Origin of the sequence: Pseudomonas sp. CC6-YY-74 (genome assembly GCF_002025205.1) — a bacterium.
Taxonomy (GTDB): domain Bacteria; phylum Pseudomonadota; class Gammaproteobacteria; order Pseudomonadales; family Pseudomonadaceae; genus Aquipseudomonas; species Aquipseudomonas paeninsulae.
Genome location: NZ_CP019947.1, coordinates 3,327,946 through 3,384,724, shown reverse-complemented (window position 1 = coordinate 3,384,724; position 56,779 = coordinate 3,327,946). Strand labels below are relative to the sequence as shown.

The 56,779-nt window shown below is 61.7% G+C and carries 46 protein-coding genes, 1 tRNA gene and 2 pseudogenes (1 of these 49 cut by a window edge); 19 read left to right on the top strand and 30 right to left on the bottom strand.

Features of this window, described 5'->3' with window-relative positions:
* Positions 1–969: 969 nt before the first annotated feature.
* The 6 genes and pseudogenes from B2D37_RS15390 to B2D37_RS15365 all read right to left on the bottom strand — a co-directional run.
* Positions 970–1,572, bottom strand: a pseudogene (locus B2D37_RS15390) (tyrosine-type recombinase/integrase); the annotation flags it as partial.
* A gap of 197 nt (positions 1,573–1,769) precedes the next feature.
* Positions 1,770–1,845: transfer RNA gene (locus B2D37_RS15385), tRNA-Phe, on the bottom strand.
* 148 nt (positions 1,846–1,993) lie between these two features.
* A complete protein-coding gene (locus B2D37_RS15380) occupies positions 1,994–2,266 on the bottom strand; it encodes an oxidative damage protection protein (protein ID WP_079203511.1) in 273 nt (90 codons plus the stop codon).
* Positions 2,263–3,342 (bottom strand): A/G-specific adenine glycosylase, encoded by a 1,080-nt coding sequence (mutY, locus tag B2D37_RS15375; protein WP_079203510.1) that lies wholly within the window; start codon positions 3,340–3,342, stop codon positions 2,263–2,265. The genes B2D37_RS15380 and mutY overlap by 4 nt, the downstream gene beginning before the upstream one ends.
* Positions 3,339–5,570 carry an AsmA family protein gene (locus tag B2D37_RS15370; protein ID WP_079203509.1) on the bottom strand — a complete coding sequence of 744 codons (2,232 nt, stop codon included), beginning with the start codon at positions 5,568–5,570 and terminating at the stop codon, positions 3,339–3,341. Before B2D37_RS15370 ends, mutY begins: the two co-directional genes overlap by 4 nt.
* 108 nt (positions 5,571–5,678) lie before the next feature.
* Positions 5,679–6,779, bottom strand: coding sequence for an NAD(P)/FAD-dependent oxidoreductase (locus tag B2D37_RS15365; protein WP_079203508.1), 1,101 nt, complete (start codon positions 6,777–6,779; stop codon positions 5,679–5,681).
* A 554-nt stretch (positions 6,780–7,333) separates the two neighbouring features.
* On the opposite strand from B2D37_RS15365, the gene hisB reads away from it, so the two are divergent.
* The 7 genes from hisB (at position 7,334) to B2D37_RS15330 (ending at position 12,292) form a co-directional block, all read left to right on the top strand.
* A complete protein-coding gene (hisB, locus tag B2D37_RS15360; protein WP_079203507.1) occupies positions 7,334–7,927 on the top strand; it encodes an imidazoleglycerol-phosphate dehydratase HisB in 594 nt (197 codons plus the stop codon).
* A complete protein-coding gene (hisH, locus tag B2D37_RS15355; protein WP_079203506.1) occupies positions 7,927–8,565 on the top strand; it encodes an imidazole glycerol phosphate synthase subunit HisH in 639 nt (212 codons plus the stop codon). Before hisB ends, hisH begins: the two co-directional genes overlap by 1 nt.
* Positions 8,566–8,826: a DUF2164 domain-containing protein gene (locus tag B2D37_RS15350; protein ID WP_079203505.1), complete on the top strand. Its 261-nt coding sequence runs from the start codon at positions 8,566–8,568 to the stop codon at positions 8,824–8,826.
* A 37-nt stretch (positions 8,827–8,863) separates the two neighbouring features.
* On the top strand, positions 8,864–9,601 hold the full coding sequence (hisA, locus tag B2D37_RS15345) for a 1-(5-phosphoribosyl)-5-[(5-phosphoribosylamino)methylideneamino]imidazole-4-carboxamide isomerase (RefSeq protein ID WP_079203504.1): 738 nt from the start codon (positions 8,864–8,866) through the stop codon (positions 9,599–9,601).
* Between the two features lie 75 nt (positions 9,602–9,676).
* Positions 9,677–10,447: an imidazole glycerol phosphate synthase subunit HisF gene (gene hisF, locus B2D37_RS15340; RefSeq protein WP_079203503.1), complete on the top strand. Its 771-nt coding sequence runs from the start codon at positions 9,677–9,679 to the stop codon at positions 10,445–10,447.
* Between the two features lie 248 nt (positions 10,448–10,695).
* A complete protein-coding gene (locus B2D37_RS15335; protein WP_079203502.1) occupies positions 10,696–11,457 on the top strand; it encodes an ABC transporter substrate-binding protein in 762 nt (253 codons plus the stop codon).
* Between the two features lie 79 nt (positions 11,458–11,536).
* A complete protein-coding gene (locus B2D37_RS15330; protein WP_079203501.1) occupies positions 11,537–12,292 on the top strand; it encodes an ABC transporter substrate-binding protein in 756 nt (251 codons plus the stop codon).
* A 219-nt stretch (positions 12,293–12,511) separates the two neighbouring features.
* Here B2D37_RS15330 and B2D37_RS15325 read toward each other — a convergent pair whose 3' ends face one another.
* The 3 genes from B2D37_RS15325 to gpmI all read right to left on the bottom strand — a co-directional run bounded on the left by B2D37_RS15325 (position 12,512) and on the right by gpmI (position 16,815).
* A complete protein-coding gene (locus tag B2D37_RS15325; RefSeq protein WP_079203500.1) occupies positions 12,512–13,828 on the bottom strand; it encodes a S41 family peptidase in 1,317 nt (438 codons plus the stop codon).
* A gap of 34 nt (positions 13,829–13,862) precedes the next feature.
* Complete coding sequence (locus tag B2D37_RS15320; protein ID WP_079203499.1) at positions 13,863–15,122, bottom strand: murein hydrolase activator EnvC; 1,260 nt, start codon at positions 15,120–15,122, stop codon at positions 13,863–13,865.
* Between the two features lie 157 nt (positions 15,123–15,279).
* Positions 15,280–16,815 (bottom strand): 2,3-bisphosphoglycerate-independent phosphoglycerate mutase, encoded by a 1,536-nt coding sequence (gpmI, locus tag B2D37_RS15315; RefSeq protein ID WP_079203498.1) that lies wholly within the window; start codon positions 16,813–16,815, stop codon positions 15,280–15,282.
* A gap of 140 nt (positions 16,816–16,955) precedes the next feature.
* Here gpmI and B2D37_RS15310 point away from each other — a divergent pair, with 140 nt between their 5' ends.
* The 3 genes from B2D37_RS15310 to secB are packed head-to-tail and all read left to right on the top strand — an operon-like array spanning position 16,956 to position 18,158.
* Positions 16,956–17,369, top strand: a complete 414-nt coding sequence (locus tag B2D37_RS15310) for a rhodanese-like domain-containing protein (protein WP_079203497.1) — start codon at positions 16,956–16,958, stop codon at positions 17,367–17,369.
* A gap of 1 nt (position 17,370) precedes the next feature.
* Positions 17,371–17,625: a glutaredoxin 3 gene (gene grxC / locus B2D37_RS15305; protein ID WP_079203496.1), complete on the top strand. Its 255-nt coding sequence runs from the start codon at positions 17,371–17,373 to the stop codon at positions 17,623–17,625.
* 44 nt (positions 17,626–17,669) lie between these two features.
* The gene (gene secB, locus B2D37_RS15300; protein ID WP_079203495.1) at positions 17,670–18,158 is read left to right on the top strand and encodes a protein-export chaperone SecB; all 489 of its coding nucleotides are present in this window, start codon (positions 17,670–17,672) and stop codon (positions 18,156–18,158) included.
* Between the two features lie 96 nt (positions 18,159–18,254).
* Here secB and trmL read toward each other — a convergent pair whose 3' ends face one another.
* Complete coding sequence (gene trmL, locus B2D37_RS15295) at positions 18,255–18,716, bottom strand: tRNA (uridine(34)/cytosine(34)/5-carboxymethylaminomethyluridine(34)-2'-O)-methyltransferase TrmL (protein ID WP_079203494.1); 462 nt, start codon at positions 18,714–18,716, stop codon at positions 18,255–18,257.
* Between trmL and B2D37_RS15290 the strand changes: the two genes are divergently transcribed.
* On the top strand, positions 18,715–19,155 hold the full coding sequence (locus tag B2D37_RS15290; protein WP_079203493.1) for a hypothetical protein: 441 nt from the start codon (positions 18,715–18,717) through the stop codon (positions 19,153–19,155). The two genes, trmL and B2D37_RS15290, sit on opposite strands and share 2 nt — an antisense overlap.
* Before the next feature lie 480 nt (positions 19,156–19,635).
* Here the strand turns inward: B2D37_RS15290 and ntrC are convergent, their stop codons facing one another.
* The 5 genes from ntrC to glnA all read right to left on the bottom strand — a co-directional run bounded on the left by ntrC (position 19,636) and on the right by glnA (position 25,416).
* Positions 19,636–21,072: a nitrogen regulation protein NR(I) gene (gene ntrC / locus B2D37_RS15285; protein ID WP_079203492.1), complete on the bottom strand. Its 1,437-nt coding sequence runs from the start codon at positions 21,070–21,072 to the stop codon at positions 19,636–19,638.
* Positions 21,069–22,154 (bottom strand): nitrogen regulation protein NR(II), encoded by a 1,086-nt coding sequence (gene glnL / locus B2D37_RS15280; protein WP_079203491.1) that lies wholly within the window; start codon positions 22,152–22,154, stop codon positions 21,069–21,071. The genes ntrC and glnL overlap by 4 nt, the downstream gene beginning before the upstream one ends.
* A gap of 506 nt (positions 22,155–22,660) precedes the next feature.
* A complete protein-coding gene (locus B2D37_RS15275; protein WP_079203490.1) occupies positions 22,661–23,275 on the bottom strand; it encodes a DUF4124 domain-containing protein in 615 nt (204 codons plus the stop codon).
* Positions 23,276–23,278: 3 nt separating this feature from the next.
* Complete coding sequence (locus tag B2D37_RS15270; RefSeq protein WP_079203489.1) at positions 23,279–23,836, bottom strand: DUF4124 domain-containing protein; 558 nt, start codon at positions 23,834–23,836, stop codon at positions 23,279–23,281.
* Between the two features lie 173 nt (positions 23,837–24,009).
* Entirely contained in the window at positions 24,010–25,416 is a 1,407-nt protein-coding gene (gene glnA / locus B2D37_RS15265; RefSeq protein ID WP_079203488.1) for a glutamate--ammonia ligase, read from the bottom strand.
* Positions 25,417–25,745: 329 nt separating this feature from the next.
* On the opposite strand from glnA, the gene thiI reads away from it, so the two are divergent.
* From thiI to B2D37_RS15245, 4 genes are all read left to right on the top strand, one after another.
* Positions 25,746–27,200: a tRNA uracil 4-sulfurtransferase ThiI gene (gene thiI / locus B2D37_RS15260; protein ID WP_079203487.1), complete on the top strand. Its 1,455-nt coding sequence runs from the start codon at positions 25,746–25,748 to the stop codon at positions 27,198–27,200.
* Between the two features lie 161 nt (positions 27,201–27,361).
* Positions 27,362–29,176, top strand: a complete 1,815-nt coding sequence (gene typA / locus B2D37_RS15255; protein WP_079203486.1) for a translational GTPase TypA — start codon at positions 27,362–27,364, stop codon at positions 29,174–29,176.
* Between the two features lie 247 nt (positions 29,177–29,423).
* Complete coding sequence (locus B2D37_RS15250; RefSeq protein ID WP_079203485.1) at positions 29,424–32,987, top strand: DUF2339 domain-containing protein; 3,564 nt, start codon at positions 29,424–29,426, stop codon at positions 32,985–32,987.
* Entirely contained in the window at positions 32,984–34,345 is a 1,362-nt protein-coding gene (locus B2D37_RS15245) for a DUF3999 domain-containing protein (protein WP_079203484.1), read from the top strand. Before B2D37_RS15250 ends, B2D37_RS15245 begins: the two co-directional genes overlap by 4 nt.
* A gap of 44 nt (positions 34,346–34,389) precedes the next feature.
* Here the strand turns inward: B2D37_RS15245 and B2D37_RS15240 are convergent, their stop codons facing one another.
* The 14 genes from B2D37_RS15240 to B2D37_RS15175 all read right to left on the bottom strand — a co-directional run bounded on the left by B2D37_RS15240 (position 34,390) and on the right by B2D37_RS15175 (position 52,472).
* Entirely contained in the window at positions 34,390–34,791 is a 402-nt protein-coding gene (locus B2D37_RS15240; RefSeq protein WP_079203483.1) for a YkgJ family cysteine cluster protein, read from the bottom strand.
* 547 nt (positions 34,792–35,338) lie between these two features.
* Positions 35,339–36,019 (bottom strand): polysaccharide lyase family 7 protein, encoded by a 681-nt coding sequence (locus B2D37_RS15235; protein ID WP_079203482.1) that lies wholly within the window; start codon positions 36,017–36,019, stop codon positions 35,339–35,341.
* A gap of 529 nt (positions 36,020–36,548) precedes the next feature.
* Positions 36,549–38,138, bottom strand: coding sequence for a right-handed parallel beta-helix repeat-containing protein (locus tag B2D37_RS15230; RefSeq protein ID WP_079203481.1), 1,590 nt, complete (start codon positions 38,136–38,138; stop codon positions 36,549–36,551).
* Entirely contained in the window at positions 38,139–39,269 is a 1,131-nt protein-coding gene (locus B2D37_RS15225; protein WP_079203480.1) for a polysaccharide lyase, read from the bottom strand.
* Positions 39,260–40,657, bottom strand: coding sequence for an alginate biosynthesis protein AlgX (locus B2D37_RS15220; protein ID WP_079203479.1), 1,398 nt, complete (start codon positions 40,655–40,657; stop codon positions 39,260–39,262). The genes B2D37_RS15225 and B2D37_RS15220 overlap by 10 nt, the downstream gene beginning before the upstream one ends.
* A 68-nt stretch (positions 40,658–40,725) precedes the next feature.
* The gene (locus B2D37_RS15215) at positions 40,726–41,367 is read right to left on the bottom strand and encodes an alginate O-acetyltransferase AlgF (protein ID WP_079203478.1); all 642 of its coding nucleotides are present in this window, start codon (positions 41,365–41,367) and stop codon (positions 40,726–40,728) included.
* Between the two features lie 17 nt (positions 41,368–41,384).
* A complete protein-coding gene (locus B2D37_RS15210) occupies positions 41,385–42,494 on the bottom strand; it encodes an alginate O-acetyltransferase (RefSeq protein WP_079203477.1) in 1,110 nt (369 codons plus the stop codon).
* A gap of 9 nt (positions 42,495–42,503) precedes the next feature.
* Entirely contained in the window at positions 42,504–43,931 is a 1,428-nt protein-coding gene (locus tag B2D37_RS15205) for an MBOAT family protein (protein ID WP_079203476.1), read from the bottom strand.
* A gap of 13 nt (positions 43,932–43,944) precedes the next feature.
* Positions 43,945–45,369, bottom strand: a complete 1,425-nt coding sequence (locus B2D37_RS15200) for an alginate export family protein (RefSeq protein WP_079203475.1) — start codon at positions 45,367–45,369, stop codon at positions 43,945–43,947.
* Positions 45,366–46,829, bottom strand: a complete 1,464-nt coding sequence (locus B2D37_RS15195) for a sel1 repeat family protein (RefSeq protein ID WP_079203474.1) — start codon at positions 46,827–46,829, stop codon at positions 45,366–45,368. The genes B2D37_RS15200 and B2D37_RS15195 overlap by 4 nt, the downstream gene beginning before the upstream one ends.
* 9 nt (positions 46,830–46,838) lie before the next feature.
* Entirely contained in the window at positions 46,839–47,984 is a 1,146-nt protein-coding gene (locus B2D37_RS15190; protein WP_079203473.1) for a PilZ domain-containing protein, read from the bottom strand.
* A gap of 18 nt (positions 47,985–48,002) precedes the next feature.
* On the bottom strand, positions 48,003–49,535 hold the full coding sequence (locus B2D37_RS15185; RefSeq protein ID WP_079203472.1) for a glycosyltransferase: 1,533 nt from the start codon (positions 49,533–49,535) through the stop codon (positions 48,003–48,005).
* A 76-nt stretch (positions 49,536–49,611) separates the two neighbouring features.
* Positions 49,612–51,039: a mannose-1-phosphate guanylyltransferase/mannose-6-phosphate isomerase gene (locus B2D37_RS15180; RefSeq protein WP_079203471.1), complete on the bottom strand. Its 1,428-nt coding sequence runs from the start codon at positions 51,037–51,039 to the stop codon at positions 49,612–49,614.
* A gap of 122 nt (positions 51,040–51,161) precedes the next feature.
* Complete coding sequence (locus B2D37_RS15175) at positions 51,162–52,472, bottom strand: nucleotide sugar dehydrogenase (RefSeq protein WP_079203470.1); 1,311 nt, start codon at positions 52,470–52,472, stop codon at positions 51,162–51,164.
* Between the two features lie 1,119 nt (positions 52,473–53,591).
* Between B2D37_RS15175 and B2D37_RS15165 the strand changes: the two genes are divergently transcribed.
* The 4 genes and pseudogenes from B2D37_RS15165 (at position 53,592) to B2D37_RS15150 (ending at position 56,099) form a co-directional block, all read left to right on the top strand.
* Complete coding sequence (locus tag B2D37_RS15165) at positions 53,592–54,599, top strand: class 1 fructose-bisphosphatase (protein ID WP_079203468.1); 1,008 nt, start codon at positions 53,592–53,594, stop codon at positions 54,597–54,599.
* Positions 54,600–54,602: 3 nt separating this feature from the next.
* Complete coding sequence (locus B2D37_RS15160; protein ID WP_079203467.1) at positions 54,603–55,205, top strand: DUF924 family protein; 603 nt, start codon at positions 54,603–54,605, stop codon at positions 55,203–55,205.
* A 69-nt stretch (positions 55,206–55,274) separates the two neighbouring features.
* Positions 55,275–55,529 carry an outer membrane protein assembly factor BamE gene (locus B2D37_RS15155; RefSeq protein ID WP_079203466.1) on the top strand — a complete coding sequence of 85 codons (255 nt, stop codon included), beginning with the start codon at positions 55,275–55,277 and terminating at the stop codon, positions 55,527–55,529.
* Positions 55,530–55,539: 10 nt separating this feature from the next.
* A pseudogene (locus B2D37_RS15150) lies at positions 55,540–56,099 on the top strand (lipocalin family protein).
* Between the two features lie 137 nt (positions 56,100–56,236).
* Here B2D37_RS15150 and B2D37_RS15145 read toward each other — a convergent pair.
* Positions 56,237–56,779, bottom strand: partial view of a formimidoylglutamate deiminase gene (locus B2D37_RS15145; protein ID WP_079204997.1) — the 3' end only. Its footprint extends 813 nt past the window's final position; 543 of the gene's 1,356 nt are visible here — the last part of the coding sequence; the start codon falls outside the window, past its right edge; it ends in the stop codon at positions 56,237–56,239.

Sequence of the window (56,779 nt, the reverse complement as noted above, 5' to 3'; positions counted from 1 at the left end):
CTGAATTTTGACGGCGGCGCTGGTTTGTTTCGCTGCGTGACCTCGGCGGAATGACTGGTGTCATCTGTCGGTCTGTCGGTCTGTCGGTCTGTCCGCTGCGGCTAGGCGCAAGGTGCATTGGCACCAGCGGCCAAGCAGAGTTCTTGATCGATTTGCCTACCACCGAGGCACTCATTGGGCGTGCACTTATTGCCGATCGGCGGCGCACATTGTCCGTTTGCTGCGCGTCGGGCCTCGCCGGATCGTCAAGATGTGGCGGAAAACTGACAGGCGAAAAATCAGGCCTGGGCTTGAAATTCCAGCCTTGGCTGCCATGAGTCGGAACGGTTAGGGCTTCTAATCAGCCAGCCTTGAGAACATTGTTTTCGACGATATAGGCCTGGCGACCGCGGGCCAGGCGTAGCGGGTTACGCCCCGTAATGTCAACGCCCGCGCATATCATTTCGTCCACACGGCTTCGCAGGACGTGATACCTGCGCATGTCGAGCTGGTCGAGTGTGGCTATTTGTGGTGGGCAGTGCCGGATGCGCCGACGGTAGACGCCTGACGCGTCGCCAATGCCTTACTCTCGCCGAGTATTGCCGACGGGCTATGGCTTGTGACCCGAGCTCGCTCCATAGTCTTTCTCCTGCATGACGTCCTGTCTTTAGGTTGAATAGTGGTTATTTTTTGCGCAAGTGCTGTGCCAGTACCGGCGTGCAGGCCTGATGTTGATGACTCTGCGATCTGGTTCGCCGGATTCTAACGCCGCCAGTGTTACAGGGAGATGAATGCGCTGCGGGGCTCAACGCAAAAGACTCGGGTATGCGCGGATGGCCGTGCCGGGGAATGTTTGCTTTCAGTTCCTTTATTTCCGCGCAGGCGCGGTTGGGCGGATTTTCGCGAAGGGGCCGGCAATGCATCGGACGCTGAGAGTTAACGCCCAGAAAGCAAAAAAACCCAGCACAGGGCTGGGGCTTTCTGTTCGGTATTAGTGGGCGGGTTTGCGTCCACCACGCCAGTGGCTAGGCCGTACCTGAATATCTGGTGTAACCATTGGCGAATCTTGCCGGCGGCATTCAGCGTGCCGCGGGCCTCCACCTTGCGCACCAGCTCCACCAGCTCCACCAGCTCCACCAGCTCTACCAGGTCGGGCCGGGTGATGGCTTTAACCGGGCGCGAACCGATAGCGGGTATCAGGTCGTTTTCCATATACAGCTTGGCTTTGCGTGCGGTGCTCTCTGCCCAGCGTGGCGAGTTGTAGTCGAACCACTCCCGCGCTAGCCCTTCAGAGGTTAGTCCTATGACCTTCTGTGCCAGTTTAGCGGCTTTCTTTTGTTCGCCGGGGTCTTATGCCGTTGGCTAGCTGCTCGCGTGCTTCGTCGCGCTTCTGGCGAGCTTTTAGCAGGGATAGGGGGGGTAGGTGCCTAGCGCCAGCATCTTGGCCTTATCGTTGAAACGATAGCGATAGCGATAGCGCCAGAGCTTGGAGTCGGTCGGGGCTATTTCTAGGCATAGGCCATTGTTGTCAGTGATGCGAAACAGCTTGGCAGCGGGTTTGGCTGCCTTGATGGCTGCGTCTGTCAGTGCCATATCGTACCCCTTGAAAGCCGCGCCAGTCGGGCGCTTTGCTTTCGTCTTGTGAGTAGATTTTTAGACCGAGCCGGCTCTACTCACAATTGTCAGGGCTTACAAGGCATGGCATGGGAACGCCAGACAATAAAAAACCCGCACTAGGCGGGTTTTTTAAGTGCTTCCGGGTAGTTTTGCGACTTCCTGGAAGCTAGGTATGGTGCCCGGGGACGGAATCGAACCGCCGACACGGGGATTTTCAATCCCCTGCTCTACCGACTGAGCTACCCGGGCTAACGGGGCGCTATTAGACGGATTTGAGGGGTAGGTGTCAAGCGTGAGTTTGAAAAATATTTAATTATTACGGGCGGTTAGCCGCGAATGAAGGAAATACGGCCGGGTGTGCTGGCCGCCTGGGTGAATTCAGGCGGCCGGACTCAGTTTATTCGCTGGGCGGCACGTAACCTTCGGCCTGGGCGTAGTCCTCGCCGGAGAGGAACTTGTCCATCTCGCTCTGCAGGAACTTGCGGTCTTCGGCGTTCATCATGTTCAGGCGACGTTCGTTGATCAGCAGGGTCTGGTGCTTCTGCCATTCGTCCCAGGCTTGCTTGGAGACGTTGGTGTAGATGTCTTCGCCTTTGGCGCCCGGATAGGGTGGGCGGTCGAGGCCAGGCAGTTCTTGTTTGTGCTTGCGGCACATTACGGTGCGGGTCATGGCTGCTCTCCAGTGTTCTGTTCGGTCGCGAGTGCGTCGGCCGCGCGCTTCAGCAGTTTTTTTACCGGGGCGGCAAGGCCTAGGCGCGGCGGTGTGGCGAGGTTATACCAGAGCCAGTCGGCCTCGGCCACGGCCGATGGCGCGGCTTCGACGCGGATCAGCCAGGGTTCGATGGCCAGTTGGAAGTGGCTGAAGGTGTGGCTCAGGCCGGCCAGTTCGCGGCGCTCGCCCAGTTGCAGGGCGTGCCGGTTGGCGAGCAGGTCGAGGCTAGGCAGGTCGTCCAGCTCCGGCAGGCTCCACAAGCCGCCCCAGAGGCCGCTGGAGGGGCGTCGGTAGAGCAGAACCTCGCCAGCTCGGCTGGTCAGGATCGGCATCAGGGTGCGCCTCTGAGGCAGTGCCTTGCGCGGTTTGGCGATCGGGTAGCGAATCTCCAGGCCGAGCAGGTGGGCCTGGCAGCCACTTTGCAACGGGCAGAGCAGGCAGCTGGGTTTGCTGCGGGTGCAGAGGGTGGCGCCGAGGTCCATCATCGCCTGGGTGTAGTGGTTGACCCGTGCCTGCGGGGTGAAGCGTTCGGCCACCGCCCACAGTTGTTTGGCCACTTTCGGCTCGCCCGGGTAGCCCTCCTGGGCCACGTAGCGTGCTAGCACCCGCTTGACGTTGCCGTCGAGAATCGGCGCGCGCAGGCCCATGCTCAGGCTGGCGATGGCGCCAGCGGTGGAGCGGCCGATGCCGGGGAGTTCGGTCAGTTGCTCGACGTCGAGGGGGAATGCGCCGCCGTGCTCACGCATGACGATCTGTGCGGTCTTTTGCAGGTTGCGCGCGCGGGTGTAGTAGCCCAGGCCGGTCCACAGGTGCAGCACTTCGTCTTCCGCTGCTGCGGCCAGGTCTTGCACGGTCGGCAAGGCGGCCATGAAGCGGTCGAAGTAGCCGAGTACGGTGCTGACCTGGGTCTGCTGCAGCATGATTTCCGAGACCCATACGCGGTAAGGATTGATGCCCTGCTGCCAGGGCAGATCCTTGCGTCCGTGGCGGTCGTACCAGTCGAGGACCGCCATGGAGAACTGCTCGGGACTCATCGGTTGAACAAGCCCTTGAGCGCGTCTTTCAGTTCGGGGCTGACCTTGTCACCGAGCTTTTCTTCGAGCTTCTGGTTGATCTTGTCGCCGGCCAGCTTGGCGGCGACCTTGCCCATGCCGTCCTGGTCCAGGCGGCAGGTCTTGCCGCCCATTTCCAGCGGGCCACGGCAGCGTACCGGCCAGGCGATGCCGACATAGCGCTCGTTGATCTGGCAGGCCGGATCGGGCATTTCGCGCTGGTCACCGCTGGGGGTGATGCCGACGCGGTAGTCGAGGCCGAGTACGCGCAGGTCCAGGTCGCCGTTGCCGCTGACCGCGAGGCCGGGAACCTGGATTTTCAGATCAGGGTTATGGGCTACGCCTTTGAGGAAGGTCAGGTTGCCTTGCAGTGTGTCGAAGGGCGTGTCCTTGTTGCGCGGCTCGCTGCTCAGTGCCTTGCGGTTGAGTGCGGCAATGCCGCGGCAGAGTTGTTGTTCGAGGTCGGCGCCGACCAGAATGCCGTCGTTGAGGGCGAAGCTGGCCGTGCCGTTGAGGCCGTCGACCCAGGCTTTCAAGCTGTTGCCGCTGGTGCTCAGGTTGGCCTGCAGGTCGAGCAGGCCCTTGACCGGCGAGGGCTGCTGTTCGCTCTTGAGGAAGGGCTCTACGCTGATTCGACTCAGGTTTTTGTGCAGGCTCAGCAGGGGGATGGTCGGGCGTACATCGACCGTCGCCTTGGCGTCGAAATTGCCGCTGCCGAGTTTGCCGCGCATCTCTTCCAGGGTCAGCAGGCCGGCTTTGCTCTTGGCCTTGAGGTTGACGGCGCTGAAGGCTTGCTTTTGGTAAATCAGCTGGTCGAGGCTCAGCGCCAGTTGCAGGTCGAGGCTGCGCAGGCGCTCGATCGGCAGCACAGTTGCGGCGCTCCAGGCGTGCTGGGTCGGTGCTTTGGGCAGTGGAGTGCTACCGCTCTGGCCGGCGCTGGCGACGCTTTCCTTGACCTCGGCTTGGCGCGCGGCGCCGGCATCCTGGCTGTCCTTGGTTGGCTTCGGCAGGTAGCGGTCGAGATCCAGGCTGTCGCCTTTCAATTGCACGCGCAGGGCTTGCTTGGCGAAGTCGGCGATGCCGATCTGGCCGCTGAAACTGCTGTCATCGAGCTTCAGTTTCAGCTCTTGCAGGGTCAGGCTGGTCGGGCTGCCGTTGAGGCGGGTGACCAGTTCGAATTGGCTCAGGGCCTTGTCATCGTTCAACGGCGGCAGTGTTTGGCCGATGGTGGCGAGAAATTCGCGCAGGTTTACCGGCGCGATGGACAGACCGCCGGTCAGTTTTGGCTGGGTATCCAGGTCGCGAATTTTCACTTCGCCGAGGGCGCGCAACTGGTTGGCCGAGAGTTTCAGGCCGTTCCATTCGGCAACCTGTGCGGCCAGATCGACCAGCAGCTGGCCTTGCAGGGAGTAGGTCAGGGTTTGCCCGTCGAAGGGCTCGCCGGAGGCTTCGCCGGAGATCTTGGCGTCTTCCAGTTGGTAGCGCTTGAGCGCCCGGTCGAAGCGCAGCTCGCCTTGCAGTTCGGTGCGCGCCCGCATGACCGGTTGGTTGGTGCCGAAGAAGGCGCTGAGCTTGACCGGGATGGCGGTCCCTTCGCGGATCGCCCCGGTGGTCAACTGAATGCTTTCGGCGCTGAATTGTTGGCCTTTCTGCGCGTCGTGGTAATCAATGCGTGCGCTGTTGACGATCAGGCTGTCGATATCCAGCTTGATCGGTTGGGCGCTTTCGCGGGTGCTGGCTGGCGCACTGTCGGCGGATGGCGCGGTTGCCTCGCCGGCCGGCGTGCTGGTGGCCACGGCGGGTTGGGGTGGGCGGCCGACATCTTCCCAGTTGCCGCGACCTTTTTCGTCGCGCTGCAGGTTCAGGTTGAGGCCGTCGACGCGGATGTCGCTCATCTGTACTTCGCGGCGCAACAGCGGCAGCACGCGTACCGACAGGCCGAGCAGGCGCAGGTCGGCAAAGGGCTGGTCGGGGGTGGTGGCGCTGGCCAGGGTGGCGTCGGTCAGTTCGAGGCCGAGCCAGGGGAACAGGCTCCAGCCGATATCGCCATTGAGGGTCAGCTCTAGGTTGGCCTTGTCGCGGGCCAGTTGGCGAATTTCGTCTTTGTAGTCGTTGGGATCGAACAGATGGGTCAGGGCAAAGCCCAGCGCCACCAGGATCAGCAACAGCCCGAGAAAAAACAGACCCAGGATTTTGCCGAGCGCTTTCATGGACGATTCCTTGTTTCGGTGAACTTGAATTGAGTCGGCGAGTATAGCGCCGACCGCTGCAATAGGCCGGCGAAAGTCCGGCTAATGCACTGATTTTGCAAGTGGCTGTTACAGCGCTCGAGCGACGCGTTCGGCAATCGCCAGGCTGGCGGTCAGTCCTGGCGACTCGATACCGAACAGATTGATCAGCCCCGGCAGACCGTGATCGCTTGCGGTTTGGATAAGGAAGTCGGCGGCCGGTTCCCCGGGGCCGACCAGTTTCGGCCGGATGCCACTGTAGCCTGGCACCAGGCGCGTGCTGTCGAGGCCCGGGAAGTAGCGGCGGATCGCGTTGGCAAAGGGCTCGCGCAGCTGTTCGTCGACTCGGTAATCGATATGCTCGAGGTGCTCGGTGTCCGGGCCGAAGCGTACCTGGCCGCCGAGATCGAGGGTGGCGTGGATGCCCAGGCCCGAGGTGTTGGCCTCCGGCAGCGGATAGATCAGGTGCTGGAAGGGCGCGCGGCCGCTGTAGCCGAAGTAGCTGCCGCGGCACAGATGCAGGGCCGGTATGCCTTGCAAACCCTGGGTATTGGCCGCCAGCTGCTGGGCGAACAGGCCGCCGGCATTGATCACCCGCTGCGCCTTGAGCTGGAAGACTTCGCCGGCGCTGCGGCCCGTGACGATCCAGCCGTCAGGGCCGGGTTCGAGCTGGTCGACGCGGGTATGCAGGACCAGTTGTGCGCCCTGCTTCTCGGCGGCGGCGAGCAGCGATTGCAGGTAGGCATGGCTGTCGATGATTCCGGTGCTCGGCGACAGCAGCGCTGCAAAGCCGCGCACGGCCGGTTCCAGTTCGGCGAGCCGGGCTTGCTCGATATATTCCAGGTCATGCACGCCGCAGGCATGGGCATTGGCGGCCAGTGCGTCGAGCTTGCTGCGTTCGGTCGGGCTGACCGCCACCAGCAGCTTGCCGATGCGGCGGTGCGCTACCCGGTGCTGGGCGCACCAGGCATACAGGCGCTCGCGGCCTTCCAGGCATAGCTGGGCTTTCAGCGAGCCGGGGGCGTAGTAGATGCCGGCGTGGATGACTTCGGAATTGCGGCTGGAGGTGTGGCTGCCGATCAGCTGCTCCGCCTCGACGATCAGGCAGCTCTGCGGCGCTCGGGCCAGGCGTGCGGCGCAGGTCAGGCCGAGGGCGCCGGCGCCGATAATCAGGGTGTCGATACTGTCCATGGCGGGTGCGTTGCCGGGGTTTGGCTGGGGTGGCTGCCGCTTTTCGCGCGAGTCGGCGTCAAGCTGTCGAGCATAGCAAGATCTGCGCGGTGGCTAGGCGTGTCATGACGCTTGCGCTATCGACGCTGGCTGGGACGGTGGCTGCCGGCCCCATGCGGCGCGGTTGCTGGTCGCCGGGACGCCGGACCGCAGCAAGCTGGCTGTTATCAAGCAACACGTATGTTATTGGTTTTATGGGTTATTACGTTTCCTGTAGGAGCGGCCCATGGCCGCGATGCGTTTCGCGGGCATGGAACTAGGCGTCCCCCCCTGCTCCTGCAGGTACCTACAAGCTGGCGGACACGCTTGCCTCCAGTTTGCGGTGCGACAGCGCGGCGTATGGACAACGGGGGGGTCGCCTACCCGTCAGGCGTGCACCTCGTTGACGGCTGCGCAGCATAAAACGGCGTCAATTATGCCGATAGCCTTGCTTGCCGACCGCCGCCGGTAGCCGCCCAGGCCCAGGGCCGCCTATAATGACGGCCCTTTCGCACAACGATTTTGTGGAGCTGGTGATGGCCGAACGTACGGCATCCGTCGAGCGCAACACCCTGGAGACCCAGATCAAGGTCTCGATCAACCTGGATGGTACTGGCAAGGCCAAGTTTGCTATTGGCGTGCCGTTTCTCGAGCACATGCTCGATCAGATTGCCCGTCACGGCCTGATCGACCTGGATATCCAGTGCAAGGGCGACCTGCATATCGACGACCACCACACCGTCGAAGACGTTGGCATCACCCTCGGCCAGGCCTTTACCAAGGCGATTGGCGACAAGAAGGGCATGACCCGTTACGGCCATTCCTATGTGCCGCTTGATGAGGCGCTGTCGCGCGTGGTGATCGATTTCTCCGGTCGCCCGGGGCTGCAGATGCACGTGCCGTTCACTCGGGCAGTGGTCGGCGGCTTCGATGTCGATCTGTTCCAGGAGTTCTTCCAGGGCTTCGTCAACCATGCCCTGATCAGCCTGCACATCGACAACCTGCGCGGCACTAACACCCACCACCAGATCGAGACTGTGTTCAAGGCCTTCGGCCGCGCCCTGCGCATGGCCGTCGAGCTGGACCCGCGGATGGCTGGGCAGATGCCCTCGACCAAGGGTTGCCTCTGATGCAAACGGTTGCAGTAATCGACTACGGCATGGGCAATCTGCACTCGGTGGCCAAGGCGCTGGAGCATGTCGGTGCCGGCCGGGTGCTGGTGACCAGCGATGCCCAGGTGATTCGTGAAGCCGACCGCGTGGTGTTTCCCGGAGTCGGGGCGATTCGCGATTGCATGGCCGAGATCAAGCGCCTGGGCTTCGACACGCTGGTGCGTGAAGTCAGTCAGGACCGGCCGTTTCTCGGCATCTGCGTCGGCATGCAGGCCTTGCTTGAGCGCAGCGAAGAGAACGATGGCGTCGATTGCATCGGCCTGTTCCCCGGCCAGGTGCGCTTCTTCGGCAAGAATATGGTCGAGGACGGCGAAAAGCTGAAAGTGCCGCACATGGGCTGGAACCAAGTGGCGCAGTCGGTCAATCATCCGCTGTGGCACGACATCCCGGATCTGGCGCGCTTCTACTTCGTGCACAGCTACTACATCGAGGCTAGCAAGCCGCAGCAAGTGGTTGGTCGCGGCCATTACGGCAAGGATTTCGCCGCGGCGCTGGCCGAGGGCTCGCGCTTCGCCGTGCAGTTCCACCCGGAGAAGAGCCATACCCACGGCCTGCAGTTGCTGCAGAACTTCGCCGCCTGGGACGGGCGCTGGTAGATGAGCAAGGCCAAGAGCAAGCCGCCGATCCTGACCCTGACCCCGGAACAGGAGCGTGAGGCGACCAGCGTCATCAAGCGCTTCATGGAGACGCGTTTCGAGCTGCAGCTGGGTTCGTTCGAGGTCGCGGAAATCCTCGAGCTGTTTACCCGCGAAATTGCTCCGCACTATTACGATCGGGCGATTTTCGATGTGCAGACCGTCCTCAAGGACAGGTTCGAGAGCATCGAAAGCGACCTCTGGGCGCTCGAGAAGAGCTGATCCTCACCGAATCCAACGACTTGAACAGGTTCAACCGATGCTGATTATTCCCGCTATCGATCTGAAAGACGGCGCCTGCGTGCGCCTGCGCCAGGGCCGCATGGAAGATTCCACGGTGTTCTCCGACGATCCGGTGAGCATGGCGGCCAAGTGGGTTGAGGGTGGCTGCCGCCGTCTGCATCTGGTCGATCTGAATGGCGCCTTCGAAGGCCAGCCGGTCAATGGCGAGGTGGTCACCGCCATCGCCAAGCGCTACCCGCACCTGCCGATCCAAATCGGCGGCGGCATTCGTTCGCTGGAAACCATCGAGCATTACGTCAAGGCTGGGGTGAGCTACGTGATCATCGGCACCAAGGCTGTGAAAGATCCGGCCTTCGTTGCTGAAGCCTGCCGCGCTTTCCCGGGCAAGGTCATCGTCGGTCTGGATGCAAAAGACGGTTTCGTCGCCACCGACGGCTGGGCTGAAATCAGCACGGTGCAGGTCATCGACCTGGCCAAGCGCTTCGAAGCCGATGGCGTCGCTGCGATCGTTTATACCGACATCGCCAAGGACGGCATGATGCAGGGCTGCAACGTGCCCTTTACCGTGGCCCTGGCCAACGCCACGCGAATCCCGGTGATCGCCTCCGGCGGTATCCACAACCTCGGTGATATCCAGACCCTGCTTGACGCCCGCACCCCTGGCATCATCGGCGCCATCACCGGCCGGGCGATCTACGAAGGCACCCTGGACGTGGCCGAAGCGCAGGCCGTCTGCGACGCCTACGGCGGCTAATGTAGGGCGGGTGAAACCCGCCGCAACTGACGCAATCTTTATCGGTGGGTTGCACCCACCCTACGGGAGCACCGTATGGCACTGGCAAAACGCATCATCCCCTGCCTCGACGTGGACAACGGCCGGGTGGTCAAGGGCGTCCAGTTCGAGAATATCCGCGATGCCGGCGATCCGGTGGAAATCGCCCGCCGCTACGATGAGCAGGGCGCCGACGAGATTACCTTCCTCGATATCACCGCCAGCGTCGATGGCCGCGACACCACCCTGCATACGGTGGAGCGCATGGCCAGCCAGGTCTTCATTCCGCTGACCGTGGGCGGCGGCGTACGTACCGTGCAGGACATTCGCAACCTGCTGAATGCCGGCGCGGACAAGGTCTCGATCAACACTGCGGCGGTATTCACCCCGGAGTTCGTCGGCGAGGCTGCTGCGCGCTTTGGTTCGCAGTGCATCGTCGTCGCCATCGACGCCAAGTGCGTTTCGTTGCCGGGCGAGCCCCCGCGCTGGGAAATTTTCACCCACGGTGGGCGTAAGCCGACCGGCCTGGATGCCGTGCTCTGGGCGAAGAAAATGGAAGACCTCGGCGCCGGTGAAATTCTCCTCACCAGCATGGATCAGGATGGGGTGAAGCGCGGCTACGACCTCGGCGTCACCCGTGCCATCAGCGAGATGGTCGGCATTCCGGTAATCGCCTCCGGCGGCGTCGGTAATCTGGAACACCTGGCCGCCGGCATCCTCGAAGGCAAGGCCGATGCGGTGCTGGCCGCGAGTATCTTCCACTTCGGCGAATACACCGTACCCGAGGCCAAGGCCTATCTGGCCAGTCGCGGCATCGTGGTGCGCTGATCGTTCGATGCTGGGGCGCTGTCGAGCGAAGCTGGGAGCGAGTCGACAGCGCCCGCCAGCGCGCTGCGTTAGGGTCTTGGCTAGCGTCCTGCCGACAAATACATAAATGCGTCATTCCAGGTCTTCCATGGACCGGATGAGCCGTATTCTCCAGGGCGCGGCTGGGCGTAGATGATCGGGCTGAGTATGCTGCGGCATCCTGCTCACACCAGAATAGTCCTGCCCTAACCAGAATAAAGAGAATGCACATGCACAAGCACAAACGCCTGCTGTTTGCGCTGGCCGGCGTCGTATTCGGGCTGAGCGCTAGCGCTCACGCCGAATCGGCGCCGGACTACCGCGTGGTTTTGCTCACCGAGAACTTCCCGCCCTACAACATGGCAATCAACGGCAAGAACTTCGCTCGGGAAGACAACCTTGACGGTATCGCCGTGGATATCGTGCGCGAGATGTTCAAGCGTGCCGAGGTCAGCTACAGCATGACCCTGCGCTTCCCCTGGGCTCGCATCTACAAACTGGCGCTGGAGAAGCCGGGTTACGGCGTGTTCGTCACCGCGCGTCTGCCCGAGCGCGAGGCCCTGTTCAAGTGGGTCGGGCCGATTGGCCCGGATGACTGGGTGCTGCTCGGTAGAAGCGACAGCTCCATCAGCCTGACCAGCCTGGAGCAGGCCAAGCAATACAAGGTCGGGGCCTACAAGGGCGACGCGATTGCCGAGCATCTGCTGGAAAAGGGCCTGGAGCCGATCACCGCGTTGCGTGACCAGCAAAACGCCAAGAAACTGATGGCCGGGCAGATCGATCTGTGGGCCACCGGCGATCCTGCCGGACGTTACCTGGCCAAGCAAGAAGGTGTCTCCGGGCTGAAGACCATCCTGCGTTTCGACAGCGCCGAGTTGTACCTGGCGCTGAACAAGGCTGTGCCCGACGAGGTGGTACAGAAGCTGCAGGCTGAACTGGACAAGATGCGCAGCGAAGGATTCGTCGATGACATCCTCAGCAGCTATCTGTAAAACAGGACTCAGCAGGTTGGCCACGAGCCGAACTGCCGCTAGCCATAATCACAATACCTGCGAGCGGGAAGACTAATTAATGTTGAAGATCATCAAAAGCAGTTTGTTGTTCGGCCTTCTTTTCAGCGCCTGCGCGGCCCATGCCGAGTTGCCCTATGGCTACAAGGTGGTGTTGCTGACCGAGAATTTCCCACCGTTCAATATGTCGGTCGACGACAAGAACTTTGCCCGTGACGACAGTATCGACGGTATCAGTGCCGAGATCGTCCGGGCCATGTTCAAGCGCGCCAAGATCGACTACAGCCTGAGCCTGCGTTTTCCCTGGGATCGGCTGTACCGGCTGACCCTGGACAAGCCCAGCTACGGGCTGTTCTCCACCACCTTTACCCCGGAGCGCCAGCCGCTGTTCAAGTGGGTGGGGCCGCTTGCCAACACTGGCTGGGTGCTGCTTGCCGCGCCAGGCAACAACCTCAGCGTGGCCAGCTTGAAAGAGGCTGGGCAGTACAAGGTCGGCGCCTACAAGAACGATGCGGTCAGTCAGCATCTGGAAAGCCAGGGGCTGGAGCCGATCAACGCGCTACGCGACCAGCAGAACGTGCAAAAGCTGATCAAGGGGCAGATTGATCTGTGGGCCACCACCGACCCGGTTGGCCGCTACCTCGCCAAGCAGGAAGGCGTCAGCGGCCTGACCACTGTGCTGCGCTTCAATGAGGCCGAGTTGTATCTGGCGCTGAACAAGGATACCCCCGACGAGGTGGTGCAGCGGTTGCAGAAGGCGTTGGATGAGCTGCGCAGCGAAGGCTTTGTCGAGGACATGACCAACAGCTACCTGTAGCGGTTAATCCAGGCAGGCAAGAACAAGGCTCTGTAGCATTATGGGTTGAGGGTAAAGCTGGGCTGGCAGCGAGCCGCTTCAGCCCAGCAAGTCCCAATCTAGCGGTGCTGGGCTGAAGCCCACTCAACAGCCGCGCCTTGCAACGGCTCACTAGTTCAGAGCCAAGAAAAAGCCCGGCATCGTGTCCGGGCTTTTTCGTACCTGCCCTGCGTCAGCGGTTCAATCGCCGCGGGTGACGCTCAGGCCTTTGAGCAGGTTGAGCGCCTGGCTCAGTTGGTAGTCGTCATCCTGTGGGCGTGCCGCTTTGCTGGCTTTGCTGGCTTTGCTCTGGCTGGGTTTATCCACACCGCCGTTGCCGTTACCCAGGTGACCCAGCAGGTCAGCTTCCTTGATATTGGCGTCATCCTGTTCGCGAGTCAGCTTGGCGCGCGCCACTTCGATGTCCGGCGCTATGCCCTGGGCCTGGATCGAGCGGCCGTTGGGCGTGTAGTACAGCGCCGTGGTGAGTTTCAGGGCGCTGTCGTTGTTCAGCGGCAGCACCGTCTGCACCGAGCCTTTGCCGAAGCTGTCGGTGCCCATCAGTACGCCGCGCTTGTGATCCTGCAGGGCGCCGGCGACGATCTCCGAGGCCGAAGCGCTGCCGCCATTGATCAGCACCACCAGGGGCACGCCTTCGCTGGCATCTGCCGGGTCGGCGGAGAAGCGCAATTCGGAGTTGGCGATGCGCCCTTCGGTGTAGACGATCAGGCCTTTCTTGAGGAAGTGGTCGGTTACTTCGACCGCGGCCTGGAGTACGCCGCCAGGGTTGTTGCGCAGATCCAGCACCAGGCCGCGCAGCTTCTTGCCGTTGTCCTTGCGCAGCTTGTTCAGCGCCTTGCCGACCTCTTCGCCGGAGTTGACCTGAAACTGGGTGATGCGCAGGTAGCCGTAGCCATCGTCGAGCAACTGGCTCTTGACGCTGCGGACCTTGATTACCGCGCGGGTCAGTTCCACGTCGAAGGGCTTGCCGCCCTCGCGCACCAGGGTCAGGAGGATCTTGCTGCCGGCTGCGCCGCGCATCTTGTCCACGGCTTCGAGCATCGACAGGCCCTTGGTCGGCTGGCCGTCGATCTTGACGATCAGGTCGCCCGGCTGGATCCCGGCTTTCGAGGCCGGGGTGTCGTCGATCGGCGAAACCACCTTGACGAAACCGTCTTCCATGCCGACTTCGATGCCCAGGCCGCCGAACTCGCCGCTGGTGCTTTCCTGCAGCTCACGGAAGGCTTCGGGGTCGAGGTAGGCGGAATGCGGGTCGAGGTTGCTGAGCATGCCCTTGATCGCATTTTCCAGCAGGGTCTTGTCGCTGACCGGTTCGACATAGGCCGACTTGATCCGATCCAGTACCTCGGCGAAGGTGCGCAGTTCGTCCAGCGGCAGCGGCGCCTTGTCATTCGCGATGGCCGCCGCTGGCGGCGTTTCTGCGGCCTGCAGCAGGTGAGGGCTGCCGAGCAATGCGATAGCCAGGGCCAGAGAGGTGAGGCGAGACAGATGCGGCATGTCGAACTAACTCCTAGAGAGATGAGCGCAGCGCTTATCCTTGCGTGCGGCACCATTGTGCAGGGTCGCTGGGGCGGCCCTGCTGGCGAATCGCGAAATACAGCGCGGGAGTGTCTTGCCCGCCGCTGGTGCCGACTGTGGCGATGGGTTCGCCGGCGTTGACTACGTCGCCGGCGTCCTTGAGCAGGCTTTGGTTGTGTCCGTACAGGCTCAGGTAGCCATTGCCATGGTCGAGAATGACCAGAAGCCCGGCACCGCGCAACCAGTCGGCGAATACTACGCGGCCGCCATGTACGGCGCGCACCTGGCTGCCAGCCTTGGCGCCGATCAGTACGCCATCCCATTTAGTCCGAGTGTCAGTACCGCGTGGGGTTCCGTAACCGGCGACCAAGCGGCCATCGACCGGCCAGGGCAACTTGCCGCGGGCCTTGGCGAATGGCCCGCCATAAGTACTGCCGGAGCTGACCAGTGGGCCGCTGTTGGGGCTGTTGGGGCTGTTGGTGGCTGCAGCGCTGCTGCGCTGTTGCTCGCGCGCGGCGATCAAGGCCTGTTGCCGCGCCTGTTCGGCTTCACGCGCCTGGCGGGCCAGGGTCGCTTCGATGGTTTTCAGTACCCGGGCCAGTTGCGCCTGCTCTTGCTGGCGGGCCTTGAGCTTGTGGTCGCGGGCGGAATATTCCTGGTTCAGCTTGGCCAGGGCCAGTTGGCGCTCTTTGCGCGCCTGGACGAGTTGCTCGCCGCGCGCGTCCAGAGCCCCTTTGTCTTCGAGCAACTGGTTCTGCTGGTTGACGATGTCCTGCTCGACGTTGGCCAGCTGGCGCAAGGTTTCGTTGAACGTGGCCAACTGCTCCATGCGCGCTTCGCTGAGGTAGTCGTAATAGGTCAGGGTGCGGGAGAATTTTTCCGGATTCTGCTGATTCAGCAGCAGCTTCAGGTATTCCTGACGACCGCTCTGGTAGGCGGCGCGGGCCTGGATGCCGATCAGTCGTTGTTGCTCGAGGCGCGCGTCATGGAGTTTTTTTTTCTCCTGATTGAGGCGCTGGATTTCCACCTCGCCGTCTTCCAGGCTTTTTTGCAGCTCCTTGACCTGCTTTTCCAGCTCGCCCATTTCGGTTTCGGTCTTGCGCAGGCCTTTCTGCACGCCGGATTTGTCCTGCTGCACCTTCTCCAGCAGCTTTTTCAGCTCGGCCACGTCGCTGCGGGCGGCTTCCAGCTGTTTCTGGGCGTCGGCTTTCTCGCCGGCAAAGGCCGGAGTCAGCAGGCAGGTGAGGAAAATCAGGGCAAGGAAGCGGAGCATGGTACTGGCGACACCTGGGCGGGAGACGGGCCTAGTATGCCTAAAAATCCAGCGGCAAGCTGCAAGATGCGCTGGCTGGTCGGGGGCGTTGCGTGGGGTGCTTCGGCGCATGGATAGAGTGGGCCGGGCGGCGATCCGCTTCAGCCCACCCGGATCTTCAGTTCAGTTGAATGATGCTGGTGCCGGTCATTTCCTGGGGGATGGGCAGGTCCATCAGGGTCAGCATGGTCGGCGCCACGTCGGCCAGCACACCGTCTTCGCGCATGCGCAGTTGGCGCTTGCCGACATAGATGAAGGGTACCGGCTCGCAGGTGTGGGCGGTGTGCGCCTGACCCGTGCAGGCATCCTCCATTTGCTCGACGTTGCCGTGGTCGGCGGTGATCAGGGCTTCGCCATCGACCTTGCCCAGCGCCGCGACTATGCGTCCGACGCAGCTGTCCAGGCATTCCACGGCCTTGACCGCGGCGTCGAACACGCCGGTATGACCAACCATGTCGCCGTTGGCGTAGTTGACGATGATCACGTCATAACGCTGCTGCTCGATCGCCTCGACGATCCGGTCGGTGACTTGCGGCGCGTTCATCTCGGGTTGCAGGTCGTAGGTGGCGACCTGCGGCGATGGGATCAGGATGCGTTCCTCGCCCTCGAACGGCTCTTCGCGGCCGCCGGAGAAGAAGAAGGTGACGTGGGCGTATTTCTCGGTCTCGGCGATACGCAGCTGGGTCTTGCCGTTCTTCGCCAGGTATTCGCCGAGCACATTGCTCAGGCTGGCTGGCGCGAAAGCGCTGGGCGCCGGAATGTTCGCGGCGTACTGGGTCAGCATGACGAAGTCGGCCAGTTGCGGCAGTCGGGCGCGCGGGAAATCCTGGAAATCGGGCTCGACGAAGGCGCGGGTCAGTTCGCGGGCGCGGTCGGCGCGGAAGTTCATGAACACCACGGCGTCGCCGTCTTCGACCTTGACCGGCGCGCCGAGGGTGGTGGCCTTGACGAATTCGTCGTTTTCGCCGCGGGCGTAGGCGGCCTGCAAACCTTCAGCCGCGCTGGCGGCGTTGAACTGGCCCTGGCCGTTGACGATCAGGTTGTAGGCCTGCTCGACGCGGTCCCAACGGTTGTCGCGGTCCATGGCGAAGTAGCGGCCGACCAGGCTGGCGATGCGGCCCTTGCCGAGCGTGGCGAAGGCCGTGTCGAGCCGTTCGATGGAGGCCTGGGCGCTTCTCGGCGGCGTATCGCGGCCATCGAGGAAGGCGTGCAGGTAAATTTTCTCGGCGCCGCGCTGGGCGGCCAGTTCGGCCATGGCGACCAGGTGATCCTGGTGGCTGTGCACGCCACCGTCGGACAGCAGGCCGAGGATGTGCACGGCCTTGCCGGCGCCCGCCGCCTGATCCACCGCGCGGGTGATCGCCGAGTTGTCGAAGAAGTCACCATCGCGAATGGACTTGGTCACCCGGGTGAAGTCCTGGTACACCACACGACCGGCGCCGAGGTTCATATGGCCGACCTCGGAATTGCCCATCTGGCCGTCCGGCAGGCCGACGTCCATGCCTGAGCCTGAGATCAGGCTGTGCGGCTGGGTGGCGCGTAAGTGGTCGTAGACCGGCGTGTTGGCGGCATGGATGGCGTTGTATTCGGTGCTGTCACTGTGACCGAAGCCATCGAGAATGATCAGGACCAAAGGTTTGGGCGTGGCGCTCATTAATCTGGCTCGCTGTGCATAAGGGACAAAAAGGCCAGGCATTTTAAGGCCTGCTATCAGGCCCGTCACCGCCGGGCGGGGTGTGGCCGACCTGTGGGGCTGTGTATACTGCCGGGATTTTACCGTCCCGGAACCACCTCATGCTTGCCAATCTGATTGAATTTGCCTCTACCCACTATGTACTGGGCGGATTGTTCGTTGTCCTGCTGGCGCTGCTGATCTTCACGGAGCTGCGTAAGGGCGGGCAAAGCCTGAGCAGCCGTGAGCTGACCGCCTTGATCAACAGCGAGCAGGGCATGGTGCTGGATGTGCGTGGGCAGAAGGATTTCTCTGCCGGCCATATCGTCGGCGCCTTGCACGTCCCCTATGAAAAAATCACCAGCCGCATCGGCGAACTGGAAAAGCACAAAGGCAAGACCCTGATCGTGGTCGATGCCATGGGCCAGCATGCCGGGACGGTCAGTCGTGACCTGAAAAAAGCCGGTTTCAATGCCGCCAAGCTGTCTGGCGGGATTGCCAGCTGGCGTGGCGATAACCTGCCATTGGTGAAGTGATATGTCTGCCGTCGTCATTTATTCCAGCGATTGGTGCCCCTACTGCATACGCGCCAAGCAGTTACTGGCCCGCAAGGGCGTGGACTTCGATGAAATCAAGGTCGACGGCAAGCCTGAGGTGCGTGCGGAGATGACCCGCAAGGCGCTGCAGACCTCGGTGCCGCAGATCTGGATCGGCAGCAGCCATGTTGGTGGCTGTGACGATCTGTATGACCTGGAGCGCGCTGGCACGTTGGATGCGCTGCTCGAGGCTTAGTACTCCCCTCATCTACTCAGTACCCACGACAAGAAGGCATTGCCATGACTGAACAAGCTAGCAACGGCGCCGCCCAAGGCGAACAGAATCCGCAGTTTTCCCTGCAACGCATCTATGTCCGCGACCTGTCCTTCGAGGCGCCGAAGAGCCCGGAGATCTTCCGTCAGGAATGGAGCCCGAGCGTTGCACTGGATCTGAATACCCGGCAGAAGCCGCTCGAAGGCGACTTCCACGAAGTGGTGCTGACCCTCTCGGTCACCGTGAAAAATGGCGAAGAAACTGCCTTCATCGCCGAAGTCCAGCAAGCCGGGATCTTCTTGGTCAAGGGTTTGGACGCCGCCGCCATGAGCCACACCCTGGGCGCGTTCTGCCCGAACATCTTGTTCCCGTATGCGCGCGAAACCCTCGACAGTCTGGTGGTGCGCGGCTCCTTCCCGGCACTGATGCTGGCGCCGGTGAACTTCGACGCCCTCTACGCCCAAGAGTTGCAGCGCATTCAGCAGCAGGCTGGCGAGGCTGCTCCGGCCAATTGAGCCGTTGCAGCAGATAAAGAGCGCCCTTCGGGGCGCTTTTTTGTACTGCAAATGGGCTGGCGCAAGGTGGGCTGAAGCCACCCGGGCGGGAGCCTGTCAGGGCGTGGCGAAGTCCTGCTGGCGCCAGGCCTCGTAGACGGCCACTGCCACGGTGTTGGACAAATTCAGGCTGCGGCAGCCTTCGCGCATCGGCAGGCGCAGGCACTGTGCGGCGGGCAGAGCGTCGCGGATGTCCTGGGGCAAGCCGCGGCTCTCCGGGCCGAATAGAAAGGCGTCGCCGGGCTCGTAGCGCACCTGATGATAAGGCTGAGAGCCTTTGGTGGTGAAGGCGAAGACGCGCGGCTGGCCGAGGCTCTCCAGGCAGCTGGGGAGATCCGCATGACGCTGCAGGGTGGCGTACTCGTGGTAGTCGAGCCCGGCGCGGCGCAGGCGTTTGTCATCCAGTTCGAAGCCCAGTGGCTCGATCAGGTGCAGGTGGCAGCCGCTGTTGGCGCAGAGCCTGATAATGTTGCCGGTATTCGGTGGAATTTCCGGTTGAAAGAGGATCACGTGAAACATGCGCGGCTCCAAGCCTGAAGACGGTCGGCATTCTACTCCTGATTCGGGCTCGCGGCCGCGCCCTTGGCTGCAGGTGATCGGCTCGCTGGCGTTGTTCGGTTTTCTGATCGGACTGATGATCGGTCGTATGTTTCAACCCAACCCACTGTGGCTGGCGAGTGTCGAGGTGACGGAGCAGGGCCTGCAGCTGTGGTTCAACGTCGAGCCGAAGGTGCGTGCCGATCACATTGACGGGGCGTTTTTTCTGCGTGTCGAAAGCCTGGGGCGCGAGCAGCAGGGGCAGTTGCACCTGCAGGGCAAGCTGGTCAATTGGCGGGTGCGGCGCGAGGAGCGGGAGTTGCTGCTGCGAGTGGTGGCGGCCCGTCCGCTGCGCGGCGAGTGGCGCGCTGAGGAGCTTGACGGGCGGTGGCGGCTAACGGTCAGCCTGGCGTACGAATAAAAGCGGGGAATCCCCGGCCTGCCTGTACCAAGGTCCCCGAAACTGGGATTGCTTAAGCATATGCAGACTGTGTGCCAGTTTTGTTACTACGACGGAGAGCCCCGTAATTACTGGCTTGTGCTGCTGTTACGGGGCTATTGGTGCCGCGCAGGCGAGCGAAAATGTTTCTTGTGAGTGCATTGCGGTGCATCCTGGCGCCGATTCAGGGCATGGGTCGACAAGACGGCTGCAATTGGTCGTTGCTGCGGCTAGTGGCCAAAGCATGGCGCCTTGCTAGCCTTCCTCGAGGGCTGCCCTGTAAGCATCGCGCAACTGTATGCATCGGCTTATGAGAGGCCCTGTCTACAGCTGCGTACCTGGATAAGCCCGGCGCAACCGGGAAACACCCTTGCGGATGCACGCCAGCGTAATCCGGCTACGCGCTGCATTTGCCGCAAAAAAAACGGGCCAGCGGCCCGTTTTTCTGTACTCGGTTCGCGGTTAGGCGTCGTCGCTGTCGTCGTCATCGCTGCCGTCGACCTTCATGCCCAGTTCCTTGATCTTGCGGGTCAGGGTGTTGCGGCCCCAGCCCAGCAGCAGGGCGGCGTCACGGCGGCGGCCGGCGGTGTGCTTGAGCGCCGTTTCGATCATGATCCGCTCGAAGGCCGGAACTGCGCTGTCGAGCAGGTCCGACTGACCGCGGGCCAGGGCCTGGTCGGCCCATTGCCGCAGGGCCTGCTCCCAATTGTTCACCGGCGCGCTGTCCTGCGGCTGGCTGAGTAGTTCCGGGGGCAGGTCGCTGACATGCACCTCGCGCCCGGAGGCCATTACGGTGATCCAGCGGCAGGTGTTTTCCAGCTGGCGCACGTTGCCCGGCCAGGGCAGGTGCTGCAGATAGTCCTCGGTCTCGCTCTTCAGCAGTTTGGGTTCGACGGCCAGCTCCAGGGCGGCGCGGGCGAGGAAGTGACGGGCCAGGGTCGGGATGTCTTCGCGACGGTCGGACAGCCGCGGGATGTGGATGCGGATCACATTGAGGCGGTGAAACAGGTCTTCGCGGAACTTGCCTTCCTGCACCAGGATTTCCAGGTTCTGGTGGGTGGCGGCGATGATCCGTACATCGACCTTGACCGGCGTGTGGCCGCCGACCCGGTAGAACTCGCCGTCGGCCAGCACGCGCAACAGGCGGGTCTGGGTGTCGGCCGGCATGTCGCCGATTTCGTCGAGGAACAGGGCGCCGCCGTCGGCTTGTTCGAAGCGACCGCGGCGCAGGTTGGCCGCCCCGGTAAAGGCACCTTTCTCGTGGCCGAACAGCTCGGACTCCATCAGGTCTTTCGGGATCGCTGCCATATTCAGCGCGATAAAGGGCGAGGCGGCCCGCGGGCTGTGCCGGTGCAGGGCGTGGGCGACCAGCTCCTTGCCGGTGCCGGATTCGCCGTTGATCAAGACCGTGATATTGGAGTGGGAGAGCCGGCCGATGGCACGAAACACCTCCTGCATGGCCGGCGCTTCGCCAATGATTTCCGGGGTGCGCGGCTGCTCGACAGGCACCCGCAGGCCTTGTTGCTCCTGCGCATGCTGATAGGCGCGCTGGACCAGGGAGACCGCTTCATCGACGTCGAACGGCTTGGGCAGGTACTCGAATGCGCCGCCCTGGTAGGACGCCACTGCGCTGTCCAGGTCGGAATGGGCGGTCATGATGATGACCGGCAGGCGCGGGTAGAGTTCGCGGATCCGCGCCAGCAGTTCCAGGCCGCTGGAGCCAGGCATGCGGATGTCCGAGACGATCACATCCGGTTGTTGCCGGCTGAGGTGGCTGAGGACACCGTCGGCGCTGTCGAAGCTTTGGGTGGTCATGCCTGCCTGTTGCAGGGCTTTTTCCAGCACCCAGCGGATGGAGCGGTCGTCGTCGACGATCCATACGGTTTCACTGCGACTCATGACGGAGTTACTCCTTGTTCAAGCGGCAGGAAGATCGAGAACAGGGTATGACCAGGATGGCTCTCGCACTCGATCAGACCCTGATGCTGACTAATGATGTTCTGGGTTATCGCCAAGCCCAGCCCGGTGCCGTCGGCACGCCCGCTGACCATGGGATAGAAGATGGTGTCCTGCAATTCGGCCGGGATGCCGGGGCCGTTGTCGATGATTTCCAGGCGGGCGACCAAGCGGTGGCGGACATGGCCGATAGTGAATTGGCGCAGGGTGCGGGTGCGCAGGGTGATGCGGCCCAGGCGCATTTCGTTCTGCCCGCCGATGGCCTGCATGGCGTTGCGCACGATATTGAGCACGGCCTGGATCATCTGCTCGCGATCGATCAGCACGTCGGGAATGCTCGGGTCGTAATCACGCAGCAAAATGATGCTGCCCTGACTCTCTGCCTCGATCAGGCTGGCGACCCGTTCCAGCACTTCATGCACGTTGGTCATCGCCAGCGACGGCAGTTTGTTCGAGCCAAGCATGCGATCGACCAGGTTTCTCAGGCGATCGGCTTCTTCGATGATGACGTTGGTGTAGTCCTTGAGTTCTTCGTTCGGCAGCTCGCGGGCGAGCAACTGGGCGGCGCCGCGAATGCCGCCGAGCGGGTTCTTGATCTCGTGGGCCAGGCCGCGCACCAGCAGCTTGGTGGTCTCCTGCTTGGACAGCTGCGCCTCTTCCTTGGTGATGCGCAGCAGGCGGTCGCGCGGATGCACTTCCAGCAGCAGCAGGGTTTCGCCGCGATTGAGGATCGGCGTGACCGAGTAATCGACGGTGAGAGTCTGGCCGGTGACGGCAGTCAGCACCGCTTCGCGCTTGTTGAACGGATGCGCCTGTTCGACGGCCTGGCGCAGTGCGCTCAGGGCCTCGGCCGACTCGGTGAACAGCTCGCTGATGAATTGTCCGTGGCTGCGCTGGCCGCTGACAGCCAGGAGCATTTCCGCCGCCGGGTTCATGTATTCAAGGCGCAGGTCGGCGTTAAGCAGCAGGGTGGCGGTGGTCAGGTTGTCCAGCAGCAGGCGGTGCAGTGCGTCATTGATAGTCATATTGAGGGTCTGCTGACGTTTCGCCGCGAGCCGCGTTGCGCGGCCGAATGGTGCCAGGCAAGGCTGTTTCCGGCGGGCTTGCGGGCGACACCACATCCCTGTGGATTGCGCGGGACGCCGGCAATGGCTGTTCCCTTGCCAAGCTGGGCCGCGCCGACTGGCACCATTTGGCGCGCAAGCCAAAGGGCGGGTGGCCGTTTGGCATGGCCCTGCGTTTCTCGACGCTCATTGGGAATAAGCAAACTTCACTCCTCGCGCCTAGTTCTGCGCCAAACGGGCCGGCGTCGCGGCCGTGACTAAATGTCAGCAGACCCTAAGGCTTGCGGCAATGCAGCAGGAAAATGCAAGAAGCAAACCAAAGCCCCGGAAAAATGCAGGGAATCAGCGGAATCAGCGGTGCTGGCCGTATTTCGGCGCAGGCACAGGGCATGTGAGCGAACCAGAATGGGGAGAGTATAGAAAGTGGTGCGGCTTATTGCACCACAATGGTGCGGTGGTTATCTGGCTTAGATAAAGGGGATGAAGGGAATGTTGCGCTTCTCCGGCGGCTTGTCCTTCAGTGGGCATTCCGGGCGCACGCCGTAGTCGGTTTTTTTGCAGGGTCGGACCATGCGCTTCTGGGCCAGCGATATGCGCAGCATGTGCAGCGGTTGGCTGGGCGTGCGTTCCAGCGTGCGGCCTTGGGCGTCGACGATCTCGACAGCCAGTTGGTGGGTGCCGCGGTCGATATTTTCCAGCGGGAAAACCGGGCTGCGACCAGTTTCGCCTGTCGCGTGGCCATCCAGCAGCAGGCGAAAGCGGTGCCCACTCTGCAGGGCCGGCTCGCTGCTGGCGGTGACGATCAGATTACCGGCGCTGTCGCGGATAGTGGTGTCTGGTTCCGGGAACAAGATACGCAGCACTTGGTAGGTGGGCGGCCGTGCGGTAGTGGTGACAGGTGCTGGCGGCGCGGCAGCCGGCAAGCTGGGCATGTCGTTACTGGGCGTCAGCTCGATGCGTTCGGCGTTACCCTGCCTGGGCTGGTCGGTGAAGACGCGATTGCCCTCCGCGTCGATGTAGGTATAGACCTGAGCGGCAGCCGGTAGGCTCAGCAGGAGTAAGTACAGCAGTAGGTTGCGCATGGTTCAGCTGGCCGGTTTGGGTGTGGGGGGCGGTGGTGGTGGGCGCAGTGCTGGACTGCTGGTATTGACGCGCTGCACGGTGAAAGTGACGCTGGCGCTCTGTTGAATCGACTGCTCGCCATTGAGTATTTCAACCGCCAGGCTGTGTTCGCCGCGATCTACATTGATTAGCTGCAGGCGCGGTACGTTGCTTGGCTGGCCGTAAGGCTGGCCATCCAACAGCAGGCGCAGGCGGTGGGTCGCGGCCAGGCGCGGCTCCAGTTGCACGCCGACACTGAAGGTGCCGTTGTTGGCGCGCAAGGCTTGGTCGCTGGGGATGCCGGTCAGTTCGAGTACCGAGTAGCTTGCCGATGAGGCCACTCCGGCGGGGGTGCTCGGTGGCGTGGTGAGCGGCTGGGCTTCCACGGTGTTAGTCGCGGGCAGCTCAACGGTTTCGGCGTTCTGGCCGTCCGGGGGCTGGTTGGTGAACACCGTATTACCGTTGGCGTCGGTGTATTTGTAGATCTGCGCGCTGGCCGGCAGAGCCAGTAGCAGCAGCAGGCAGGTGAGTATCCGGCGCATGGCCATTCTCCCGATGGATGTACTGCTAAGACTTGCACTGGCAGGTCGCGCTGGCAAGGGTGCGGGTGTGGCAATTAGGGCTGGCGCAACAAATTGCCTGTTAAGCGTAAGTGCTCGCTGAGCAGGCACAAAAAAGGCCACCCGAAGGTGGCCTCTTGTACTACGTGCGGGATTTAGACGCTGTAGTACAGGTCGTATTCCAGCGGGTGGACGAAGGTGCGTACTTTGATTTCTTCTTCGTGCTTGAGTTCCAGGTAAGCGTCGATGAAGTCGTCGGAGAACACGCCGCCTTTGGTCAGGAACGCGCGGCCCTTGTCCAGCTCTTCCAGGGCTTCTTTCAGGCTGCCGCAGACCTGCGGGATCAGCTTGCCTTCTTCCGGTGGCAGGTCATACAGGTTCTTGTCCGCTGCATCGCCCGGGTGGATCTTGTTCTGGATGCCGTCCAGGCCAGCCATCAGCAGTGCGGCGAAGCACAGGTAAGGGTTGGCAGCCGGATCCGGGAAGCGCGCTTCGATACGGCGGGCTTTCGGGCTGGAAACATACGGAATGCGGATCGAGGCGGAGCGGTTACGCGCCGAGTAGGCCAGCATCACCGGCGCTTCGAAACCCGGAACCAAACGCTTGTAGGAGTTGGTTGCAGGGTTGGTGAAGCCGTTCAGGGCCTTACCGTGCTTGATGATGCCGCCGATAAAGTACAGGGCAGTGTCGGACAGACCGGCATAGCCTTCGCCGGCGAAGGTGTTCTTGCCGTCTTTGCTGATCGACAGGTGCACGTGCATGCCTGAACCGTTGTCACCGTACAGCGGCTTCGGCATAAAGGTAGCGGTTTTGCCGTAGGCATCGGCCACGTTGTGCACGCAGTATTTCAGGGTCTGAACTTCGTCAGCCTTTTTCACCAAGGTGTTGAACTGCACGCCGATTTCGTTCTGGCCGGCAGTCGCCACTTCGTGGTGATGCACTTCGATGACCAGGCCCATTTCTTCCATGGCGTTACACATGGCAGTACGGATTTCGTGGTCGTGGTCGAACGGCGGAACTGGGAAGTAGCCGCCTTTGACGCCTGGGCGGTGGCCCTTGTTGCCGCCTTCGACGTCCTGATCGGACATCCAGGAGCCTTGCTCGGAGTAGATCTTGAACATCGAGCCGGAGATGTCGGACTTGAACTTCACTTCGTCGAAGATGAAGAACTCAGGCTCGGGGCCGACGAATACGGTGTCGCCGATGCCGGTGGTCTTCAGGTATTCCTCGGCGCGGGCGGCGATCGAGCGTGGGTCGCGATCGTAGCCTTGCATGGTGCTCGGCTCGACGATGTTGCAGACCAGAATCAGGGTCGGCTCTTCGGTGAACGGGTCAAGTACGGCGGTGTCGTCGACCGGCATCAGGATCATGTCGGAGGCTTCGATGCCTTTCCAGCCATGAATGGACGAGCCGTCGAACATCTTGCCGATTTCGAAAAATTCATCATCCAGTGCGTCGCGCGCGGGCATGGTGATGTGGTGCTGCTTGCCCTTGGTATCGGTGAAGCGCAGGTCAACCCACTTCACGTCGTGCTCTTTGATCAGTTGAATCGACTTCGACATGCTGTCCTCCAGGTGGATAAGGCTCGGAATGGTGAGCCCTCAATAATAGGGTGCGGCCGGGCGCGATAGTCCGCCAGGATAGCCTGCCTCACAAGAGAGCAAATTGCATGCCAGTGCACAAGGATGGGTTAGGCGGCTGAAACTCAAGCATGACGAGGCCTGCAAATACGTAGGGGCGAAATTCAGTGCACCAAAATGGGTCTAAAGAACCATTAGTGCACCAGTAAGGTGCGCGTGAGCGGGGTGGTGGTATTTTTGGTCAAAGCTTGCACAATTTCCGCTATAATCCGCGCCCCTGATTTTTAGTCGTCTTGGCATGTGCTGTTTTAATGAAACTGATCGTTAAAGTCTTTCCAGAAATCACCATCAAAAGCCGGCCGGTGCGTAAGCACTTTATCCGGCAATTGGCGAAAAACATTCGTTCGGTGCTGCGCGATCTCGATCCGCAGCTGCTGGTCAGTGGTGTGTGGGACAACCTGGAAGTCGAGACGGCGATCAGCGAGGCGAAAACCCTGCAGGCGATGATCGAGCGGCTCAGCTGCACGCCGGGTATCGCCCATTTTCTCCAGGTCGACGAATACCCACTGGGCGACTTCGACGACGTGCTGGAAAAATGCAAGCAGCACTTCGGCGACCGCTTGCCGGGTAAGGTCTTCGCCGTGCGCTGCAAGCGTGCCGGCAAGCATGCGTTCAGTTCGATGGACATCGAGCGCTATGTCGGCAGCCAACTGCGCCAGCAGTGCGGCGCCGCCGGGATCGACCTGAAGCAGCCCGAAGTCGAAGTGCGCATGGAAATTCGCGACCAGCGCCTGTTCGTCATCCACAACCAGCACCAGGGCCTGGGTGGTTACCCGCTGGGCTCGCTGGAGCAGACCCTGGTACTGATGTCCGGTGGTTTCGATTCCACGGTCGCCGCCTATCAGATGATGCGCCGTGGTCTGGTCACCCATTTCTGCTTCTTCAACCTCGGTGGCCGTGCCCACGAGTTGGGCGTGATGGAAGTGGCGCATTACCTGTGGCAGAAGTTCGGCCGTTCCCAGCGCGTGCTGTTTATCAGCGTGCCTTTCGAGGAAGTGCTCGGCGAGATTCTCGGCAAGGTCGACAACAGCCAGATGGGTGTGATCCTCAAGCGCATGATGCTGCGCGCCTCCACGCACATGGCCGAGAAGCTGCAGATCAATGCCCTGGTCACCGGCGAGGCGATTTCCCAGGTCTCCAGCCAGACCCTGCCCAACCTCTCGGTGATCGACTCGGCCACCGACATGCTGGTGCTGCGCCCGCTGATCGCCAGCCACAAGCAAGACATCATCGACACCGCCACCGCCATCGGCACCGCCGAGTTTGCCAAACACATGCCCGAGTATTGCGGCGTGATCTCGGTGAACCCGACCACCCGGGCGAAGAAAGATCGTATCGAATATGAAGAGCGTCAGTTCGATATGGCAATTCTTGAGCGCGCCCTTGAGCGCGCGACATTGCTGCCGATCGACAAGGTAATCGACGAGCTGGGCAAGGACATCAAGGTCGAGGAAGTCAGCGAAGCCCTGGCTAGCCATGTCATCATTGACATCCGTCATCCAGATAACGCCGAAGAGCAGCCTCTCGAGCTGCCCGGTATCGAAGTGCAAACGCTGCCGTTTTATGCCTTGAACAGCCGCTTCAAAGAGCTGGATGCCAGTCGCCAATACCTGCTGTATTGCGACAAAGGCATCATGAGCCGTTTGCATGCCCACCACCTGCTTAGCGAGGGGTATGCCAATGTGCGCGTTTATCGTCCGGCATAAGACGCCCGGGTTGAATGGCGGAAGCATCCGCCATCGCCCTCCCGACCTGCAGGCGGGGTAAAAGCCGCTGCGCTTTTGCACCGTCTGGCCGAATTCGTATTTAGTTAATATCCGCCGCGTAGAATATGCGGCAAACCGAATCCTCTGATCGAGATACACAAGTGATCGAAAAACTACGCAACATCGCCATCATCGCTCACGTCGACCACGGCAAAACTACCTTGGTTGATGCCCTTCTGCGCCAATCCGGTACCCTCGAGCGCAACGAGCTCGACACCGAGCGCCTGATGGACAGCAACGACCAGGAAAAAGAGCGCGGCATTACCATTCTGGCGAAAAACACCGCCATCAACTGGAATGGCCACCACATCAACATCGTCGACACCCCCGGCCACGCTGACTTCGGCGGTGAAGTCGAGCGCGTGATGTCGATGGTTGACTCGGTGCTGCTGGTCGTCGACGCCCAAGACGGCCCGATGCCGCAAACCCGCTTCGTGACCCAGAAAGCCTTCCAGGCTGGCCTGCGTCCGATCGTGGTGGTGAACAAGGTCGACCGTCCGGGCGCGCGTCCGGATTGGGTTGTCGAGCAAATTTTCGACCTGTTCGACAACCTTGGCGCGACCGAAGAGCAGCTGGACTTCCCCATCGTCTTCGCTTCGGCGATCAACGGTGTTGCCGGTCTGGAACACACCGACATGGCGGATGACTTGGTGCCGTTGTACCAGGCCATCGTCGACCATGTGCCGGCGCCGCAAGTCGACCGCGACGGCCCGTTCCAGATGCAAATCTCCGCACTGGACTACAACAGCTTCCTCGGCATTATCGGCGTTGGCCGTATCGCCCGTGGCCGCGTCAAGCCGAACACTCAGGTGGTGGCGATCGACGCTCACGGCAAGCGCCGTAACGGTCGTATCCTCAAGCTGATGGGTCACCACGGTCTGCACCGCGTCGACGTGGAAGAAGCCGCCGCTGGCGACATCGTGTGCATCAGCGGCTTCGATCAGCTGTTCATCTCCGACACCCTGTGCGATCCGCAGAACGTCGAAGCCATGGTCCCGCTGTCCGTGGACGAGCCGACCGTTGCCATGACCTTCCAGGTCAACGACTCGCCGTTCTGCGGTAAGGAAGGCAAGTTCGTCACCAGCCGCAACATCAAGGAGCGTCTGGAAAAGGAGCTGCTGTACAACGTGGCCCTGCGCGTCGAAGAAGGCGATACCGCCGACAAGTTCAAGGTCTCCGGCCGTGGCGAGCTGCACCTCTCGGTACTGATCGAAACCATGCGTCGCGAAGGCTTCGAGATGGGTGTTGGTCGTCCGGAAGTGATCATCAAGCTGGTCAATGGCGTTAAGCACGAACCCTTTGAGAACGTCACCATCGACCTGCCGGAAGTATCCCAGGGCGCGCTGATGGAGCAGATGGGTCTGCGCAAAGGCGACCTGACCAACATGGTTCCGGATGGCAAGGGCCGTGTGCGCCTTGAGTACAACATTCCGGCCCGTGGTCTGATCGGTTTCCGTAACGAGTTCCTGACCCTGACCTCCGGTGCCGGCATCATGACCAGCATCTTCGACCGTTACGACGTGATGAAGTCCGGCGACATGTCCGGCCGTCAGAACGGCGTACTGGTATCGGTCGCCACCGGCAAGGCGCTGACCTATTCGCTGGAAACCCTGCAGGCGCGCGGCAAGTTGTTCGTCGAGCACGGCCAGGACATCTTCGAAGGTCAGATCGTCGGCCTCAACAGCCGCGACAACGACATGGGCGTGAACCCGACCAAAGGCAAGAAGCTCGACAACATGCGTGCTTCCGGTAAGGACGAAACCATTGCCCTGGTTCCACCGGTGAAGTTCACGCTGGAACAGGCTCTGGAATTCATCCAGGACGATGAGCTGTGCGAAGTGACGCCGAAGTCGATCCGCCTGCGCAAGAAAATTCTGGGCGAAAGCGAGCGTACCCGCGCTGCCAAGAAGGGCTGATAACCCGGTTGCATGAGTGAACAAGCCCCCGCCAACGTGAGTTGGCGGGGGCTTTTTTGTGTCGGGGAGTTTTTTTTCATAGAAAAGACGCCGCTGCTGAATTCACGGCGGCTGTGAAGTGGCCAGCATTCGTCTGTATTGGCTGAGCAGGCTCGACCGATATACTCGTGCACGCGGCTTTACGTGCAGGCACAGCTGCGACTTGGCGCAACACAGGTTGAGCACCATCGATTTGGGAAGTCAGTACATGCAATGGATCTTCATGCTGGTTGGGCTGGTGCTGGGGGCGTTGGTTGCGGAGTCGCCCACTGGCGCGGTGTTGGGTGGTTTGGTCGGCCTGGGTATTGCTCAGGCGCTCACGCTCAGAGGGCTGCAAGCTCAGCACGCCGAGTTGGCGAAGCAGCTGAAAAGCTTCGCCGAGCGCTTCGAGCAGGGTACCCAGGCCATCCATGAGCGGCTGCTCAAGGTCGAGGCGCCGCGCTCGGCAGCGGATGAGTTATTGCCGGCCACGGCACCAGCGCCCGAGCCCGAGCCCGAGCCCGAGTTGAGCTGGGAGCTGCCGCCGGAAATTCTCGCGCAAGCCGAGCTCCAGTCTGCGCCGGCCAGTGCCGAGGCCTGGGCGCAGGCGGCGGAGCAACCGCGTGGCGCGCCCACCCCACGCAAGCCGGTCAAGCCGCGCGAACCTTCGCCGATCGAGCGCGCTATCGCTCTGGCCCAGGCCTGGCTGTTCGGTGGCAATACCGTGCTGCGCATCGGCGTGCTGTTGCTGTTCCTCGGCCTGGCCTTCCTGTTGCGCTACGCCACCGAAGGTATGGTGGTGCCGGTGCAGGTGCGTTACGCCGGGGTTGCGGCCAGTGCCATCGCCTTGCTCGGCCTGGGCTGGTGGTTGCGCCTGCGCAACCCGAACTATGGCCTGATGCTGCAAGGCGCGGGCATCGCCGTGCTGTACCTGACGATCTTCGCCGCCATGCGCCTGCATCCGCTGCTCGAGCCGGCGCAGGCGTTCGCCCTGCTGCTGATCGTGACCCTCTGCTCGGCGATTCTCGCGGTGACGCAGAATGCCCTGGGGCTGGCGGCCGCAGCCGCGCTCGGTGGCTTTGCCGCGCCCATCCTGACCTCGACCGGTAGCGGCAACCATGTCGCGCTGTTCAGCTATTTCGTCCTGCTCAACAGCGCCATCCTGGCCATCGCCTGGTTCAAGACCTGGCGCCTGCTCAACCTGATCGGCTTCGTCGGCACCTTCGGCATCGGTTTCGCCTGGGGGTTGGATGCCTACACCCCGGCGTTGCTGGGGAGCACCGAGCCGTTCCTGCTGCTGTTCTTCCTGATGTACGTGGCCATCGGCCTGTTGTTCGCCAGGCGCAAGCTGACCGAGGCCGGGGCGGGGCCGCAGGAGCGCGAGGCCTTGCTGAGCTGGTCGGCGCGCCAGGGCGATTATGTCGACGCGACTGTACTGTTTGGTCCGCCGCTGGTGGGCTTCGGCCTGCAATTCGCGCTGGTGCAGCATCTCGAGTTCGCCGCCGCTTTCAGTGCGCTGGTGCTGGGGTTGTTCTACATGGGCCTGGCGCTGCTGCTGGCCAGGCGCACGGAAGGCCGCGCCTTGCTGCTGGTGGAAACCTGTCTGGCGCTGGGGGTGGTGTTCGGCACCCTGGCGATTCCCCTGGGCCTGGATGCGCGCTGGACGTCGGCCGCCTGGGCGGTGGAGGGCGCGGGTATCTTCTGGTTGGGGTTGCGTCAGGGCCGCAGTCTGGCCCGCGCCTTCGCCCTGCTGTTGCAAGTGGGCGCCGCGCTGGCCTTTCTCGGCGAGCTGCGCCCGGGGGTGGATAGCCTGTTGGCCGCCCCGGCGCTGGGTGCGCTGATGCTCGGCGCGGCGCTGCTGTTCAGCTTCTACCGGTTGCGTCAGGCGCATGACGCTCAGGCCTCGGCCTGGGAGCGGCGTGGCTTGCCGCTATTGGCCTGTGCCGGCTTGGCATTTCTCTATCTGCTCGCGCCGCTGTGTTTCAACGCCGAGGCCACGGCGATCAGCTGGGCCTTGGCCGGCCTGGCCACCTTGTTTATCGGTCTGCGCCTGCAGTCGCGCGCCTTCCTGTTCAGCGCCTTTGCCGTGCAGTTGCTCGGCGGGGCGTTGTTCCTGCTGCAACTGGATGCTGCCTCGGGCATCGGCATCGGCAGTGGCGCGTTTGGCGCCGGTTGGAGCGGCTTGCTGACGGCCTCGCTGATCGGCCTGGCGCTGATCGGCGGCATGTTGCTGGCGGCGCGTGACCAGCAGATCAGCAACGATAAGAAGCTGATGCGCGGGCTGTCGCTGGTCTTGCTGATCGGCCTGCTGTTTATCAACCTGGCGGTGCTGTTCGTGCTGCCCTGGCAGAGCGCCAGCGCGGTGTGGGGCGGCAGCGGTTTGCTGGTCGTCTGGCTCAGTCTGCAGTTGCAGCAGCGCGCCAGTTTTGTCTTCGGCCTATTGCTGCAGGTGTTTGGTGGTCTGTCCTTCCTGCTCGCCAGTCCGCTGCTGTTCGGTCAGCTCGCTAGCGAAGGCCTGCGCCCGCTGGCCCACGCCGGCTTCTGGACTCCCGCGGTACTGGCCCTCGCCGCCCTGATCGGTGCCTGGCGTCTGCAGCAGGTGGCGCGCCGTGAACAGGCCGCTACGCTGTCTGCCCGGAGCCTGCAGCGCTTGTCGCAGCTGTTGCTGGTCTGGGGCGGCGGCTGGTGGGCGCTGGCGCTGGTCAGCGAAATCGTCCGTTTCGGCGCGCCCGCGTTGCAGGCGTCGCTGTTGCTGTTGGGCGTCGCCTCGAGCGTGGCGTTGTGGCTGTGGGTTGCCGTGCGGGCGCAGTGGCGGGCCATGGCGTTGCTGTGCACGCTGTTGGTGCCGCTGGCTGCGCTGATCCTGCTGTCTGCCTGGCACCTCGAGTATCACCCGCTGGCGGACTTCGCTTGGCTTGGCTGGGGCGCGCTATTCGCCGTGCATCTGCTGGCGTTGCGGCGCCTGAGCGGTCTGCTGCCGGCTGGCGTGCTGAGCGCCGTCCATGTGCTGGGCTGCTGGCTGATCCTCGGGGTCTTGGCCCTTGAGCTGCGCTACCTGCTCTATCTGCTGTCGGAGCACTACAATGCCTGGCGCTGGTTGGGTTGGGCGCTGTTGCCAAGTCTGTATTTGCTGCTGATGGCGGCGCCACGTCAGTGGCCGTGGCCGATAACCGCGTACTCGCGCGAGTACCGCCTGTGGGCGGCGACGCCGTTGGCGCTGCTGATGCTGGTCTGGTTCTGGCTGGCCAATATCGCCAGCGATGGCGCCGCCGAGCCGCTGCCTTACCTGCCAGTGCTCAATCCGCTGGAGCTGGGGCTGCTGATTAGCCTGTTCGCGGTGTTCCAGTGGCTGCGTAGCGCCTTGCCGCAACTCGGTCTGGCGACGGTGCTGCGCGGCCAATTGGCCCAGCTGCTGGCCGGTGTTTCGCTGTTTGCCCTGCTGACGGCGGCGGTGCTGCGTACGTCCCACCATTGGGGCGGGGTGCCTTACCAGTGGCATGGGTTGCTCGAGTCGATGCTGGTGCAGGCGGGGCTGTCGATTGTCTGGACCCTGATCGCGCTGCCGCTGATGATCGTCGGCCACCTGCGCGCCCGCCGGGAGTTGTGGCTGGTCGGCGCGGCCCTGATCGGCGTGGTGGTGGCCAAGCTGTTCTTCGTCGAGCTGGGCAATCAGGGCGGCCTGGAGCGCATCGTCTCGTTTATCGGTGTGGGCGTTTTGTTGTTGATCGTCGGCTATTTTGCGCCGCTGCCGCCCCGGCAGTCGGTGCCTGAAACGGAGCGGGTGCAGGCATGAGGATTACCGGTGTGCGTGGATTGCTGCTGGCGTTGCTGGCCTTGGCCGCACCTCTGGCAGTGGGGCAGGGCAGCGCCAGTGACTATGCCGTTCAGCTGCCACTGAGCCTGAGTGGCGAAGGCCCTTGGTATCGCCTGGAGCTGCCAATGGCTGTGCATATGGCCGCGCGTTACGCCGACCTGCGCGACCTGCGGGTATTCAACGGCGCCGGCGAGGCGCAGGCCTACGCCTTGACTCAGGGCAGTGCCCAGCAGCGTGAGCCGCTGCAGGACACGGCGGTGAAGTGGTTCCCCTTGCGTGGCCCGCTGAATGCCGAGCAGAGCCCCAGCGTGCGCGTGCAGCGCAGCACCAGCGGCACCCTGGTCGAGGTGCTGGCCGACGATGCGTCGCGTGCCGATGAGCAGGTGTTGCGCGGTTGGTTGCTCGACGCCAGCGGCATCGAGACGCCGCTGCAGCAGTTGACTCTCGATTGGAGCGCCGAGCACGAGGGCTTTCAGCGCTTCAGCATCGAGGCCAGCGATGACCTGCAGCACTGGCGCGCCTGGGGCGATGGGCAGATTGCCCGTCTGGCATTTGCCGATGAGCGCATCGATCAGCGTGAGGTGAGTCTGCCGGGCCAGTCCGCGCGCTACCTGCGTTTGCTCTGGAGCAGTCCTCGGCAGGCTCCGCAGCTGTTGTCCGCGCGTCTTCTGAGTGCCAGCAGCGACAGGCTGGCGGCGCCTCTGACCTGGTCGGCAGCCTTGTCGCCGAGCAGCGCCAAGGCCGGGGAGTACCAGTGGGAGCTGCCGCTGGCCTTGCCGTTGCAGCGCTTGCGGGTCGAACTGGCCGAGGCCAACAGCCTGGCGCCGGTGAGTGTCACGGGGCGGCGAGAGGGCAAGGTGCAGTGGCAGCCGCTGGCGCGCGGCCTGCTCTACCGCCTGCCGCAGGATGGCCAGGAGGTGCTGCACAACGAGCTGCAACTGTATGGCGCGCCGGTGCAGCAACTGCGCCTGCAGGTGGATGAGCGCGGTGGCGGCCTGGGCAGTGCCGCGCCGAGCATCCGCGTGGCTATCCGCGCGACCCAGGTGGTATTCCTGGCCCGCGGTACGCCGCCCTATGTGCTGGCCATCGGCAAAGCGGCTGGCGCCGCGGCGAGCCTGCCGCTGAGTACCCTGATTCCCGGTTACGACGAGAAGCGTCTGGCTGCTCTGGGCGTTGCGACTGCGGCCGAGGCGCCATTGCTCGAGGCGGCAGGCGCCGGGCAGACGTCAGGCTGGGACTGGAAACGCCTGGGCCTATGGGCGGTGTTGCTCGCCGGGGTCGGCCTGTTAGTGCTGATGGCCTTGAGCTTGCTGCGGGCCAGGCCCGCCGCGCCCTAACACAACAAAGCCGCCGTCAGCCTGGCTGGCGGCTGGATCGTGCTTCAACTCAGCGTTTTCGGGATGTACGCGCAGAAGCCAGGGCGTGGACCGACCTTGGGATGGTTGCGGCAGGTGTCCGGGCGCTTGTCGTAAATGGTGCACAGGCGGGTCTTGCGATCCAGGTACAGGCAGTCGTTGTTGCTCATGCGGATCAGGGTGAAGATCCCCGACTTCTGATTGAACCGCTCGACGATGCCCTCCTTCTGCAGGCGTTTGGCGATATTCTTCGGCGGGTCGCCGCGCTCGAAGTCGTCGACCACACCGATGCGGATCAGGTCGCCAATGCGCACCTCGACCGGCAGCGTGCAGCAGCTGGAGTTGCAGCTGTGGCACATGTCGGGGGTGTATTTGGCCCAGGTATCCAGGCGGTCGATTTCGGCGGCGGCGATCAGGTTGTTCTTCATGGGGCTATAGGCGCGTGTTGGCTGGGCAGCGGGCGATGATAACGGCGTTGGCGGATTTGTGAACCAACATCTGCCGGCTGGTCGTATTTTTAGTGCCGTGCAGAGCCGTTTGTGCCCGTGATGCAGGTCGCATGTGTCTCTGTGCAAGGAGGCGGCCGGTCTCAATAGAGTTGGAATTGTTCGCGGCCGGGCAGGGGCGGCTGCCTCGTCTCTTGGCTGATTGAGGGGGCGCTGCATGCAATGGGTTTTCATGCTGGTCGTTGGTGTTGTAGGTGGTGTTGCTTGCAGGCATCGGCCTGCTTGTGCTGATGGCGCTGAGCTTGCTGCGCGCCAGGCCTGACGTCACCTGATCCGAATGCTGTCGGTTGGGCGTGCCCAGGGGATCAGGTGGGTCGGTGACGCGAGGTTATTCCGATTTGTCCGCTCGGTTCTGTGGCTGTGGGCCGATATTCAGGTGGTTATACAGGCATTTGGGTGCCCGCCATCAATGCCATGCTCATCCACGGGGGTGAGGAACGGCGCTGTGTGGTCAGCCGATGCCTGGGTTTCAGTGATGTTCAACGAGCAAATAGTTGAAGGTCGCCGCACCTGCTTCGGTTTCATTGCCGGTGTTATCCAGTGTGTAGACGCCCGCCTTGAAGTACATGGGATATGCGGCCCAAGAGCTGTCAAGTTTTTCCTGCCATTGCTTTATGGCGCCGCTGGGTTCGAGTACATAAACGATGAGCGTACCGTTGGCGGTGAGGTTGATGCGGTAGGAGAAGTCCTGATTCAGTTGGACGTGCTTCGACAAGACAATTTTTCGCGAGGATGGCTGGGTTGGCGAGTTGCGAACAGCGAGCGTCACGTTGCCATAGCCGGTGCCAGGCAGGTATTGATAACCCAGCATCACCGGTGGCTGACTGGTTTGCGTGCTATGGATCTGGCCGAAGGCAATCAAGCCATTCGAGGGTACCTGAGTAATGCGCAGCGTAGCCGTCAAGAAGTTGTTGGCCTGGCGGTACGCCCAGTTGCGGAGCTGGCCGTTGGCATAGGTTTCGCGCAGTTCTGAGCGCGGGTAGACCGAGCCGGAGGTGGTTGTGCCATTGGCGGGCGCCCAGAAAAAGATAGCTCCATTGTTCGACTGAAAGTAGTGGTCCTGGTAGCCGCCTGCCAATAAGGGTGTGTCAATCGTGGCCGCTGGGACGCCAACGGGAATGGTCAGATTCCAAGTGCTGAGATCGAGCATGGCTAGAGCTCCAAGTATGGACAATGTGCTGGGGGGAGGCTGCTATCGGGCGATGGTGGCTGGTCTTGCGCCGCTGAGCGAGCCGGGCACGGCTTGATATAAATATACCCGGTCGGTGGTCGCTCGTCGTAATTATGACGTCAATAACCTTGCGACTTTTAGGCTCTAGTCTTGCTGAATCTATCGGCTGTGGTTGCGTAAGATCTGTTCTCTGCCGGCATGCACTGAATTTCAGTTTTCGCTGTCTGCCCAAGGCCTGAATTCAACTCTTGTGGGAACCGCGCCTGCAGGACATCAGCATGGAGCGCAGGCGCGTGTTATCTCTCTGGCGCACTGGCGTGGAGTCTGGGTATCGCAAAGGGCGGGAGCGGGCAGAGGAGGGGGCAGCTGTCTTACCGGTATCGAGCCTGCTGTGCGCTAAGGGGCTTAGCGGCAGGCTCAGGGGTGTGGGTGGTTATGCGGGTCGCCCTGTAGAACGGGGTCCTATGAAGGAGGCACGCAGTGAGCGATCTGGGCTTTGTCGTGTGCTTTACATACCCTGCTCGGGCGACGCTGGGGGCTTGCCAGAGAGCAAACCATGGGCTGACTGGCTAGCGTCCCGTGATGCTGATTTTTGGACCTGACAGTCCTTCTTGGCGGGAAAGTTAGCCAAGCGTGCCGTGGCAGGACGTACTTGAATGATGCACCCGCGCTTGTAGGTGGCGTCGAGCAGTAGGCTTTGCAGCGGCAGGATATCCCCGCTCAGGATGCTTTGCGTCAGCGGGCCGAGCTGATAGTCATTGTTGCCCAGCGTCAGCTGTTGTACGCCCTCGGTGCGGATCAGTGCCTGACCAATATTCCCCAAGGTATTGCCAATCACCACTAGCTCGCTCGGTTGCCCACCAGGGTTCAGCACGCTGATTCCGTAGTTGGCGCTTGCGTGGATCTGGTTGTCAAAGATATACGCCCGCTGCAGGTTGTCGGCATAAACGCCACTGGCGTCGTTGTTGCCGATCAGGTTGCCAGTGATAAGCAGTGCGCTATGGGCAGGATCCGAGACGACATTGCGCAGTAGGATGCCACTGCCCCTGGAGGCTCCGATCTGGTTATCCGCAAGCACCAGGCTCCCGCTTTGATCGCTGATTTCAATCCCGGCTTTTTCGGTCTGCAGCAGCGTGTTGTGCTCCACCACGCCGGTACTCGAACCACGGATACGGATGCCGCTCTGGTTGCGCACTTGCTGAATACGGTTATGGCTAAGGAGCAGGCGCGCATCCTGCAGATCGATGCCGTACTGCTGCAGGTTGGTGAAAGTGCTGTGTTCGATCTGGGCCTGGACGGCCTGCAGTTCGACGCTGGAGAGCGCGTCGATCTGACTGTCGCTGATCAGCACCCGCGCCGGCTCTTGCTGCAGCGGCTGGCCGCTACTGCGCGCACTGCTCATGCCTCTGGACAGGTGTGCGTTGTAGCCGAGCTTGCGCAGGGTCGAGCTTTTGATTTCAGTGGTACTGCCGGCCCAGGCCATGATGAACGGACGGAAGGGCCGGTCGGTGACCGTGGGGCTGTCATCGTTCCAGCTCTCCAGCGTGGTATTCACCAGGCTGAGCGTGCCCAGGTTGATCAGCGCAGTCCCGCTGGGGGTAAGCAGGTACAGGTGACTGTCCTTGATCAGCAAGGCGCCGTCGGCTTCGACCATCAAGGGATAGCTGAGCAGGTAGCCATCTTTGTAGCGTTTGAGAATGCGTGGATCAGCGAGGCGTTGGTGCAGTTGTTCGAGGGTGATCTGGCCTTTGCCGATGACCACGGCTTGCGGGTGGCTCGACTGATAGCCGGCAATCGCCCGAAACAGGCCATTGTTGACGAAGGGCTCGAACGGCCAACTGCCCTCCTGGGCGGAGAACATGGTCTGCAACGCGACAGTCGCGGTTGCAGAGGTTGCGCGCGTGCTCCAGTGCGGCAGGCTGCTACGAGCCTGCTGACGAATCCGTTCGGCCTGCGCTTGCTGTACGGCAACGGCGCTCCAGTGCCAATCAGCGCCACTGAGGGGCTGCGCGTAGCTGCTGGAAAGCGTCAGCAGACTCAGGATTAGGCCCGCGGCACTAGCCGCGAGGTGACGGAGGGTCTGGTAAGTCTGAGGCATCTACGGATTTTCCCTGGATGATTGGAAGTGGCTGTAGAGCGGTTTGAGATGGCCGCCAATCTGACCGTAGTTATCGACTTCGCCGTCTTGTGCTGCGTAGAGCTTGCGCGCCCACACGTGTTCGGGATATCGGTTGAGGTAGGGGATCAGCCAGCTCATCTTGTGTGCACCGACTGCCTTCTGGGTCTTGCCTTGCAGTTCTTCCAGGGTTTTCGGCTGCAGCACGGCGCGGGCGGTGAAGTTAGCCAGGAGTTGCAGCTTGCGGCTTTCCTCTGCGGACAGCGGGCGACCATTGAACTGCGCGGCTTCCGCCAGCAACACCAGGGGCACCATGGCGTAATTGCTGTAGTCGGCGGCCAGCTGGCTGCGGGCCACCTCGAGGGGCAGGTAGGCGTAATCGCCGCTAGCCGACAGGGTCATCTGCCTGAAGGCGCGCCTCAGGTTGCTATCGGCCCAGGCCATGAAGTCATCGCGGCCGAGCAGCATGCCGGTCGCCGCCACGGCCCAGCCAGCCCAGTAATCATGGTTGTTGAAAAACTTGAACCCTGGCTGGTGGCGGGGCTGGTACTCGGCAATTACCTGCTCGGCTAGTTGTTCCAACCAGGTTCTCTGTAGGGGCGAAGGTTGCCAGGCGCGATCGCTCAGGGCTTGGGTTTTCAGCAGGGTCGAAGAAATCGCGGCCAATGCCCATTTACGCGAGGCAACGCCGGTGTTGCTGGCGTTTTTGTTTTGCAGGGCGCCGGCGTTGGCCCATGCGCTGAGCCACTGGTCGAGGCACGCCAGTGCGAGCCTGGCCTGCTGCGGTTTTTTCGCGCGTTGGAATTGGTTTGAGGCGCTGACCAGGCCTCCGATGTAACGCTTGATCTGCTTGCCGATCTGGGTGGTTTCCTTGGACTGCTTGGTCAGCAAGGTCGACTTGCTGCTGTCGCTCTGGTCATATTTGCTTTGCAGCTGCAGGTGCCCGGTATAGGCGGCAGGCGCTTTCTTCGGGCAGTTTAACTGCCGATAGTCTGCGGCTTGGTCAACCAGTGCATTCGGCTGCGCCGCCCATATCGACGTGGTCGCATGGGCCGGCAGCTGCGCGAGGCCGAGCAGCAGCAGAGCAACCAGGGATTTAACGCTTAACGACATACTTTGACCTCGAGTGTCGTGGCGCTCGCCAGTGGGGTGGTGGGCTCCATGAATACTGAGAGCAGGTTGGCGTCCTTGAACTCGGCCGCCTGGCTCAACTCCAGGTAATACTGACCACCGCTAACGGCGGCCTGGCGACGCATCCACACTTTGTCGCGGGCGCCATTGTCGTAATAGACGATCAGGTAAAAGTCCTTGACGCTCTTGTCGCCGATCTTGACATCGAGAAAGCCGTTGAGGTTGCCAAGGCTCTGCCGGTCCTGACCGGCGTTGCTGAACAGTTCGATGCGTTCGTTGACTTGCAGCGAGGGCCGCTCGAGTGAGTGGCTCGCCAACGTCTCGGCCTTGGCGCAGCCGCCGTTGATCGCCGGAATTAGCTGCCGATACAGGTAGGGACTGTCGAGGCTGTAGCTAGCGGGCAGTTCCCAGACCAGCATCTTCGGCGGGGCGTCAGGGTTGTAGTTCGGCGAGAGCAGGTATTCGAGTAATGCACCGTCCTGGCCGCCGCCGGGCAGGGCAAAATTGAGGATGTCGACGCCCAGGTATTCCTTGAGGTAACCGTCGAAGTTGTACTGGCGGGTTTCGTCTTCGCGAGCGGCGGAGTTACTGGTGCCGACCAGGATGACCTCGGGATCGGCGTTCTCGTCGAACAAGGTGCTGACATCATCCGAAGCCGGGATGGTGCGGTAGTTTTTGACGAACTGATAACCGAAGGTGTTGTTGCAAATCCGTGCGAGCGCCATGTCGAGGATGCCGTTCTTCGGAATGATCACGCCAGGCTCGGTGCGATAGGCCTTGTGACTCAGTTGCGCATAGAACGGCTGTCGCTTGACTTCGTCAGCTAACACGCGGGCGGTAACCTGAGCTCCGCTGGGGGTCCAGTGCGAGTCGCGGCGGAAGAAATAGTCGGGCTGCGGTGGCTGATCCACCACTTGCAGCATGTCCGGTACCACCGCCCCGCCGGCTCGTAATTGCCGCTGCATCGTAGCCAGGCTGGCGCGGGCCTTGGCATAGTCGAAGCCGTAGGCCTGCGCGGGGCGTACCTTGTCCCGGTGCATCAGGCCGCGGGTCGGCTGCACGGCAATGGCCACGTGCGTGCCCTTGGCCGCGAAGGTCGCCATCAGCCGTGCAAACTCCGGTTGCATGGCCGGAGGAATGCCGAATTCATTGACCAGGTCCACCGAGGAGCGGAACAACCAGCGGTCGTCGCCGGGCGCGATGAAGCGCATCAGCTTCATGCCGCGACCCTGGTACTGGTCAGGATCGGTGACCGCCGAACAGATCAGACACTCCAGGCCATCACAACCCTCGGACGTTTCATCGGCAACGCTCGACAAGCTGCACAGGGCGAGCGCCATAGCCAGAATTTGCTGCAGTGTTTTCTTCATGTGCGGGCTTATTGTCCTGTTGGGCCATGCGCCGGCCTAGCAGCCGATGCAGAAAACCGGTCATCCGTTTACTCGGTCGGGTCGATCGCGTTGGCTTGGCTGATGGTGCGGTAGCCGGCGCCTTGCGGCAGCAGTACGTAACTGTAGGAACGGCCCTTCTTCAAGAACATCTCGTCGAAGGTCGCGACATTCTGGTCGCCGACATAGGCGGCGAAGGCAATCTTGAACTCATTGACCATGCGTCCGCCGGTTTGCGCCTTGTCAATCGCATCGACCACCACGTGTTTGCCGTCCACGGTCTTCAGCGCCGCACTGTTGTCGGTCAGGTTGTAGAAGGCCAGCTGGGCTTTTTTCGGCTCGTTGACGTAGCTGTCCTTGATCAGCGTCAGCTGGCCGTCGGCGTAGAGCAGGGTGCTGGCGGTATTGGCTGGCAGGTCGGGTTGCAGGGATTTGCCGTCGACCATCAGCGTGATCTTGCCGGGCGGGGTGAAACGATAGTTGCCGAGCTGAGCTGGGCCGACTTTCTGCGGGGTCTTCTTGCTGCTGAGGCTGACCTCGACCACCGCGTCGCTCAGGTTGAGTACGCGGATGAACGCCGAGTTGGCCGGTGCGACCGCATCGTAGAGGTCGGCGGCGTTCTCCTTGGCTTGGCTGCTGGTCGCGGCGAGTAAGGTCAGTAGGCACATCAGCCGGCGGGCAAAGGTCTGCATGGGGAAGCTCCTGGAGGCTAGAAATGTTGTGGTTGAACGGCTTGCCAGCTTTTTTCGCCGGCCTGCTGGGCCAGCACGGTGCGAACCGGAAATTCCCAGATCACGGTGTGGATGCTGTCGTTGTCGAACAGTTTGCTGGCGGTGAATTCGGTCATCGCCTGGAACGGCCCGCGGGCCTCGACGGCAACACTGACCAGGTCGTTCTGCAGGGCTTCCTTGAGGAAGCCGAGGAAGTTCCAGTCTTCGATCTTGGTGTAGCTGGAGCCGACCACGGCAATCGACTGGCCGCTATCGCCGAACAGGTTGTCTTCGCTGACGGTCTGCGCCGCGTTGAGCGTCTCGTAGAGCGGGATGATCGCCGGGCGGTAAGGCCAGGGTGCCAGGCGTTGGTCGAACAGGATGTAGTTCATCAAGTCGCCCTTTAGGCTTTTCTCGTCCACTACATGGGAGGCATAGGGGATGGTGCCGCGCAGTTGCGGGTTCTGTCGCGCCACTTCCTGAGCGGCCAGGTTGGCACCGAAGGGACTCCAGTGAGTGTCGGTCTTGAGGAACAGCCGTGAGCTGTCGCGCTGGTTAAGGAAGGCGTCGCGCAGGTTGGTGACCTGGATCTGCCGGTGCTGCAGGGCTTGGCTGAAACGCTGGTAGAGGTCGACTGCCCGCGGGTCGGGGGGCTGCCGGGCATGTTGCGCATAGATATCCAGCTTCATCGGCACTGGCAGCATGATCAGGCGTTTGCCGTGCTCCTGCAGCAGGGTCTGTACCTTGGCGATTTGCTCGACCTGTTGCTGCAGGTTGGCGCTCAGGTCGTTGGGCACCAGGTACTCCTGGCTGGTGTAAAGCCAGCCGTCGTTGCCCAGCACCACGCCTTGCGCGCCTTCGTTGAACAGCAGGTATTGGGTACTGGCCCAGAGCTTGACCGCCGAGTCGCGGATGAAAAACTGCTTGTCGTAACGCTGCTCGAATTTGCGCAGCAGCTTGCCGTCGAGGAACAGTTCGAGGGACTGCGCCTGGGTCTGCGACTTGGAAAAATCATAAACCGCAGGCAGCGAGTAGATGAACATCACCAGCAACAGCGCGCAGAAGGCGATGCCATTTATCTTGCTCGCCGAACTCATCACCGGAAACATGGCAGCACCTCAGAATTGGAAGTACAGGAAGGGAGAGAAGGAATTAGCCGCCAGGCGGCTGATGGCCAACGCGAAGCCTGCCCACAGCAGCAGGGCGCTGAAGCCGCCGACATGCTGCATGAAGTACTGTTCCTTGTTGCCGGCGTAGTAGCGGCTGTTGATGGCACCGGCGATGACCAGCCAGGCGACAGCCACCAGGGCGAAGGAAATGGTCATCGCCGACGTGCCGAACAGGTAGAGATTGAGGGTGCCGATGCCGTTCATGCCGAGCATCGCCGCATAGATACCCAGGCTGTGTTCGAGGTCGCCGGTGAAGAACAGTGGCATGCACGACAAAATCAGGAGCACTGTGCGCAGGTTGCGCAGTGGACTGTAGGGCGTGGTGATCTTGGTCGCCAGGCCAAGCTTGCGTTCGGTCACCATGGCCACACCGAAGAACAAGCCCCAGAGGATGAAGGCGAAGCTGGCGCCATGCCAGAGGCCGGACAGCAGCATGGTGTAGACCAGCGCCACCAGCATGCCGGCCAGGCGCTTGCGCACCATGGGCATGTAGACATAGTCGCGCAGGAAGTCCGCCAGGGTCATGTGCCAGCGCTGCCAGAACTCGGTGACGCTCTGTGCCAGGTAGGGCTGGTTGAAGTTCTCGGCGAAGCGAAAGCCCATCATCATGCCCAGGCCGATGGCCATGTCGCTGTAGCCGGAGAAATCGAAGTACAGCTGCAGCGTCGAAATGAACAGGCCGAACCAGGCGTCGACCAGTTGCGGTGAACCTTCGCCGACGAACAACATGTTCATCGGCGCCAGGGAGTCGGCGATCAGCACTTTCTTGATAAAGCCGAGCATGAACCGGCAGGCGCCCAGGGAGAACAGCTCCAGGGAGTGCGTACGCTGCTTGAGCTGCTTGTCGATCAGGCTGTAGCGCAGGATCGGACCGGCGATCAGTTGCGGAAACAGGGCAATGTAGGCCGCAAAGTCGACGAAGCGGGTGGTTGGTTCGGCATTGCGCCGGTAAATATCGACGATGTAGCTCAGCGCCTGGAATACAAAGAAGGAAATCCCCAGCGGCAGGATGATGTGTTCCAGGGTGAAGGTATCGATACCCAGCGGCTGCAATACCGCGGCGATCACCTCGACCCCGAAGTTGGCGTACTTGAAGTAACCCAAGGTCGACAGGTTGCCGACCACGCCTACGCACAGCAGGCGGAAAGCCAGGGTCTTGTTGCCGGCATCCATGCGCGCCTTGATCTTGATGCCGAACCAATAGTTCCAGTATGAGATGGCGACGAACAGCAAGAGAAAGTCCGGGCGCCACCAGGCGTAGAACAGGTAGCTGCCGAGCACTATCACGTAGGAGCGCCACTGGTCTTTGACTGCGTAATAGCAGAGCAGGAAGACCGGCAGGAACAGAAACAGGAAGATGTTCGAGGTGAAGACCATGGTGTTTCGCCTGTCAGTAGTGCATCACGATACCCAGCGTGAGCTGGTAGTCATCGCCACTAGCGACCGCATCGCCGGCGCGAAAGTAGCTGGCGCTGAGCAAGGTGTTGAGGTCGAGATGCTTGCCCTGGTGAGCGATGGGAAACATCTTCCAGTAGTAATTCACATCGAGCACCTGGCCCACCGAACTGCTGCCGTCGTGGCTGCCGTTGGCAATATTTGCCTGGCGCGTACGGCTCTGCTCACGATCGACGCGTAGCGGCAGGTCGCCCGCGTCATCGCGCAAATAGAGATCGCTGAGGCGAAAGTCCAGCGAGCTGCGCGGAGTCGGCTGGGTCTCCAGGGTGACCCCGTAGTACTTCAGGTTGCGCACGTTGACGTTGATGAACGCGCTGACCAGGCGGGTGCTGTAGCGCTCCAGTTCGACCACTCGATCGGACTGGATGCGGTTCAGGTAGAAACCGTCATTGGCATCGTCCGGCTTATCGGTGATGCCGCCGCGCAGGGCTAGGCGCGGGGTCCAGGGCAGGTCGTTGAAACGCTTGCCGACTTCGCCGAGCACCGCCCAGCCTCGGGTATGGCCATCGTCGCGCAGATTGTTGCTGTCGATGCTTTCGACTGTGCCGTCGAGTGTTGCCAGTTCCAGGTGGTAATCGCTCAGCGGTCGCAGGTCGAGGTTCTGACCGTCGAAGAACAGCCCGGCACGCAGGCCCGTGAAGTCCTGGCGGTCTGCAGGATTTTGATCCGAGTGATCGTCCTCGTAGAGCATGCGTACGCCGACACTGTTGTGCGGGCTCCAGCGCCAGGCGTACTCGCCCATGGCGTAGAAGATGTCCTCGTCGGTGTCGTCGAGATCGTTCACGTCGGTGTTGTAGTAATAGAACTTCTGGCCCATTGCCAGAAAACCGCTGGAGAAGCTGTCCTGGTAGTTGAAACGCACGGATTCGATGGTGTCGTCCCACCAGATGCCGTAGTGGTCGAAGAAACTTTGCCGGCCCAGGGTTACCGAGTAACGGGGGTCATCCCATAGTAGGTTGCGGCGTACATAGAGCTCGCGCAGTTCGGAATAGAAGTACTCCGGTCGCTCACGCTCGGGGCCAGATTGCGGGTTGTTTTCTTGCAGCGAGGTAGAGGCCTGGCTGGTGTCATAGTTGATCCAGGCCCGGCCGAAGACTTGCCATTTGGCCCAGCGATTCTCCGGGGAGTACCAGTGAAACGAGGGTTCATAGCGGTAGCTCTGGAAGCTTTCGCGACGGTTGCCTATCGTCGAGTCCTGAGGGCCGTAGCCGGTTTGCAGGGTCAGCTTGTGGAAGACCTCGGAGGTGATCACCTCATCTTCAACGCCCAGCGCAAGCGCCGGTTCGTCTGCTGCCCAGGCCAATGAGGCCAGCAGTGCGAGTGAAGTAGCGCTGAACCTGAGCGCGTTCAAAGTGTTCATTGGTACACATCCTTGAGCAGTTTGGCCTGGGCGAGCAGCGCTTGCTCGATGTCGTGCTTGGGCATACGTCTTTCCAGCTCTTTAAGCAGGTTGCTGGCACGGTAGTCGCCGTATTCCACCGCGACACTGGCGTAGGTGTAGGCCTTCACTGCGTCGTAACAAATGCCGCGTGCGCTGGAGTAAACCGAAGCCATGCGGTAATACGCAGTCGATGAGCCGCTTGCGGCCATTTCCCTATAGATCGCCAGCGCTTTTTGCTGTTCGGGCTCGTCCAGGCCGCCATGGCTATACAGATCGCCAAGCAGCATGCGCGCGTCGCGGTAATCGGCGGCGATCAGTTCCTCGATCAGCGCCTGGGCCTTGAACGGGTCGAGGGTCGGCCAACTGGTCACCAGGTGCAGGGATACGCGCAGGGCTTTGGCGCGCAAGGGCTGGCTCTGCTCAATGCGCTCGATCAGAGCGGCAGTGTCGCTAGCACTGTGCTCGGTGGGCGAAGAAGTCATGAAGTTGACCTTGGCGACCATCCCCGGCACCCAGCCGCGTTCGACCGCGTTATCCAGCCAGATCAGGGCGTCGCCGCGCAGCGACTCGGCTTCTTCTTCAACCGTGGTCTTGACCTGTTCGATGGCCGCTTTTTGGGCGTCCTGCTCGGCTGGCGGTAGCCGATCCAGTGCGGCTTTAGTCGGTTCGAGCGGGTAGCGCAGGCCCACACTGCGCTCAGCGCTGATGCTGTCTAGCTGCGTGCCGATGCGGTGCACGATTTCGACCGGGATGCTGTCGAGGCGCTCGACCAGAGTCTTGGCGAAACGGGCAAACAGTGGATCTTGCTGTTCGCCGAGCACGGCGTAGTAGCGATCGACGGCCCTGACATCGGTCATCATGGCTCGTTCATAGCCGGCTTTGGCTTGATCGATCTGGCCGAGCCGCTCGGCCAGAATCGCCCGATAGAAGTCACTGCTGCAGTCCACCAGGCAAGACCTGCCGTATAGCTCGATCAGCGACTGAGCCTCTTGCGGGGTAAAGAACTCGGGGTAGGCGACGAAGACCTCAAGGCTGGTGTTGAGGGTTTGCACGTCACGGTTTTGCGCAAATTGCTGCAAGGCCGCCCGAAAGAAATCGCTGTTTTCCCGCCGTAGCCGTGGATTGCGATCCATTAGTCGGGCCATGGACGCGAGCGCCGCAATTTCGCCACGGCCCTCGGCAAAGGCGTTCTTATAGAAGGTTACCGCCTCGTATGTTTGCACCGGGTCTGCCGCCAGTACGTTGGCTAGCAGGTGCTGGGAGGCCAGGTCGCCCTTTTCCGCCAACAGGCGCAAGTCGCCTTCTACCGAGGCAGAGGGATCCTTGAATAGCGCATAGCGGATTTGCTGCAGGCTTTGTCCGGCAATGGCTGATCCGCTGGCACTTGCAGCGAGCAGCACGGCGATTAGCCCGGCGGCATAAGACGGTAAATATCTCATCGATGCGCCTTAGAACTGAGCGATCAGCGGCAGGCCGAGGAACAGTTCCACGGAGACTGGTTTCTGGTACGCGTCGTGCGGCAATGCGCGCTCTGGCTTGATGCTCAGCACCAGGGTCTGGTTCAGCTCGTCCACCGCACTGGCGACGACTGTGCCGCCGACGGGCTCATCGATACCGAAGATTTGCATCTGTACCGAGCTGACCCGGGCGAGCTTGCTCATCTGCTCGAACGGCACCGTGGCTTTGATAAACAGGTCCTCGTCGCGCGGCAGCAGGTGTACCAGCGGCTGGTACTTGTAGGCGTAGCCATCGAGCGTCTTGGCGGGGAAGAACACATCGCAATCGCAGGGGCTGGCGATCACCGTCTCGATCAGGGTGCGGCCCATCAGCAGCTGCATGTCGGTCTGCGACAGGTTGGCCAGCGCCTGAATATCCGATGGCGTGGTGAAGGTGGCGGCCAGCTGACTGGACACGCTGGCCACCGGCTCACCCACCTTGACCTGGACCTGACCGGGTTGCAGCAGGTACTTCACATAGCCGTTATCCGGCATGCTGATCACGTAAGCATTGGCACTGACGATGGCTTGGCTGGCCGGGATGCGGAAGAACAGCAGGTAGCTCTTGTAGAGAATCAGGCTCAGGGCCGCCAGACCCACGGCGAGGAACAGCAGGGTGCCCAGGGCGGCTTTCAGGCGCTCGCCCGAGGTGCGGGCGCTGGCGTGTTTTGTCTTGCGCTCCTTGATGTAGTTCTCACGCTGCATCACGTTGAACAGGCCGTTGATGTCGGCGATATCGCCGGACATGTAAGCTGCGATGATATAGCGCAGGATGTCGCGTTTCTGGCTGTCCAGTTCGACGAACTCGGCGCCGACCTCCCGGCCGCGTTGCGAGACGATCTTCACCTTGGCGTCGATGTTCAGGTCGATCGTGCTCAGCTTGAGGCGGATCGAGGCGTTGAACAGGCTGCCGAGTTTCAGTGGCTGGTCGTACAGCAGACCCATTCCGCCGAGAGAGATGTCCTGGATATTGCATTCGAGACCGCTCAGGCCATGGCCACTGAGGATGGCCTTGGCCGGTATTTTGGTGCGGACGAACTGACGTTCGTCGATGGCCTCGTGAACAACGTTTGCCGCTAAGACAGAGGTGCTACTCATAGCGTTCGCGCCTTTACTTTATGGTTGCGTGAGATCTAGCAGGACCGAAATGACCCCGAAGAAAATGGCAATGGAGGACAGCAGCATCGCCTTCGAAGTCCATCGGTTGAGGGCTGCATCGAAACTGACGCTGCCGTTGCTGAGCGTGGTTTTTTGCCGGGTCCAACTTTGCAGATCCATGTGGAACATGGTGTAAACCTTCATCACCGAGCCGACGATCTGGTTGTAATAAAGAACAAAGGGGTAGATCGGGTCGACCGGGTGCCGCGTGAAGAAAAACAGCAAAGTCACCAGCGTGCGCGATAGCAGAACCCAGAACAGATACAGCAGCAGGTACTGCATGCCGAACAGCAGGCCGGCCACTACCGAGGCACTCAAGCCCATCAGGCAGGTCCACATGGACACGCGCTGGTCATACAGCACGTACATGGTGAAGAGCCCCAGGCGGTCGAGCCCCAGCAGTTTGGTGGCGCGGAAATTCTGCCGCAGCGAATTGCCATACCAGCGGTACATCAACTGCCGGGTCGCGCGCAGGAAGCTGCTGTCGGGCGGATGTTCCACCGTCAGGGTATGGCTGTCGGGCACGTAAAAGGTGTCCCAGCCGGCGCGCATCAGGCTGAGCCAGGACGACTTGTCGTCGCCGGTGAGGAACTGGAAACGGCCGAGGCGCCAATGCTCGAGGAAGTCGGCCTCGACGTCTTTGATGAACTCGGGATTGGTCATAACACTGGCGCGGAAGAACGACAGGCGTCCAGTGAGGGTCAGCACACGGTGGGACAGGGCCATCGAGCACATGTTGATGTGCCGTTGGACGAAGCGCATGGTGTGCCACTCCTTCATCACCTTGCTGCCTTCCACCTCACAGAATTCGTTGGTGGTGATGCCGCCGACGTTGGGTAGATAGGCGAACATGCTCACGGCGCGCTCGACGCAGCCGGGCAGCATCATGGTGTCGCCGTCGACCACGCCGACCACTGCGTTTTCCATAGGCATCTGCCGCGATAAGGCGCGGAAGGCGTGCGCCAGGCCGTCGCGCTTTCCGGTACCGCGGGCGCGCACGATGATCAGCTTGATGTCGGTACGCTCGCGCACTTCCTGGCGCATGATGTCTTTGATGAAGTTCTCGTCACCTTTCTCGACAATCGACGCGATCACCGTGCAGGGCACTGGCAGACGCTGAATTTCCTGGAATACCGATTGGTAGACCTTGAAGGTGGTGTGGGTGGGAATGCGGAAGCTGGTCACCACCATGAACATATGCTCGGGCAATGCTGCCGTCCCCATGTGCTCGACGGCCTTGCGCATCCGCGGAAAGCGCCAGTGCAGGAAATACATGCCGCGCAGGTAGTGAACGATGGCGTTGCCGTAGCGCCACATGCCCAGCGCACCGACCAGGAAGATGAACTTCTGGTGCGAAGGATCCAGGTATGCCGGATCGACCATCTCGGAGGCAAGAGCGATCAAGGCGACAAGGCAAGCCCAGCCACAGAGTTTGGCGAAGACCGCTGAAGTCTCCAGCCTCTCAAATGCACTGACAAAATACTTGAGCATGGGTTGTGCTTCCTCCGTTGAAGCCGTCCTCTGTCGCCGGGCGTTTCGCCGAGCGGCCCCGGATCGGGTCCTTGAATTAGTTGAGAGTGGCGTCGGTGCGTCCGTAGACGTCGTCGAATCGCTCGATATCGTCTTCACCCAGGTAGCTGCCCGACTGCACCTCGATGATTTCCAGGGGGATTTTTCCGGGGTTGGAAAGGCGGTGGACCGACCCAATAGGGATGTAGGTCGACTGGTTTTCCGAGAGCAGAAACGTTTGCTCATCACAGGTCACGCGTGCAGTGCCTGTGACCACGATCCAGTGCTCGGCACGGTGATGGTGTTTCTGCAGAGACAGGCTGGCGCTGGGATTGACTATGATTCGCTTGACCTGAAAGCGGTGACCGCTATCCACGGAGTCATAGCTGCCCCAGGGGCGGTAGACCTGGCAGTGGTTCTGGGCTTCGGGGCGGCCCTGGGCGGTCAAGGTGGTGACCAACTGCTTGACCTCTTGCACCCGGTCCTTGTGAGCAATCATCACTGCATCCTTGGTCTCCACCACCACTACGTCGTCCAGGCCGACCAGAGTGACCAGCTTGCTCTGGCTGTGTACCAGGTTGTTGTGGCTGTCATACAGGACTACATCACCGGTATGGCTGTTGCCATTGGCATCCTTGTCCTGGACGTCCCATAGCGCCGACCAGGAGCCGACATCGTTCCAGCCGGCCGCGAGCGGCACTACGCAGGCGCGCGTGGTCTTTTCCATCACGGCGTAGTCGATCGAGTTGTCCGGGCAGCAGGCGAAGCTGCTCGGGTCGATACGCACGTAGTTCAGGTCGATCTCGCTGCGTTTCAGCGCCAGCATGCAGGTGTCGTAGATGTCGGGGTCGTGGCGTTGCAGTTCTTCGAGGTAGCGGCTGCAGCGGAACAGAAACATGCCGCTGTTCCAGAAGTAGTCGCCTTGTGCGACGAATTCACCGGCAGTGGCCAGGTCGGGTTTCTCGACGAAACGCTCCACGGTCAATACGCCAGTCGGCAGCTCGCTGTTGCTGCTTCCGCTCTTGATGTAGCCGTAGCCAGTTTCCGGGCGTTCGGCGGGCACGCCGAACAGCACCATCTCGCCTTGCTCGGCGGCCTGGCGCGCGACATCGAGGGCCGCATGGAAGACCTCGAGCTCCTCGATTACATGGTCTGCTGGCAGTACCAGCAGCAGCTCGTCACGGCCATCGGCGAGCAGGTGCATGGCGGCGATTGCCACCGCCGGTGCAGTATTACGACCGAAGGGTTCGAGCAGGATCGTTTGCGCACTACAGTCGATGGCGGCCAATTGTTCGCTGACGATGAAGCGGTGCTCTTCGTTGCACACCACCATGGGTTTGCCCATGCCCTCGAGCGCCAGGCGCTGCAGCGTCTGCTGAAACATCGTTTCCGGGCCGGTGAGGGCGAGGAACTGCTTGGGGTAGAGCTTGCGCGAGAGCGGCCAGAGTCGAGAACCGCTACCACCGGACAAAATCAAGGGGATCATGCTGTCACTCCTTTGGTGCATGGATTTGCATCACGTTGGGCAGTGAAGAGGCAGGGCGCTTTGTTGCGGTCCGCGGCAGCCCGAATACCGTTTAATTGTTGCGGGGGCGAGAGTCATTGCGCTTACCAGCAGATACCTTCCTTGGAACCGCTGGAGCTGTGCTGCATGAAGCCAACCAGATCGACGATCTGTTTGTCGTCGCCGGCATTCATCAGTACTTCGGCGAAGCGTGGGTCGCCGTTGCCGAGAATCAGCACGTCGGAAGCCGCGACCACATCTTCGAGTTCGCTACACAGCAGCGAGGAGACGTGGGGGATCTTCGACTCGATGTATTCCTTGTTGGCGCCGAAAACCCGGGCATATTCGACGTTGTTGTCGAATATGCGTAGCTCGTAACCCTTGCCGATCAGCATCTCCGCCAGCTCTACCAGCGGGCTTTCGCGCAGGTCGTCGGTGCCCGCCTTGAAGCTCAGGCCCAGCAGGCCAATCTTGCGCTTGTCGTAGCTGGAGATGATGTCGAAGGCGTTCTGCACCTGAATCACGTTGCTGCGCATCAACGAACCAATCAGCGGCGCTTCGACGTCCAACGAGCCCGCGCGATAGGACAGGGCGCGCACGTCTTTCGGCAGGCAGGAGCCACCAAAAGCGAAGCCGGGCTTCATGTAGTACTTGGATAGATTGAGCTTGTGATCCTGGCAGATCACGTCCATCACTTCGCGGCCGTCGACGCCGCAGGCCTTGGCGATGTTGCCGATTTCATTGGCAAAGCTGACCTTTGTGGCGTGCCAGACGTTGCAGGTGTACTTGATCATTTCGGCGACTTCGATCGACTTGCGGATGATCGGGGCGTCCAGTTCGCTGTACAGCTCCTGGAGCAGGTCGCCCGATTGCGCGTCCAGCTCGCCGATCACGGTCATGGCGGGGAAGTCGTAGTCGTTGATGGCTGTGCTTTCGCGCAGGAACTCAGGGTTGGTCGCCACGCCAAAGTCGACGCCGGCCTGCTTGCCGGAAGCGGCTTCGAGCAGCGGGATCACTACGTTCTTCACGGTGCCCGGCAGTACGGTGCTGCGTACCACAATGGTATGGCGCTCGCTTTTATCGCGCAGTGCTGTACCAATCTGCGTGCAGACCTGCTCCATGTAGCCAAGATCGAGATCGCCGTTGCGCTTGCTGGGTGTGCCTACTGCAATGAACGAGAGCTCACTCGCCAGCACGGCGGCGGCGACGTCGGTGGTGCCATGCAGTCGGCCGGCTTTTACCCCAGCGTCCAGCAGTTCGGCCAGGCCCGTTTCGACGATAGGGGATTTACCCTGATTGATCAGATCGATTTTGGGTTGCGAGACATCGACCCCGATGACCTCATGCCCGCGAGCAGACAGGCAGCCAGCACAGACGGCGCCCACATAGCCCAGGCCAAAAATACTGATTCTCATAAGGTCCCTCTCCAATAATATCCGATGATTAGCAAAATCACTTTTCACCAACTTCCCTGCGATTAAATACAGGGTGCAGATTGCGCAATCGTTACAGTTTCTTCGATTGTTTGGCTGCCACCGTAATTAGTTCGACGGGGATCTTAAGTTGGCTGGCTAAGTGGTTCAAGCAAAACTTGAACCAAATTCGTTTTTTACGATCCTTCTTCTTCTGTAATAATTAAATGCTTATAAAACAATGAGTTAAATATCGACTTATTTAAGGCGCCAATAATATGCTATATTTTTTTATGTAAAATTAATGACGCCAAAAAAATATCAAAGTTCTTGCACAGTTATAATTCGCTGGCATACAGAGTTGCGCCCTGTTTGTGCGTTTTGTGTTGTGTCGGTCGTTGGCAAGTGCTGGGCGTTTGGAGAGTAGACCCTGTCGGAGGGTGCTGGGCTGGGTGGTGAGTTTACTTGGTACTAAGGTGCTGTTATTGGTGATGAATGCTGCGTCTGATAGTTGGGCGTGGTAACTACTGTTCTGAGTTAAATAAATTGATTGTGTAGTGGTGGCAGCGCAAGCAGGGTTCTGTCGGATATTTACAGGGGCAGTGTTGCGCAGTGCGGGAGTTGCCTGATTTTGCTCTTTCGGTATGTATTGAGGTGCCGTCCTGTTGTCGAGAGAGGGTCGGTCAGCTTTATCTCCCGCCGGATATGGGTGCCGATTCCTGAGTTGAGTGTGGGCTCATGCGGGGTATGTCCGCAGGCAGTTGATCCGCGCAAAGCGGCGGGGTGCCGTTGTTGGGGCAGGCGGCGCGCAAGCGCCTGGCGTCGATCTGTCGGGGCCTGCCCGCGAGTCCGCTGCTTAAGCGCAGTGGTGAGCGAGCGGTAACCTTGTTGGCTGGCCTGGCGCTGTGGCCCGAGCAAGGCCACGCGCTGGATGAACTCCTGCATGCGGGCGATGTCGCACTATAGGAGGCAAAACGGGCGGGACGTAACCGCGTGCAGGTATGCATGCAGGCTTAAGCCGTTCCGAATGCCGAGTATGCGCTCCACCCACTCTGGGTTGGAGGCGCTGCCGCCCGTAAAGGGTTAAACTGCGCACGATTTCTTTCCTTCCCGGAGCCATCCATGTCCCGCATCACCCTGAGTCGCTATCTGATCGAGCAGACCCGCAGCCATAACACTCCCGCCGATCTGCGTTTCCTTATCGAAGTGGTAGCGCGGGCCTGCAAGGCGATCAGCCATGCGGTATCCAAGGGCGCCCTGGATGACGTGCTCGGCAGCATGGGCACCGAGAACGTGCAGGGCGAAGTGCAGAAAAAGCTGGATGTAATGTCCAACGAAATCCTCCTCGAGGCCAACGAGTGGGGTGGTCACCTGGCCGGCATGGCGTCGGAAGAAATGGACCAGGCCTACCAGATTCCCGGGCGCTATCCGAAAGGCGCTTACCTGCTGGTGTTCGACCCACTGGACGGCTCGTCCAACATCGATGTCAACGTGTCGGTAGGCACCATCTTCTCGGTCCTGCGTTGCCCCGAGCGCAACGGCGCCACCGGCGATCTTGGCGAAGAAGCCTTTCTCCAGCCAGGCACCGAGCAAGTCGCCGCCGGTTATGCGATCTATGGCCCGCAGACCATGCTGCTGCTGACCCTGGGAAACGGCGTCAAAGGCTTCACCCTGGATCGCGAGCTGGGCAGCTTCGTGCTGACCCACGATGACATCAAGGTGCCGGAAACCACCCAGGAATTCGCCGTCAACATATCCAACCAGCGTCACTGGGAAGCGCCGGTGCAGCGTTATGTGAGCGAGTTGCTGGCCGGTGCAAGCGGGCCGCTGGAAAAGAACTACAACATGCGCTGGATCGCCTCCATGGTTGCCGACGTGCACCGCATCCTCACCCGTGGCGGCGTGTTCATGTACCCGCGTGATGATCGCGATCCTTCGATGCCCGGCAAGTTGCGCCTGATGTACGAAGCCAACCCGATGTCCTTCATCATCGAACAGGCGGGTGGCGCTGCGACCAATGGTACCCAACGTATTCTCGATATCCAGCCGACTTCCCTGCACCAGCGCGTGCCGGTGTTCCTTGGCTCCAAGGAAGAAGTCGAGCGCGTGACCGCCTACCACCAGGAGTGATCCATGCATAAACCTTGGCAGCCGTTGCTCGACTGGTGGTTTGGGCCCGGGACAACGGCCGCCGAGGTGGCGGCGGCGCGTTCCGCACTGTGGTTCGGCAAGCAGGATGGCCAGGACGCCGAGGCGCGTGAGCGATTCGGCGAGCTGGTGGGGCAGGCGCTGGCCGGCGAGTTGCGCGACTGGGCGGAGTCGCCGCGCGGCTGGCTGGCGCTGATCCTGCTACTCGACCAGTTACCGCGGATGATCTTTCGCGGCAACCCGCAGGCCTTCGCCGGCGCTGCCAGGGGCCTGCAACTGGTGCTCGAAGGGCTGGACGGAGAGAAGGAAGAGGCGCTGGCGCCGATTCAGCGGGTGTTCGTCTACCTGGTCCTGGAGCACGCCGAAGACCTGCTGCTGCAGGACGAGGCGGTGCGCCGTTTCGCTCAACTGTTGTCCATCGCGGCGCCTGGCGAGCGCGCCCTGTTCGCCGATTACCTGGATTACGCCGAGCGTCATCAACGGGTGATCGCCCGGTTTGCCCGCTTTCCCCATCGCAATGCCGTACTTACTCGGCCCTCGACCCCGGAAGAGTTGGCTTTCCTGCAGGAACCTGGCTCGCGTTTCTGACGTCCTAATCGGGCAGCTGCTGCGGCGCTGTGCCAAGCTTGTCCTACTTTAAATTCTGGAGTCTGCGCCATGTCGTTGCGCTATTTCGTCGTGCTGTCGGGTTGTGTGCTGCTGGCTGCTTGCAGCAAGGTCAATCAGGATAATTATTCCCAACTCAAGTCCGGGATGAGCAAGCCGGAGGTCGAGCAATTGCTCGGCGCGCCCAGCGAGTGCGCAGGCGCCTTGGGCATCACCAGTTGCACCTGGGGCGACGAGAAGAGCCTTATCAGCGTGCAGTACGCTGGCGACAAGGTGGTGATGTTCTCGGGCAAGGGTCTGAACTAAGGAGTCGAGCATGCGCGTACTCGCGGGGTTATTAGCCGTTGCAGTACTGGCGGGTTGCGCCAACTCGGGTACCGGAGTGGTGCCGCCGAAAACCGTCGACAAGGTCGACCTGCAGCGTTATCAGGGTACCTGGTACGAGCTGGCGCGCTTGCCGATGTTCTTCCAGCGTAACTGCGCGCAATCCGAGGCGCGTTATGCCCTGCAGGACGATGGCAGTCTCAGTGTGAGCAACCGTTGTCGCACCCTCGAGGGCGAGTGGCAGGAGGTTGAGGGCGGGCGGTGCCGCAGGTGGCAGGCAAGACTAGCAAGCTGTGGGTGCGCTTCGACAACTGGTTAGGCGGCCTGCTGCCGGGCGTCGCCAAGGGCGAGTACTGGGTGCTGTACCTGGATGACGACTACCAGAGCGCACTGGTTGGCCACCCGAATCGCGACCACCTGTGGCTACTGGCGCGCAGCCCGCAAGTGGCGCCGGCCATGCGTGACAAGTTGCTGGACGTGGCGCGTGGACAAGGCTATGACACCGCTGCATTGATCTGGCGCACGCCAGACGACCAGTTGCCGCAACCCTGAACAACGCCCGCGAAGGGCGATACCGCGCACTTGAGAAAAATGCCGCTTTCCTTATCAGGACAGCGGCATTTTTCTGGGTCTGCAGCCGTATGCGCTACTGGACGTAGGGCGCGTGGCAGCCCATTGAGCGGGCGCCGCTAACCAAGCAGTTCGCGCAGTACCTGGGCGAAGGCTTGGGCGGTTGCCACTTCGCCGGCATGCTGGCCGTCGCGGACTACCCAGCGACCGCCGACCATGACATCGCGGATCTGCCGTTCGCTGCCGGCGAACAGCCAGCGGCCCAGCAGGGCATCGTCGCTGGCCGTGGCGATATAGGGGTCGTCGCCATCCAGCACCAGCCAATCGGCGCGCTTGCCGACCGCCAGTTCACCCACCGCTTGGCCGAGCGCCTGGGCGCCGCCGGCCAGGGCCGCGTCGTACAGGCTGCGGCCGATCAGCGGTTGATCGCTGCGGTAGAGACGATTGCGCCGTTGGTCGCGCAGGCGTTGGCCGTATTCCAGCCAGCGCAATTCCTCGGTCATGTTGACCGAGACATGGCTGTCCGAGCCGATGCCCAGGCGACCGCCCTGGGCGAGGAAGTCCACCGCCGGGAAGATGCCGTCACCGAGGTTGGCCTCGGTGGTCAGGCACAGGCCGGCCACTGCGCCACTGCGCGCCATCAGGGTGACTTCGTCGGCCTG

What these genes read in the sequence shown, in the direction of transcription:
- B2D37_RS15380 (WP_079203511.1), bottom strand. Translation starts at nt 2,266, where the DNA reads ATGACCCGCACCGTAATGTGCCGCAAGCACAAACAAGAACTGCCTGGC.
- mutY (WP_079203510.1), bottom strand. Translation starts at nt 3,342, where the DNA reads ATGAGTCCCGAGCAGTTCTCCATGGCGGTCCTCGACTGGTACGACCGC.
- B2D37_RS15370 (WP_079203509.1), bottom strand. Translation starts at nt 5,570, where the DNA reads ATGAAAGCGCTCGGCAAAATCCTGGGTCTGTTTTTTCTCGGGCTGTTG.
- B2D37_RS15365 (WP_079203508.1), bottom strand. Translation starts at nt 6,779, where the DNA reads ATGGACAGTATCGACACCCTGATTATCGGCGCCGGCGCCCTCGGCCTG.
- hisB (WP_079203507.1), top strand. Translation starts at nt 7,334, where the DNA reads ATGGCCGAACGTACGGCATCCGTCGAGCGCAACACCCTGGAGACCCAG.
- hisH (WP_079203506.1), top strand. Translation starts at nt 7,927, where the DNA reads ATGCAAACGGTTGCAGTAATCGACTACGGCATGGGCAATCTGCACTCG.
- B2D37_RS15350 (WP_079203505.1), top strand. Translation starts at nt 8,566, where the DNA reads ATGAGCAAGGCCAAGAGCAAGCCGCCGATCCTGACCCTGACCCCGGAA.
- hisA (WP_079203504.1), top strand. Translation starts at nt 8,864, where the DNA reads ATGCTGATTATTCCCGCTATCGATCTGAAAGACGGCGCCTGCGTGCGC.
- hisF (WP_079203503.1), top strand. Translation starts at nt 9,677, where the DNA reads ATGGCACTGGCAAAACGCATCATCCCCTGCCTCGACGTGGACAACGGC.
- B2D37_RS15335 (WP_079203502.1), top strand. Translation starts at nt 10,696, where the DNA reads ATGCACAAGCACAAACGCCTGCTGTTTGCGCTGGCCGGCGTCGTATTC.
- B2D37_RS15330 (WP_079203501.1), top strand. Translation starts at nt 11,537, where the DNA reads ATGTTGAAGATCATCAAAAGCAGTTTGTTGTTCGGCCTTCTTTTCAGC.
- B2D37_RS15325 (WP_079203500.1), bottom strand. Translation starts at nt 13,828, where the DNA reads ATGCCGCATCTGTCTCGCCTCACCTCTCTGGCCCTGGCTATCGCATTG.
- B2D37_RS15320 (WP_079203499.1), bottom strand. Translation starts at nt 15,122, where the DNA reads ATGCTCCGCTTCCTTGCCCTGATTTTCCTCACCTGCCTGCTGACTCCG.
- gpmI (WP_079203498.1), bottom strand. Translation starts at nt 16,815, where the DNA reads ATGAGCGCCACGCCCAAACCTTTGGTCCTGATCATTCTCGATGGCTTC.
- B2D37_RS15310 (WP_079203497.1), top strand. Translation starts at nt 16,956, where the DNA reads ATGCTTGCCAATCTGATTGAATTTGCCTCTACCCACTATGTACTGGGC.
- grxC (WP_079203496.1), top strand. Translation starts at nt 17,371, where the DNA reads ATGTCTGCCGTCGTCATTTATTCCAGCGATTGGTGCCCCTACTGCATA.
- secB (WP_079203495.1), top strand. Translation starts at nt 17,670, where the DNA reads ATGACTGAACAAGCTAGCAACGGCGCCGCCCAAGGCGAACAGAATCCG.
- B2D37_RS15290 (WP_079203493.1), top strand. Translation starts at nt 18,715, where the DNA reads ATGCGCGGCTCCAAGCCTGAAGACGGTCGGCATTCTACTCCTGATTCG.
- trmL (WP_079203494.1), bottom strand. Translation starts at nt 18,716, where the DNA reads ATGTTTCACGTGATCCTCTTTCAACCGGAAATTCCACCGAATACCGGC.
- ntrC (WP_079203492.1), bottom strand. Translation starts at nt 21,072, where the DNA reads ATGAGTCGCAGTGAAACCGTATGGATCGTCGACGACGACCGCTCCATC.
- glnL (WP_079203491.1), bottom strand. Translation starts at nt 22,154, where the DNA reads ATGACTATCAATGACGCACTGCACCGCCTGCTGCTGGACAACCTGACC.
- B2D37_RS15275 (WP_079203490.1), bottom strand. Translation starts at nt 23,275, where the DNA reads ATGCGCAACCTACTGCTGTACTTACTCCTGCTGAGCCTACCGGCTGCC.
- B2D37_RS15270 (WP_079203489.1), bottom strand. Translation starts at nt 23,836, where the DNA reads ATGCGCCGGATACTCACCTGCCTGCTGCTGCTACTGGCTCTGCCGGCC.
- glnA (WP_079203488.1), bottom strand. Translation starts at nt 25,416, where the DNA reads ATGTCGAAGTCGATTCAACTGATCAAAGAGCACGACGTGAAGTGGGTT.
- thiI (WP_079203487.1), top strand. Translation starts at nt 25,746, where the DNA reads ATGAAACTGATCGTTAAAGTCTTTCCAGAAATCACCATCAAAAGCCGG.
- B2D37_RS15250 (WP_079203485.1), top strand. Translation starts at nt 29,424, where the DNA reads ATGCAATGGATCTTCATGCTGGTTGGGCTGGTGCTGGGGGCGTTGGTT.
- B2D37_RS15245 (WP_079203484.1), top strand. Translation starts at nt 32,984, where the DNA reads ATGAGGATTACCGGTGTGCGTGGATTGCTGCTGGCGTTGCTGGCCTTG.
- B2D37_RS15240 (WP_079203483.1), bottom strand. Translation starts at nt 34,791, where the DNA reads ATGAAGAACAACCTGATCGCCGCCGCCGAAATCGACCGCCTGGATACC.
- B2D37_RS15235 (WP_079203482.1), bottom strand. Translation starts at nt 36,019, where the DNA reads ATGCTCGATCTCAGCACTTGGAATCTGACCATTCCCGTTGGCGTCCCA.
- B2D37_RS15230 (WP_079203481.1), bottom strand. Translation starts at nt 38,138, where the DNA reads ATGCCTCAGACTTACCAGACCCTCCGTCACCTCGCGGCTAGTGCCGCG.
- B2D37_RS15225 (WP_079203480.1), bottom strand. Translation starts at nt 39,269, where the DNA reads ATGTCGTTAAGCGTTAAATCCCTGGTTGCTCTGCTGCTGCTCGGCCTC.
- B2D37_RS15220 (WP_079203479.1), bottom strand. Translation starts at nt 40,657, where the DNA reads ATGAAGAAAACACTGCAGCAAATTCTGGCTATGGCGCTCGCCCTGTGC.
- B2D37_RS15215 (WP_079203478.1), bottom strand. Translation starts at nt 41,367, where the DNA reads ATGCAGACCTTTGCCCGCCGGCTGATGTGCCTACTGACCTTACTCGCC.
- B2D37_RS15210 (WP_079203477.1), bottom strand. Translation starts at nt 42,494, where the DNA reads ATGTTTCCGGTGATGAGTTCGGCGAGCAAGATAAATGGCATCGCCTTC.
- B2D37_RS15205 (WP_079203476.1), bottom strand. Translation starts at nt 43,931, where the DNA reads ATGGTCTTCACCTCGAACATCTTCCTGTTTCTGTTCCTGCCGGTCTTC.
- B2D37_RS15200 (WP_079203475.1), bottom strand. Translation starts at nt 45,369, where the DNA reads ATGAACACTTTGAACGCGCTCAGGTTCAGCGCTACTTCACTCGCACTG.
- B2D37_RS15195 (WP_079203474.1), bottom strand. Translation starts at nt 46,829, where the DNA reads ATGAGATATTTACCGTCTTATGCCGCCGGGCTAATCGCCGTGCTGCTC.
- B2D37_RS15190 (WP_079203473.1), bottom strand. Translation starts at nt 47,984, where the DNA reads ATGAGTAGCACCTCTGTCTTAGCGGCAAACGTTGTTCACGAGGCCATC.
- B2D37_RS15185 (WP_079203472.1), bottom strand. Translation starts at nt 49,535, where the DNA reads ATGCTCAAGTATTTTGTCAGTGCATTTGAGAGGCTGGAGACTTCAGCG.
- B2D37_RS15180 (WP_079203471.1), bottom strand. Translation starts at nt 51,039, where the DNA reads ATGATCCCCTTGATTTTGTCCGGTGGTAGCGGTTCTCGACTCTGGCCG.
- B2D37_RS15175 (WP_079203470.1), bottom strand. Translation starts at nt 52,472, where the DNA reads ATGAGAATCAGTATTTTTGGCCTGGGCTATGTGGGCGCCGTCTGTGCT.
- B2D37_RS15165 (WP_079203468.1), top strand. Translation starts at nt 53,592, where the DNA reads ATGTCCCGCATCACCCTGAGTCGCTATCTGATCGAGCAGACCCGCAGC.
- B2D37_RS15160 (WP_079203467.1), top strand. Translation starts at nt 54,603, where the DNA reads ATGCATAAACCTTGGCAGCCGTTGCTCGACTGGTGGTTTGGGCCCGGG.
- B2D37_RS15155 (WP_079203466.1), top strand. Translation starts at nt 55,275, where the DNA reads ATGTCGTTGCGCTATTTCGTCGTGCTGTCGGGTTGTGTGCTGCTGGCT.